The sequence below is a fragment of the Reichenbachiella sp. genome (genome assembly GCF_039941815.1).
In the GTDB taxonomy this organism is placed as follows: domain Bacteria; phylum Bacteroidota; class Bacteroidia; order Cytophagales; family Cyclobacteriaceae; genus Reichenbachiella.
Genome location: NZ_JBDVDW010000014.1, coordinates 230,686 through 288,356, shown reverse-complemented (window position 1 = coordinate 288,356; position 57,671 = coordinate 230,686). Strand labels below are relative to the sequence as shown.

At 41.0% G+C, this 57,671-nt stretch carries 49 protein-coding genes (1 of these 49 running past the window's edge); 24 read left to right on the top strand and 25 right to left on the bottom strand.

From position 1 onward, the window contains the following. The first annotated feature begins 109 nt into the window (after window positions 1–109). The 7 genes from ABJF11_RS02170 to ABJF11_RS02140 all read left to right on the top strand — a co-directional run bounded on the left by ABJF11_RS02170 (window position 110) and on the right by ABJF11_RS02140 (window position 7,278). A complete protein-coding gene (locus ABJF11_RS02170) occupies window positions 110–1,867 on the top strand; it encodes a DUF1800 family protein (RefSeq protein ID WP_348117747.1) in 1,758 nt (585 codons plus the stop codon). A gap of 10 nt (window positions 1,868–1,877) precedes the next feature. After that, window positions 1,878–3,599 (top strand): DUF1501 domain-containing protein, encoded by a 1,722-nt coding sequence (locus ABJF11_RS02165; RefSeq protein ID WP_348117746.1) that lies wholly within the window; start codon window positions 1,878–1,880, stop codon window positions 3,597–3,599. A gap of 4 nt (window positions 3,600–3,603) precedes the next feature. Further along, window positions 3,604–4,473, top strand: coding sequence for an outer membrane beta-barrel protein (locus ABJF11_RS02160; protein ID WP_348117745.1), 870 nt, complete (start codon window positions 3,604–3,606; stop codon window positions 4,471–4,473). A gap of 6 nt (window positions 4,474–4,479) precedes the next feature. Continuing rightward, window positions 4,480–5,682: a hypothetical protein gene (locus tag ABJF11_RS02155; protein ID WP_348117743.1), complete on the top strand. Its 1,203-nt coding sequence runs from the start codon at window positions 4,480–4,482 to the stop codon at window positions 5,680–5,682. A gap of 49 nt (window positions 5,683–5,731) precedes the next feature. Continuing rightward, window positions 5,732–6,139, top strand: coding sequence for an antitoxin Xre/MbcA/ParS toxin-binding domain-containing protein (locus tag ABJF11_RS02150; protein ID WP_348117905.1), 408 nt, complete (start codon window positions 5,732–5,734; stop codon window positions 6,137–6,139). Next, entirely contained in the window at window positions 6,136–6,588 is a 453-nt protein-coding gene (locus tag ABJF11_RS02145) for an RES family NAD+ phosphorylase (protein WP_348117741.1), read from the top strand. Before ABJF11_RS02150 ends, ABJF11_RS02145 begins: the two co-directional genes overlap by 4 nt. 75 nt (window positions 6,589–6,663) lie before the next feature. Further along, a complete protein-coding gene (locus ABJF11_RS02140; protein WP_348117739.1) occupies window positions 6,664–7,278 on the top strand; it encodes a LysE family transporter in 615 nt (204 codons plus the stop codon). Here ABJF11_RS02140 and ABJF11_RS02135 read toward each other — a convergent pair. From ABJF11_RS02135 to uvrB, 4 genes are all read right to left on the bottom strand, one after another. Beyond that, window positions 7,262–8,695 (bottom strand): S41 family peptidase, encoded by a 1,434-nt coding sequence (locus tag ABJF11_RS02135; protein ID WP_348117737.1) that lies wholly within the window; start codon window positions 8,693–8,695, stop codon window positions 7,262–7,264. The two genes, ABJF11_RS02140 and ABJF11_RS02135, sit on opposite strands and share 17 nt — an antisense overlap. 495 nt (window positions 8,696–9,190) lie before the next feature. Continuing rightward, on the bottom strand, window positions 9,191–11,086 hold the full coding sequence (locus tag ABJF11_RS02130) for a DUF3857 domain-containing protein (protein ID WP_348117734.1): 1,896 nt from the start codon (window positions 11,084–11,086) through the stop codon (window positions 9,191–9,193). Window positions 11,087–11,336: 250 nt separating this feature from the next. Continuing rightward, on the bottom strand, window positions 11,337–12,155 hold the full coding sequence (locus ABJF11_RS02125; protein WP_348117731.1) for a polysaccharide deacetylase family protein: 819 nt from the start codon (window positions 12,153–12,155) through the stop codon (window positions 11,337–11,339). 18 nt (window positions 12,156–12,173) lie between these two features. Further along, a complete protein-coding gene (gene uvrB, locus ABJF11_RS02120; RefSeq protein ID WP_348117729.1) occupies window positions 12,174–14,198 on the bottom strand; it encodes an excinuclease ABC subunit UvrB in 2,025 nt (674 codons plus the stop codon). Between the two features lie 137 nt (window positions 14,199–14,335). Between uvrB and ABJF11_RS02115 the strand changes: the two genes are divergently transcribed. Continuing rightward, window positions 14,336–15,301, top strand: a complete 966-nt coding sequence (locus ABJF11_RS02115; RefSeq protein WP_348117727.1) for a carbon-nitrogen hydrolase family protein — start codon at window positions 14,336–14,338, stop codon at window positions 15,299–15,301. Here the strand turns inward: ABJF11_RS02115 and ABJF11_RS02110 are convergent. From ABJF11_RS02110 to ABJF11_RS02090, 5 genes are all read right to left on the bottom strand, one after another. Continuing rightward, window positions 15,298–16,464, bottom strand: a complete 1,167-nt coding sequence (locus tag ABJF11_RS02110) for an MFS transporter (RefSeq protein ID WP_348117726.1) — start codon at window positions 16,462–16,464, stop codon at window positions 15,298–15,300. The genes ABJF11_RS02115 and ABJF11_RS02110 overlap by 4 nt on opposite strands. Window positions 16,465–16,513: 49 nt before the next feature. Next, complete coding sequence (gene aroE / locus ABJF11_RS02105) at window positions 16,514–17,257, bottom strand: shikimate dehydrogenase (RefSeq protein WP_348117723.1); 744 nt, start codon at window positions 17,255–17,257, stop codon at window positions 16,514–16,516. Continuing rightward, on the bottom strand, window positions 17,254–18,207 hold the full coding sequence (locus tag ABJF11_RS02100) for a DUF368 domain-containing protein (RefSeq protein ID WP_348117722.1): 954 nt from the start codon (window positions 18,205–18,207) through the stop codon (window positions 17,254–17,256). The genes aroE and ABJF11_RS02100 overlap by 4 nt, the downstream gene beginning before the upstream one ends. 16 nt (window positions 18,208–18,223) lie before the next feature. Beyond that, entirely contained in the window at window positions 18,224–18,997 is a 774-nt protein-coding gene (locus ABJF11_RS02095) for a phosphosulfolactate synthase (protein WP_348117720.1), read from the bottom strand. A gap of 116 nt (window positions 18,998–19,113) precedes the next feature. After that, window positions 19,114–20,508 (bottom strand): tetratricopeptide repeat protein, encoded by a 1,395-nt coding sequence (locus ABJF11_RS02090; protein ID WP_348117719.1) that lies wholly within the window; start codon window positions 20,506–20,508, stop codon window positions 19,114–19,116. Window positions 20,509–20,815: 307 nt separating this feature from the next. Between ABJF11_RS02090 and ABJF11_RS02085 the strand changes: the two genes are divergently transcribed. The 3 genes from ABJF11_RS02085 to ABJF11_RS02075 are packed head-to-tail and all read left to right on the top strand — an operon-like array spanning window position 20,816 to window position 25,290. Beyond that, complete coding sequence (locus ABJF11_RS02085; protein WP_348117718.1) at window positions 20,816–21,715, top strand: sterol desaturase family protein; 900 nt, start codon at window positions 20,816–20,818, stop codon at window positions 21,713–21,715. A 25-nt stretch (window positions 21,716–21,740) separates the two neighbouring features. After that, a complete protein-coding gene (locus ABJF11_RS02080) occupies window positions 21,741–22,883 on the top strand; it encodes a helix-turn-helix domain-containing protein (RefSeq protein WP_348117716.1) in 1,143 nt (380 codons plus the stop codon). A 58-nt stretch (window positions 22,884–22,941) separates the two neighbouring features. After that, entirely contained in the window at window positions 22,942–25,290 is a 2,349-nt protein-coding gene (locus tag ABJF11_RS02075) for an FtsX-like permease family protein (RefSeq protein WP_348117715.1), read from the top strand. 72 nt (window positions 25,291–25,362) lie between these two features. On the opposite strand, the gene ABJF11_RS02070 is transcribed toward ABJF11_RS02075, so the two are convergent. From ABJF11_RS02070 to miaB, 8 genes are all read right to left on the bottom strand, one after another. Next, window positions 25,363–25,758 (bottom strand): DUF3127 domain-containing protein, encoded by a 396-nt coding sequence (locus ABJF11_RS02070; protein ID WP_348117714.1) that lies wholly within the window; start codon window positions 25,756–25,758, stop codon window positions 25,363–25,365. Window positions 25,759–25,966: 208 nt separating this feature from the next. Continuing rightward, entirely contained in the window at window positions 25,967–27,601 is a 1,635-nt protein-coding gene (groL, locus tag ABJF11_RS02065; RefSeq protein ID WP_348117713.1) for a chaperonin GroEL, read from the bottom strand. A gap of 48 nt (window positions 27,602–27,649) precedes the next feature. Then, a complete protein-coding gene (locus ABJF11_RS02060; RefSeq protein ID WP_348117712.1) occupies window positions 27,650–27,928 on the bottom strand; it encodes a co-chaperone GroES in 279 nt (92 codons plus the stop codon). Window positions 27,929–28,150: 222 nt separating this feature from the next. Continuing rightward, window positions 28,151–28,528, bottom strand: coding sequence for a preprotein translocase subunit SecG (gene secG / locus ABJF11_RS02055; RefSeq protein WP_348117710.1), 378 nt, complete (start codon window positions 28,526–28,528; stop codon window positions 28,151–28,153). Beyond that, window positions 28,529–30,832: a hypothetical protein gene (locus ABJF11_RS02050; RefSeq protein ID WP_348117708.1), complete on the bottom strand. Its 2,304-nt coding sequence runs from the start codon at window positions 30,830–30,832 to the stop codon at window positions 28,529–28,531. A gap of 42 nt (window positions 30,833–30,874) precedes the next feature. Then, complete coding sequence (locus ABJF11_RS02045; RefSeq protein WP_348117705.1) at window positions 30,875–31,402, bottom strand: LptE family protein; 528 nt, start codon at window positions 31,400–31,402, stop codon at window positions 30,875–30,877. Further along, window positions 31,386–32,657 carry a sigma-54 dependent transcriptional regulator gene (locus ABJF11_RS02040; protein ID WP_348117703.1) on the bottom strand — a complete coding sequence of 424 codons (1,272 nt, stop codon included), beginning with the start codon at window positions 32,655–32,657 and terminating at the stop codon, window positions 31,386–31,388. The genes ABJF11_RS02045 and ABJF11_RS02040 overlap by 17 nt, the downstream gene beginning before the upstream one ends. A gap of 12 nt (window positions 32,658–32,669) precedes the next feature. Continuing rightward, window positions 32,670–34,127, bottom strand: coding sequence for a tRNA (N6-isopentenyl adenosine(37)-C2)-methylthiotransferase MiaB (gene miaB, locus ABJF11_RS02035; protein WP_348117701.1), 1,458 nt, complete (start codon window positions 34,125–34,127; stop codon window positions 32,670–32,672). 200 nt (window positions 34,128–34,327) lie between these two features. On the opposite strand from miaB, the gene ABJF11_RS02030 reads away from it, so the two are divergent. Further along, window positions 34,328–38,503, top strand: coding sequence for a S8 family serine peptidase (locus ABJF11_RS02030; RefSeq protein WP_348117699.1), 4,176 nt, complete (start codon window positions 34,328–34,330; stop codon window positions 38,501–38,503). A gap of 4 nt (window positions 38,504–38,507) precedes the next feature. Here ABJF11_RS02030 and ABJF11_RS02025 read toward each other — a convergent pair whose 3' ends face one another. Continuing rightward, on the bottom strand, window positions 38,508–39,398 hold the full coding sequence (locus ABJF11_RS02025; protein WP_348117697.1) for a hypothetical protein: 891 nt from the start codon (window positions 39,396–39,398) through the stop codon (window positions 38,508–38,510). 170 nt (window positions 39,399–39,568) lie between these two features. On the opposite strand from ABJF11_RS02025, the gene ABJF11_RS02020 reads away from it, so the two are divergent. Together ABJF11_RS02020 and ABJF11_RS02015 are read left to right on the top strand one after the other, a co-directional pair. Beyond that, window positions 39,569–40,039, top strand: a complete 471-nt coding sequence (locus ABJF11_RS02020) for a hypothetical protein (RefSeq protein WP_348117695.1) — start codon at window positions 39,569–39,571, stop codon at window positions 40,037–40,039. A gap of 159 nt (window positions 40,040–40,198) precedes the next feature. Next, window positions 40,199–42,634 carry an ABC transporter permease gene (locus ABJF11_RS02015; RefSeq protein ID WP_348117692.1) on the top strand — a complete coding sequence of 812 codons (2,436 nt, stop codon included), beginning with the start codon at window positions 40,199–40,201 and terminating at the stop codon, window positions 42,632–42,634. A 50-nt stretch (window positions 42,635–42,684) separates the two neighbouring features. Here ABJF11_RS02015 and ABJF11_RS02010 read toward each other — a convergent pair whose 3' ends face one another. Genes ABJF11_RS02010 through ABJF11_RS02000 form a run of 3 tightly spaced genes read right to left on the bottom strand, consistent with a single transcriptional unit; the run spans window position 42,685 to window position 44,984 of the window. Further along, window positions 42,685–43,647: a succinylglutamate desuccinylase/aspartoacylase family protein gene (locus ABJF11_RS02010; RefSeq protein WP_348117690.1), complete on the bottom strand. Its 963-nt coding sequence runs from the start codon at window positions 43,645–43,647 to the stop codon at window positions 42,685–42,687. Window positions 43,648–43,650: 3 nt separating this feature from the next. After that, entirely contained in the window at window positions 43,651–44,550 is a 900-nt protein-coding gene (gene rimK, locus ABJF11_RS02005; RefSeq protein WP_348117688.1) for a 30S ribosomal protein S6--L-glutamate ligase, read from the bottom strand. Continuing rightward, on the bottom strand, window positions 44,547–44,984 hold the full coding sequence (locus tag ABJF11_RS02000; RefSeq protein ID WP_348117686.1) for a RimK/LysX family protein: 438 nt from the start codon (window positions 44,982–44,984) through the stop codon (window positions 44,547–44,549). The genes rimK and ABJF11_RS02000 overlap by 4 nt, the downstream gene beginning before the upstream one ends. A gap of 217 nt (window positions 44,985–45,201) precedes the next feature. Between ABJF11_RS02000 and ABJF11_RS01995 the strand changes: the two genes are divergently transcribed. The 6 genes from ABJF11_RS01995 to ABJF11_RS01970 all read left to right on the top strand — a co-directional run bounded on the left by ABJF11_RS01995 (window position 45,202) and on the right by ABJF11_RS01970 (window position 49,363). Then, window positions 45,202–46,056, top strand: a complete 855-nt coding sequence (locus tag ABJF11_RS01995) for a methylated-DNA--[protein]-cysteine S-methyltransferase (protein WP_348117684.1) — start codon at window positions 45,202–45,204, stop codon at window positions 46,054–46,056. Further along, a complete protein-coding gene (locus tag ABJF11_RS01990) occupies window positions 46,056–46,766 on the top strand; it encodes a 2OG-Fe(II) oxygenase (RefSeq protein WP_348117682.1) in 711 nt (236 codons plus the stop codon). Before ABJF11_RS01995 ends, ABJF11_RS01990 begins: the two co-directional genes overlap by 1 nt. Before the next feature lie 5 nt (window positions 46,767–46,771). Next, window positions 46,772–47,017, top strand: coding sequence for an Ada metal-binding domain-containing protein (locus ABJF11_RS01985; RefSeq protein WP_348117679.1), 246 nt, complete (start codon window positions 46,772–46,774; stop codon window positions 47,015–47,017). Next, a complete protein-coding gene (locus ABJF11_RS01980) occupies window positions 47,004–47,606 on the top strand; it encodes an alpha-ketoglutarate-dependent dioxygenase AlkB (protein ID WP_348117677.1) in 603 nt (200 codons plus the stop codon). Before ABJF11_RS01985 ends, ABJF11_RS01980 begins: the two co-directional genes overlap by 14 nt. Before the next feature lie 64 nt (window positions 47,607–47,670). Beyond that, window positions 47,671–48,132, top strand: a complete 462-nt coding sequence (locus tag ABJF11_RS01975) for a GNAT family N-acetyltransferase (protein WP_348117675.1) — start codon at window positions 47,671–47,673, stop codon at window positions 48,130–48,132. Beyond that, entirely contained in the window at window positions 48,098–49,363 is a 1,266-nt protein-coding gene (locus ABJF11_RS01970) for a sodium:proton antiporter (protein WP_348117672.1), read from the top strand. The genes ABJF11_RS01975 and ABJF11_RS01970 overlap by 35 nt, the downstream gene beginning before the upstream one ends. A 22-nt stretch (window positions 49,364–49,385) precedes the next feature. Here ABJF11_RS01970 and ABJF11_RS01965 read toward each other — a convergent pair whose 3' ends face one another. Next, window positions 49,386–50,198, bottom strand: coding sequence for a M48 family metallopeptidase (locus ABJF11_RS01965; protein ID WP_348117670.1), 813 nt, complete (start codon window positions 50,196–50,198; stop codon window positions 49,386–49,388). Between the two features lie 91 nt (window positions 50,199–50,289). Here ABJF11_RS01965 and ABJF11_RS01960 point away from each other — a divergent pair, with 91 nt between their 5' ends. The 3 genes from ABJF11_RS01960 (at window position 50,290) to ABJF11_RS01950 (ending at window position 54,135) form a co-directional block, all read left to right on the top strand. Beyond that, window positions 50,290–50,898 (top strand): fumarylacetoacetate hydrolase family protein, encoded by a 609-nt coding sequence (locus tag ABJF11_RS01960; protein ID WP_348117668.1) that lies wholly within the window; start codon window positions 50,290–50,292, stop codon window positions 50,896–50,898. Next, a complete protein-coding gene (locus ABJF11_RS01955) occupies window positions 50,885–52,771 on the top strand; it encodes a M23 family metallopeptidase (protein WP_348117665.1) in 1,887 nt (628 codons plus the stop codon). The genes ABJF11_RS01960 and ABJF11_RS01955 overlap by 14 nt, the downstream gene beginning before the upstream one ends. A gap of 194 nt (window positions 52,772–52,965) precedes the next feature. Then, entirely contained in the window at window positions 52,966–54,135 is a 1,170-nt protein-coding gene (locus ABJF11_RS01950; RefSeq protein WP_348117663.1) for an aspartyl protease family protein, read from the top strand. 4 nt (window positions 54,136–54,139) lie between these two features. On the opposite strand, the gene ABJF11_RS01945 is transcribed toward ABJF11_RS01950, so the two are convergent. The 3 genes from ABJF11_RS01945 to ABJF11_RS01935 form a co-directional block, all read right to left on the bottom strand. After that, window positions 54,140–55,327 (bottom strand): aspartate aminotransferase family protein, encoded by a 1,188-nt coding sequence (locus ABJF11_RS01945; protein WP_348117661.1) that lies wholly within the window; start codon window positions 55,325–55,327, stop codon window positions 54,140–54,142. Between the two features lie 65 nt (window positions 55,328–55,392). Further along, window positions 55,393–56,352: a transketolase C-terminal domain-containing protein gene (locus ABJF11_RS01940; RefSeq protein ID WP_348117659.1), complete on the bottom strand. Its 960-nt coding sequence runs from the start codon at window positions 56,350–56,352 to the stop codon at window positions 55,393–55,395. A gap of 12 nt (window positions 56,353–56,364) precedes the next feature. Further along, window positions 56,365–57,216 (bottom strand): transketolase, encoded by an 852-nt coding sequence (locus ABJF11_RS01935; RefSeq protein ID WP_348117656.1) that lies wholly within the window; start codon window positions 57,214–57,216, stop codon window positions 56,365–56,367. Window positions 57,217–57,414: 198 nt separating this feature from the next. Here ABJF11_RS01935 and ABJF11_RS01930 point away from each other — a divergent pair, with 198 nt between their 5' ends. After that, window positions 57,415–57,671, top strand: partial view of a carboxy terminal-processing peptidase gene (locus ABJF11_RS01930; RefSeq protein ID WP_348117653.1) — the start only. Its footprint extends 1,786 nt past the window's final position; 257 of the gene's 2,043 nt are visible here — the first part of the coding sequence; it begins with the start codon at window positions 57,415–57,417; its stop codon lies off the right edge, out of view.

Below are 57,671 nucleotides of genomic sequence, written 5' to 3'. Positions count from 1 at the left end.
TTATCTCTAAATAATTATATTATTTCTTGATATAGTTCGTTTCATATAATATTTGTAATATTATTGTAATAGATAGTCTTCTATTAATCTAACTAATAATCCCCCACTTATGCCATTAACCGCTTTAGCCGGAACTTTGGGAAGAAAGCGCGCGGCTCACTTGTTGAGACGAGCTACATTCGGAGCTACAAAAGCACAGATTGATCAGATTGCTGCAATGACCGCCGCAGAAGCCATGGAGGTTCTATTTATCATGGAAGACCTCGCCGAACCTGGTCTGCCTATAGATACACAAACAGGAGAAGAGTGGATCACTTTGCCAACTACAGATGCCAATTCTGGAGAAGATACACTGAGAAGGTATCTGAAATCTTGGCACTTTGGACAACTCTTAAGTCTTGGAGTAGCAGACGATCAAGCTATTTCATATGCGACTAGGGAAAAAATCACTTTTCTTCTACACACGATATTCACGACAATCGAATCGAAAGTCAATAATAGTAAATCCATATATTATCAAAATGCACTTTTCAGACAGTACAGCTTTGATGATGTCGAAGACACAGAAATCAACTTCAAGTCATTATCAAAAAAAGTCTGCGTAGAAAATGCCATGCTTAGATACTTGGACGGTGATACCAATGTTTTGGGAAGTCCCAATGAAAACTTTGGTCGAGAATTTTTAGAATTGTTTTCGATAGGCAGAGGTCTGGAAGGCTCCTTGTCACCGTTACCTTCGCCAGGAGATTATTTCAATTATACCGAGCAGGATGTGCAGGCCGCAGCATTGGTATTCTCAGGGTTTAATATTGATACCACCTTCACCAATATAGATCCGGATACTGAGCTGCCCAGAGGCGTGGTGAGAGGAGGGACTATAGCCTCATCCCATGACAATACGACTAAGCAATTTAGTTACAGATTCAATGATGCTACGATTGCACCTGATCCAGATCTTTTACAAGGTGGCTCTCCTACAGAAGAAAGTGCGCTGGACGAGATCGATCAGCTGGTGGAATTGATTTATGGCGTTTCGGATGAAGCTGCCAAAAATATTTGTAGAAAAATATACAGGTTTTATGTGTACTACAACATAGATACCTCAATCGATGAGGATATAATAGCAAATATGACCGCGACGTTCGTTAATGGTGGCTATAAAATTCAACCCGTACTATTGGACCTATTTCAGAGCGAACATTTCTATGAAAATGGTACAGGTACGGAAAACGATAGTTTTGGCGGAATTATAAAATCTCCACTAGATCTTGTACTAGGAACGATTAAAAATCTGGAGGTAACCATACCAGATTATGAAACTGACCTTGAGAACTATTATGCATTCATGGACAATGTCCAGGCATATATGAACAGTCAAGGCATGGTCTATTATGAACCTGCAGAAGTGGCAGGTTATCCGGCTTATCACCAGTTTCCAATATTTAACAGAAGCTGGATATCTACAAATTATTTGGCCGAACGATATCAGTTTGCTCAGCAGCTGGTGGACAATCAAAATATGGACGAGCCAGGCGGAATAGGATTGGATTTGGTTCAATTCATTCAGGACCGGTTCTCTACCGTTGCAGCAGATGCCAACGATCTCATCATCGAATTGTGCAGATATTTTCTACCTGTTAATGATAATCTGACTTTCGATGCGAGCGCCGATGATTCTGCTGAAATTACAGCTGAAAGGTTGAATTATTTTCTTATGGCCTTTTTATACTCGCCGCAAATAGATGCTGACCCGGAAGGATCATGGACATTTAGGTGGAACAATATGGTGGACGAGGAGGTAGTCGAGCAGCAACTCAAGAACCTCATGAATGCACTTTTGCAATCACCGGAGCATCAACTTTCCTAAACCCAGCACAATGAAAAGAAGAAGTTTTTTAAAGAAGATACCATTGGCAGCGAGTGCACCATTTGCCATCAGTGGGGTTCCAATAAATCTGATCGCACGAAATAATTATTTTCGTCAAATGGCAGCCAGCAGCACCAATGATCGGGTTATTGTAATCTTACAGCTTTTGGGTGGTAATGATGGAGTCAACACTATTATTCCTGCTGGGCAATATGATGAATATTATAGCCGTCGGGCAAATATTGCGATACCTTCTAACAACGGTCCAAGAAGGTTTATTCCATTGGATAGCACACTTGCATCCGCTGATCAGGTAGGGTTGCACCCGGATATGCTTGGAGTAAAGGAGCTTTATGATCGCGGTCGAATGGCAATAGTACAAGGAGTGTCATACAAGAATAATAATGGTTCCCACTTCAGAGGTCGTGATATTTGGAATATGGGAGGTGGAGTGGATGATTTCTATTCTTCCGGATGGGTAGGCAGATATCTGCAGAGCAATTATTCGCCCCAGGTATATCCCGATGATTTTCCTAATACCGAGATGCCAGATCCACTGGCCATAGAGCTTGGAAGTGACGTATCACTAGTTTTTCATCAAAATGGAAATATTCCATCTTCGATTTCGCTTGGTGGAAACCCTGCAGCTTTCGCCAACCTTATCGAAAACCTCGACGGTTTTGAAGACCAGGGAACTGACCCCCGAGGTCGCCCGCCAGAGTATCTTCTCAATTCACCATATTGGAATGAGATGAATTGGATCCTTGGGTTGGAGGATAAATCGGAAGATTATGCTGCAAGACTCCTTGAAATCTACAATGCTGCCTCAGAGACATCTGTCACATATCCGGAGGTTTACCCATTTAACGCACCAGACGGTAGTAAAAGAAATCGACTCACGCCGCAATTGCAGTTAGTAGCCAGATTGCTAGATGGAGGTGGACCTGGGCAAGGTGCGAAAACGAAAGTCTTTCTAGTGAAAATCGGCGGATTCGATACTCATGCAGATCAGGTAGAAAGCTATGATCCGACCATGGGAAATCACGCGGCGCTGTTGTATCATATTTCTTCGGCTATGAAAGCTTTCCAAGATGATTTGCGAGCCAGAGGAATTGAGGACAGAGTGCTTTCTGTGACTATGTCTGAATTTGGCCGAAGGATCGGATCCAATGGTAGCTATGGCACAGATCATGGTACAGGTGGCCCTATGTTGATATTCGGAAAAGGTGCCAATCCAGGAGTATACGGTACCAATCCGGACATGTCTGATAGTAATGTAGGGATGCAGTATGATTATAGACAAATATATGCCAGTATTTTGGAGGATTGGATGCAGGTGGACAAGAGCACCATCACCAACGATATATTTTTCAATAACTACATCGACGGTACAGATGATGATGGAAATGCGGTTGAAAAAGTGGAGGTTTCCAAATCTGTGATCACTGGAGTAGAGGACTTTATTACTCACCGCTTTCATCTCAAGGAGTGCTATCCAAATCCAGCGGTGAAGGAGACTAAAATCGGATTTTATCTGAATGCCTCAGCTAGGGTAGAACTTGATTTGTATGACCACACGGGTAAATTGGTCAAGCAAATACTGCAGGAAAGAAAGGCCATCGGCGAACATGAGATGACTTTAGATGTTTCTGAATTGGCACCAGGCACCTACGTCTATCGAATCAAAGCAGGCTTACTGAAATCATCCAAAAAACTTATCGTAAAGAACTAAACTTATGCGCAACTTGATACGATTTTTATTCATTCTCTCTTTTTTTCTGAGTTATCAGGGAATAGCTCAAAAAAAGGAGAAGCCTAAAAGACCTCTCAATCCGAATCAAAAATTTCTTCAAACCCAGTTTTGGATTGGACTTAAAGGAGGACCCAACTTAACGAAAGCCAACCCGACGGCCTTCTATTCTACATTTTCGGGTTTAGATTTTGCAGATGCAGAACTAGAGAAGGATTATGATAATTTCAAGACTTTAGGATCGCAGGTGGGATTAGAATTCGTATTTTATCATCGAGGTTTTTCTGTGGCCTTCTTTCCAAACTACGCTAGATTCAATTTCACCTATCACAACTCTTATACATATGAATCATTGAGCAATTCAGCCGATCAGGTGATCCTCAATTATGATCAGAAAAATCATCTGGAGTATATAGATCTACCGCTGATGTTTAAGTACGATATCCTTCAAGAGAAACTAAGACCATTTGTTCAGATCGGAGCCTACTATAGCCGACTGCTCAATGCCAGCAAAGAAGTGACCATCGAAAATAATGACATGGCCTCCGGCGCTGTACAGCCATATCAGCCGCCTGCAATTATCGTGGGAGCAAAAGATATCTTTATTGGGTCCTCGTTAGGCCTGATGGCGGGAGTAGGAGTGCACTATGATCCAGGAAATATTCGACTGTCGATGGACATTAACTACCGATATGGGTTAAATAATATTGCCAGCGCAGAGAACAGGTATCGCGACAATAGGCTGGCCTCTTCAGGAGATGCTCTAGATGATCTGACTCTTGACAATCTGACCATGAATGTTGGCGTGTTTTTCCCAATGCGATTTATTAGCAAAAGTTTCAATTCAGATTTTTAGAAGGTTATGAATATTAATTTACACAATAAGATAGGCTTTCTGATATTGATTCTGATGGTATCAGCTTGTGATATTTCAGACAACAAGGATGTGAATCCGGCTACCTCTTTTCTGAAAATCTATGATAGCCATCAGTTTGATCATGCTATCAGCGCAGTAGATATTCTTCAGACCGAAGGAGAGGGCTTTCTACTACTTGGAAACTATCGTCGCGATGATACCAATTTTCTCGGAACCTACATTGCGAGTATCGACGATCAAGGAGAATTTATAAGGAACACTTACATGCGAGATGACAATGTGCACCCCGTTGGTCAAATCCTTACTTTGGGTGGTTCGCATTATTTTGTGAGTATGGATGCTATTGGTCTGCAGGCCTATCTAAACCAGGTTGATGACTCCGCAAGAGTGGTCAGTACGATATCTCTGGGGGTCACTTATCCCTTGTATGCCGAAAATGACGGGTCAGATCAGTTCATACTTCTTAGCTATAATTCTACCAACAAAACAACCGTACTTTCTACAATGAGTGCAGATGGATCAGTCGGTGGCCAAAGTGAATTTGGAATAGGAGCTGGACAGGCAGTCGAAGAACCTATCATAGATCATTTCACCCGAACAGGAAGAAGTCTTCCATTTTTTGCCGGACGTGCCAGCAATGGCTTGTATTATCTAAATGGATTTTACAATTACACACTTTCCTTACTGTTTAGTGATTTAAGTGATAATAACCCTACTGGAGTAGTGCAAGGTCAGCAAGACGAAGGAGGAGTAAGTAGTTTGCTTTCTATGGATGGAGGCCAATTTGCGATCTCTCGCTTCAATTTTGGTGATAACTATTCTAATGCTATGACCACTCTGAGTACCAGTGGCACAATAGCCGCCAGTGATATTGAAAGCAACCCAATGCTGGAGTGGGAGGTGGGTGCCGTCGTAAAAATGGAGAGCATTGCGCTTGGTGATTCAGATTATGTGATCATGGCTACTACCACCAAAAATCAACAAATCGTCCTGCATCTTTTTGATTCCACAACTGGCGAATACGTGGCAGTTCATTACCTTGGTTTTTCCAACCCATATCAATTAGGCGCATTAGAAATTACTGTTGACAATGGACTCGCCGTTCTAGGTACTACCCAGGTAGCAGGCAAATTTCAACGTTTATGTTTATTTAAAGTCTCAGAAGAAGAGCTTTTGGATTTGTTATAAAAATGCGAAATATTTCGCTTAATCTAGAGAAAAAAGCGTACATTTGAGTGTGTACGAAAAACAAAAGCATATTATTAACATAATCAAGGAGCCGGCTGTCAGATACAGAAAGGCTTACGAAGGCATAAGCAAGTCTGATTTTCTTGCTATTGTTGCTACTACCGGTATGAATCTTACCGCATTTTCAAAGCTACTACCGGTCAGCAAGCGCACCTTGGAGAAAATAAAAGATGAAGAGTTAATAAGTGCACCGGTGAGCGACCGCATTCTTGAGATTGCAGCCCTTTACGAATACGGCAAAGAAGTCTTCGGAGAGAGAGAAGCATTTCAAGCTTGGCTTGAGACGGATTTGCTTGCGCTCGCCCACAAAAAACCACGTGACTTTATGGATAACAGTTCAGGACTGACCATGATAAAAGACCTGCTAGGGCGTATTGAGCATGGTGTTTATTCATGATACTATATCGTATTACAACTAAGCCATATATTCATGATTTATCTGGGACTGGTGCCATGCAACATGGTGGTCGTTGGAATTCGCAAGGGCAACGCATGTTGTATACCTCAGAGAGCTTGTCTCTAAGTATGCTAGAGGTTATGGCCAATGTATCTTCGGCCCGGATGTCTAAGGGGTTCTACTGCACAGAGCTAGAGTTTCCTGATGACCTTCCAATTGAAACACTGAAAAACTTGCCGCAAGGCTGGAATAGTTTTCCGCACACTATTGCAACGATGGAGATTGGTGGACGGTTTTTGAAGACCGGTGGGTTATGCCTACGAGTACCCAGCACCATTGTATCTTCTGAATTCAATTACTTGTTAAATCCGCTTCATGATAATTTTCATCATATCAAGATTAATGATGTACGACCTTTGCTATTTGATCAGCGTTTATGGCAACTTTGAATTGCAATTTATGTTCTGAATGTAGTTATGTTTACAATCATTTTTAAGCAATAATTCTATTTAACTCGATTTCATTTGATCGCATATCTCATCGGACTATTGGCAGGTTTTGTGCCTGCTCTTTCTACAGGTCCTGTTTTTCTTACGCTTGTTCAGAATTCCATTGATCATGGATTCAAAAAGACCGTCTACTTTATAATAGGAGTAGCGCTGACGGACACTGCTGTTATTTTGTTGACCTGGTTTGGTTTAAGTCAGATTTCTGAAGGCAGCGAAGCACCTATTGAATTAGCCCTTGGTGGTGGGGTATTGCTTATGGTTTTTGGATTGGTTTTCATTTTCAAGAAGGAAAAAAGCAAAGAATTAGATCAGGCTACTTCTTCAGGAAAGTTGAAAAAACTAGGCCTATTTACACAAGCCATCATGCTCAATGCGATCAATCCAATTGTTTGGGGGTTTTGGGCTGCGATTTCGAACTATGCCATCACTGAATTCAATGATTCGACTAATGAGCTGCTTTTCTTTGTTGGTGTATTGAATACGATTTGGATGACAGACCTTCTAAAGGCCCATTATGCTCAGAAACTCAAGCGATTTCTAACCGGTAAGTTGAAAGGCTATCTTAAAATCGGGATTGGTTTGGTACTATTATTTCTAGGCTTGAAAATGGTTATCACTCCTCTTTTTTGATCAAATTTTCGATCAGTTCCATTTCGACGTCTTTCTTTGCAATCCAATCATCCACCGTGTGATCAGTGACATAATCTGGTGGTGTGCCTCTACCAATATTTTTGGTGTGATCTACCGCAGTTGTATACTTTAGCAATGGAACGGTCATGATCATATTTGGATGCACATCTTCGTTAGGCATCAGGCCGCTCGTATTTCCTTGATATCCACCACCACATTCCTGACCCACCACTACCGCCTTTTTATGATGTGACAGAATTGCGGCAAAATCGCTACAGGAAGACATGCAGGACCCATTGGTGATTAGAAAGACCTTGCCTTCGAAGTGATTCTTGGCTGGCGCTACATTATAGTAATTAAACTCTTTGGTAAAAAGTGACCCTTTCCAATGATAGGTAGAATCTTTCAATTCAGGTTTTGAATAGAATATTCTATAAATACCTTTTATCTGTTTGGCCATATATTCAGTCAATTCTATCTTCTCCCAATATCTGAATGTCTCATTAAAAAAGTGTGAGGTCAAAAAGGCAGCATTTCCATCTGTGCCGCCGGTGTTATGTCTGACATCCACGATCAAATATTTTACTTGTTCTTGTCGTAAGGCATCAAATGACTTTCTTATGAATTTCTTAAAATTTTGATTGTTTTTGTTGATTACCGTCTTGGCAAAGGAATGAATTGTGAGATATCCAATGCCATTTTTGATTTCAAATACAAGTTGCTTTTTATGTGCCGATTCCAGTGAGTCAATTGAGGGAAAAACCTTAGACTCTACTCCGGCTAAAGTATAAGTACGTATACCCTCTATCGTTTTCACGGTTAGGCGAAAGGTGTTACGGAGGTCAATCATAGATTGATACCAAATCGAAAATCTATAATTCAAAAGTAAGACTTTGAGGGTGCGATTATAGCCGTCTGTAGGAATTGCATTATATAGGATATTCAAAATTTCATCAATTGGCCTGTCATTGATCGTTAGAATTTCACTTTTTATGGGGACCGATTGATTAGAATGATTTTTAGTTACAAACACTTGATTTTGGCTGTTGATAAAGATCTCTAATGGAAACAGGCTTGATGTATTTTTGATATGCTTTTCGTAGTCCTCGGATAATCTTAAGCCAGTGTGAAGACATCCTATTTGTGCGAATAGAGGTTTGAGCTTTCTATAAAACTCCAAGGTGTTCAAAGAATCAGATATGGTTTGCAGTGTAGAGTCAATTAGATGATCGAATCGTGCCTTGCTGGTATATCTATAAAATCCGGGCTGGGCAGCGGCTAATTCATCCATAATTTCCACAGTCCACTTTCTAACACTGTCAGCTGAAAATTTTTGATCAGGGTTAAAGGCTTCTTTTTTCTGAGCGAAAATTGACGTTGCGACAATCGTCAGTATTCCGAGAATTACATATTTCATTGCTCATGTTTTGGTTTTCATGTACAATGTCGAGTTTGAATTAATAGTCGCCTGGTCGATTATATTCGTTCATTGAAGCCATTGGGGAGCTTATTTTTCAAGCAGCCTCAAAGAGTAGATGATAGGACGAATTTGTATGAGTTGAAGGCAGGTATATCGACTACCTCCCACGTTTTAACCTTAGATAATCTGTAGCTTCTTTAAAGGTGGTTACCCAAATTTCATCTCGATGATCGTCTAAAAATTGGAGCATTTTCTCATGAGCATCTACTTGATTGGAATACTTGTTACAGTAGAAATTTCTCATATTTACAACATGAAATTGATGAGAACCTCAGTTCCACCGAAACTGAAAAAGGAAAATCAGCAAATTGCAGTTTTGAAGGAGAGCTGAGGCATAGTGTGATTACATAGCATCAGCTGTACCCATGTGGCTGGTTTCTGAAAAGCTACTTAGAGTGTATTGAAGCACAATTTTAGATTAACCTATTAAGTTTATAACCCCTTTAATACCAACATCTCTTCACTGCTCGTGACCATGTGTTGATAGAGCTGCTTAAGCCTATCAAGAAAAAATTGCGGGATGATCATTTGCGGCATGTCTAACTTTACATTTGAACTCAGAATACTGCTATTTGCTTTCGTAAATATTTGAAGACTGCCACAATCATTAGGCAATGACTTATTTACATTGTCAGCAAGACTCACTATTTGTAAATTTTCAGGAACAATTAAAGTTATTTTTTTTTCGTAGATAAATGGATAATCTAATTCAATAGGATACGCTCTTGTATCATTTTTATACGGATTTTTTGGATAAAGGGATAAGGGGTCTGATGAAAGATACAAAACAGATGAGCTTTCTGGTTCAAGAATTATATTGGATGATATAGCAATACCAGGTCCTCCATCTTTCGATACGTATTCTGTACGAGTTAAAGGTGAGCTTGTCTCGAATGCCTCAAATAGCTCTGAGTATATGGTTGACTCACTGTTAATGAACTTTTGTGCCTCATATCCTTCTAATAAAATTTTATAATTGTACTTCCATGTTTTGTCAGGCAATTGCGAGATCTTAATATCAACTTTTTGTTTGGAAATAGCCGATTGAATAATTGGTTTCCATTCGGAAAAATTTTGATCTATGATATACCCTTCTTGACTTAAACAATCTACTGGTAGCAAGGTGGTGGAGCTTTCTGAGTCAGAAGCATCCAGATAATAAACCACCCCTTTGTAGTTTACATAAACGATTAAGTGGTTGAACTGATCAAGTAGCGGATAGGATTTCATTATTTCCCCATAAGACCTCATACTGATGAGCATCGGATAAGCCGCTATTCCTGAGTTTCTTAACAGCGATACAAGAAGCAGATTGATTTCATCAGCATCTGCAGGTTCATTTACCTCGCCTAATAGTTTTCCAACTGGTCTTCTCGGGAAAATTCCGTAATTATTGGAATGTATAAATTTATTTTGGACATAGTTAAACACTTCTTCCAAAGTGTCTTTTTGGATATTAAGACCACTCACAATTTTCTCAGAAATTTTTCTTTTTGATAAGTAAGAACTGAATCTTTCAGAATTTGCAATCTCTTGGCTTAGTTGTTTCCAGGTGGTCATAGTCTGAACTGATTTGACTTCATTACTACTGACATCCATTAGTTCTTTATATCCTTCTAGTTGAAAACTAATGCCTTCTGCGTATTTGAGATGATTAAATACAAAATCCTCTTTTTTTATTGAAGGTAAATTCGTCAAAAACCATTTATCAGTTGATTCTTCAAGGTACTTTTTCTTCAGTTTGCTACCGTTATAGATGGGGCGGTAGTCTAAGTCTTCAGGAATGTCCACAGTGCAGACACTCAACAAGGTGGGAATATCATTTTGGAAATACCAATACTCTAGGTGTCTAACAGATTTTGACGTCTTGGTATACTTGTATTCGATAACAGAACCAATCTTCACATTTTTAAATGTAAATTTCTTTTCATGGTGTGTTTCACTACTGTTTTCTGTATAAATGTCTGAAGCCAGTAATTTGGTAGCTTCCACCTTACCATTTACGACGTTCAATGTCTGCGCGTTTATTTTGCCAATAGATTCCAAGTCAGCTTTTGGGTTATAAGGAATGCTGATATCGGCTTGATCAAGTCCCTTTCTCGACAGTATCTTAATTTTTATATGGTATTTGGTATACACTTCTCCTCTAAAAATTGCGATATCAGCCTTTTCTCCTAGTATTACAGCATTAGCCTCCTTATCGAAGCTTATATTCTTCAATTCAATTTCAAACTTTGTGAGCTTTCCCCATTTGCTAATTTTTGCCTGTGCGTATGCAAAATTTATGTTAACTATTAGACTTATAGTTATAGTTACGAATAGTTTCATTGAATTGAAATTTTTAAGGCAGGTAATGAGTTTGATTATAAATATTGTCTATCGTTAAATCTACACAATCTTAAATAATTGAATGTTCAAAACATCGTGCATAAATAAGCCAATCGCCTTAGAAGTTACTTTTAATAGTCGCCTAGCCGATCATTCCGTTCGTTGAAGCCATTCGGGAGCTTATTTTTCAAGCAGCCTCAAAGAGTAGATGATAGGACGAATTTGTATGAGTTGAAGGCAGGTATATCGACTACTTCCCACGTTTTAACCTTAGATAATCTGTAGCTTCCTTAAAGGTGGTAACCCAAATTTCATCTCGATGATCGTCTAAAAATTGGAGCATTTTCTCATGTGCATCTTTTGTAACAATCATATGTTCTGCGTTTACACCATGAAAAGTAATGGTACTCAAAGTATTAGCTTTTATCACCTTTTCGATATATGCAATTAGATCGTTAGCTCCATGTTGGTCTGGTGCCCATGAGGTGATCTGGTATAAATCTATTTGTTCGATGCTTGCCAATTCTTCCTGATCCATAGCACTCCATCGGGCGGCTGTCGCGTAGAGATGAAGTGAATCTTTGTAGCTTTTTCCACCTGCATATTGATGGGCACAGGGATAGGCAAAGGTATGATCTTTTTTTCCGTCTATTGCTTGCAAAAAGCTGTTAGCAAGCTTTATTTCATCAAAAACTTGCTCTATTGTATATTTATCGAGGTCTTGATGATCTTTCACCCATTCCATACCCATCATCGATTTTTGACATGGATGATAGACGGTGTGATTGCCCAACTCATGACCATTTTTAGCAAGGGATTTCCATTTTTCTACTTCATCATACAACGAAGGCGAGGTGAGAGTCGGGAAGAAGGTAGCCTTAAAATTGTATTTGTTCAGCATAGGAACCACCGTATTTACATGGCTGGGCAGCCCGTCATCGTAGGTGAGACACAAGGCGGCCTTGGCTCCATTGGGCCAGACGAAATCTTCTTCAGACTGTCCCCATACAGGTTTTTGAACAAGAGTAAAATATAGAAGAAATAGGCCAGTTAGAATCTGTCTTTTCATCGCTTTGGTTTGTTAGGTTTACTTTTCGTCTCTCAACTTCTCGAGCGACAACATTTCATCCCTGAGTCTGGCGGCCTCCATAAAATCGAGATCCTTGGCAGCTTTTTCCATTGATTTTTTGGTTTTCTCGATCATTTTTAGGATTCCTTCCTTATCCATGTAGGCCACTACTGGATCAGCGGCAATGTCTACTACTTCACTTTCAATATATGGTTTTGGTTTGGTGGATTTCTTAGAATCGGCCACAGAAGTTTGTCCCATTATGGCTTCCTTAGACTTCATCACTGTGGTAGGAGTGATACCATGTCTTGTATTGTACTCCTTTTGAATTGCTCGTCTGCGATTGGTTTCATCGATGGCTAATTGCATGGATCCGGTTGTTTTATCAGCATACATAATAACCATTCCTTTTTCATTTCTGGCTGCCCGGCCAATGGTCTGCACCAACGATCTTTCATTTCTAAGAAATCCTTCCTTGTCTGCATCTATAATAGCTACAAGAGATACCTCTGGCAAATCCAATCCTTCTCTGAGTAAGTTTACGCCTACGAGTACATCAAAAACACCTAATCTCAATTCTCTTAGTATTTCTACTCGATCGAGGGTGTCTACTTCCGAATGAATATATCTTGTTTTCACCCCTGCATTAATGAGATATTTGGACAGTTCTTCTGCCATTCTTTTAGTCAGGGTAGTTATGAGTATGCGTTCATCCAGTCGGACTCGGTCATCTATTTCGTTCATCAGGTTGTCGATCTGATTTACGCTCGGTCGGACTTCTATTATTGGGTCCAGCAAACCGGTGGGTCGAATCACTTGCTCAACGACTACGCCTTCGGACTTACGCAATTCATAGTCTCCTGGGGTAGCACTGACATAGACACTTTGCCCAACCATCCCCTCGAATTCGTCGAAGGTCAGCGGACGATTGTCCATCGCCGACGGTAGTCTAAATCCATGATCAACAAGGTTTACTTTCCTGGCGCGATCACCTCCCCACATGGCACGCACCTGCGGTAGTGTCACATGACTTTCGTCAATGATCATCAAAAAGTCGTCAGGAAAGTAGTCGAGTAAGCAGAAGGGTCGCGCACCTTTCTCTCTGCGATCAAAATATCTGGAATAGTTTTCGACACCTGAGCAGTAGCCTAATTCTCGCATCATCTCTATATCAAACTCGGTTCGTTCTTTTAGCCTTTTGGCTTCAAGAAACCGACGTTCTTCTTCGAAGTATTGGACTTGAAGAACCATGTCGTCCTGTATTTGATTGATCGCCTGATGCAATAGATCTTTGCCTGTCACAAAGAGATTTGCCGGGAAGATGGTCACTATTTTCTCTTCAGACAGTTTTTTGCCCGTATGTGGCTCAATCCTTTGAATCGATTCGATCTCATCTCCCCAGAAGATGATTCGATAAGCAAAGTCACCATAGGCGATGAAAATATCTACAGTATCACCCTTAACGCGGAAATTGCCTCTCTTGAATTCTGCCTCGGTACGGCTATAGAGGATATCTACAAATTTAAAAAGTAGCTGATTTCTGGATAATTGCTGACCAACCTCGAGAGTCACAATGTTTTTTCCAAACTCTTCAGGATTGCCTATACCGTATATGCAGGAAACTGATGCTACTACTATTACATCTCTTCTCCCTGTAAGAAGTGAGGAAGTAGCCGCCAGTCGCAGCTTTTCGATTTCTTCATTGATGCTCAGATCTTTTTCTATATATAATCCTGTGGTGGGCAGAAAAGCTTCTGGCTGATAGTAATCATAATAGCTAATGAAATATTCCACTGCGTTGTCTGGAAAAAACTGCTTTAACTCACCGTATAGCTGTGCAGCCAGTGTTTTGTTATGACAGAGTACCAAGGCCGGGCGATTGGTTTGTTCTATTACGTTCGCCATCGTAAAAGTCTTGCCAGATCCAGTAACTCCCAGAAGTACCTGAGAAGGTTCACCATTGTTGAGACCTTCTATTAATTGTGCAATGGCCTGCGGCTGATCCCCTGTGGGTACATATTCAGAAGTTAGTTTGAAATCCATGAGCGTAAATATCGACTAGTCTATACGGATGAACAAATCAAAAGTGACAAGGAATTGTAATTACCTTGGCCTGTCCGTAAACTTTCTATTACAATCAATGTTTTACTATTATTGTTGCTGATAATAATACAAAAAACATGAATGAAAACCATCTACTCAAAATCGCAATAGCGCAAATCGCTCCGGTCTGGTTGAACAAAAATGAAACCATAAAGAAAATTTGCAACTCAATAATTGAGGCTGGACAACAGCAGTGCGAGCTGGTGGTGTTTGGAGAATCCTTGCTGCCGGGTTATCCTTTTTGGCTTACACTGACGCACGGAGCCGACTTCAATTCCAAAATGCAAAAGGAGATACACGCGCATTACACAAGGGAGGCTGTTCAGATCGAAAAAGGCGACTTGGATGAAATATGCAAGTTAGCCGCATTACATCAAATAGCGATTTATCTTGGGACGATCGAGCGTGCTGAAAACCGAGGTGGGCATAGCCTATATTGTTCGCTCGTATACATAGATGCCACAGGTGAAATTCGCTCAGTACACCGAAAATTGCAACCAACATATGAAGAGCGATTGACCTGGGCGCCAGGAGATGGCCACGGATTACGTGTACATTCATTAAAAGATTTTACAGTAGGAGGTCTCAATTGCTGGGAAAACTGGATGCCACTTTCGCGTACTGCTCTTTATAGTCAGGGAGAGGATCTGCATGTCGCAGTTTGGCCTGGCAACCTTAAAAACACCTACGACATTACAAAAATGATAGCCAAAGAAGGTAGGTCATTTGTGATTTCTGCTTCGGGGCTGATGCGTAAGGAAGATTTTCCAAAAGACACACCCTATTTAGAGGAAATACTAAAACGTGCACCAGATGTACTTGCAGATGGGGCCTCCTGTATTGCTGGTCCGGATGGAGAGTGGGTGGTCGAACCAGTGATAGGAAAGGAGGGGCTAATCGTTGAAACCCTTGATTTTAATCGGGTACTTGAAGAACGCCAGAATTTTGATGCCACGGGTCATTACTCCAGACCTGATGTTACTCAACTAGTGCTAAACAGAGAGCGTCAAAGCGTATTGCAAATAAAGAAAACTAAAGATTAGGCTGTCGCTTTTCTAGTAAATAGAATGGCTCCCAGAGGTATGGCAAGTAAAGGTACAGTGATCAGAATGAGATTTTCCCAACCTACTGCGCTTACTACCAGTCCGGCTGATAAAGCAGCTAGGGCTTGTGTGCCAAATATCATGAATTCATTTAACGCTTGCACTTTGAAACGTTCGTTGTTATTATAAGCGCGCGGAAGCAAGGTAGTGCCTCCGATAAACAAGAAATTCCAGCCAATACCCAATAGAATCAACGAGCCCCAATAGTGGCCTACATGATGTCCGGTGTAAGCGATGATAAGGCATATTGCAAATGCGCCGATTCCTGTCAACATCATATTTTTGATACCTACTTTGCTGATAATCCAGGCAGTAAACAGACTTGGAAGAAACATCGCCACAATATGGCTCTGAATGACCCATTTGGTATCTTCAAGTGAGTGCCCGTCCATTACATGCATGCTTACAGGAGTAGCGGTCATGATGAAACTCATCACAGCATAACCCATCATTGCGCAGAGTACGGCAGTCCAGAATACTGGCTGTTTGATTATTTCGGACAAAGGTCTTCCCGGAGCGTCGGTTTCCTTTGAGTCGACCGATACGTTTTGATAGAAACTTATGATGATAAAACCAAATACAAACAACAAAGCCAGAAGTATAAATGAGCCTGTAAAGGGTTCAGAAAGTAATTCCTTTCCTCCAACTGCAATTTCAGGACCTACGAATGCGGCAGCTATCCCACCAAGTAGTACTGTGGAAGCAGCTTTTGGTACCTGATCTACAGATACGCTCTCCATGGCGGCGAATCTAAACTGGTTTAGAGACGCGACAGAAAGGCCAATAAGCGCCAGACTAAAGCAGAAGAGGTAGAAGGATTGAATATGAATACTGTAGGCAGCTAAAAGTGAAATAGCTACAGTAAAGGCTATGATGACCAAGAAGGTGGTACGACGGCCGAATCTTTTCATCATCAACGCGACAGGTACTGTGGCGATGGCCGTACCTACTATAATGGCTGCCACTGGCAAAGTGGCTAGTCTTTTTGAAGGTGCCAGCTCGGAGCCAACTAAACCACCCACAAAAACCACAAGTGAACTGGCTGACATCATCAATGCTAGTCCAAGTGCAAGTACCCATACATTTTTAGGAAGTGACTTCATTTGAAATGAGTTTCGACGAAGATAGTGGATATGATTAGAATTAAATTGATTAATTGGTGTTCCAAATCTCCCAGGCCGCTTCTGCCTGACCCACTAGCATTTGATAGCCATTTTTGACCTTTGCTCTTTTGTCTAACCCGGCTTGCATAAAGGCCGTAATTTCGGGATTATAAACCAGGTCGAACAACAAATGGTCAGCTGTAAGCTGCTCATATGGGAGATCAGGTTTTTTGTCCACTTGTGGGAAAGTACCTAGTGGGGTAGTGTTGATTACTAGTTGGTGGCCGGCGAGTGTATCGCTGGCTGATAGCTCCTGATAGCTAAGCCTGTTTTCACCAGATTCACGAGATACTACCAGATAGGGGATTCCTAGGTTTGTCAAGGCAGCCTTGACCGCTTCAGAAGCGCCACCAGTACCGAGGACAAGTGCCGATTTTCCTTCCAGTACCCAGTCGTTTTTCAGTGCTTGAATGAACCCGAAATAGTCGGTGTTATGTCCGATTAGCCTGCCATCTGGGTGGATTTGGATTGTGTTTACAGCGCCGATTGATTGGGCATGTACATCTATTTCATCCAGATAAGGGATCACTAGTTTTTTGTATGGAATCGTTACGTTGAGTCCTACCAAACTGTCTTCGTGACTCTTTAGTAAATCTTCGATTTCTGAAATATTTTCCAATTCGAAGAGATCATACTGACAGTTAGTGATGCCTTCGTTAGTAAATTTTTCTGTAAAATACTTTTTAGAAAAGGAATGTTTCAGCGTTTTTCCGATGAGTCCAAAACGTCTCATGATTGGCTTTTATCATTAGCTTTTTTTATAGCAAAAGCAATTTTTTCCATGATCACAACAATCATGAATCCTAATGCCATAAAGAGTATGGCTTGAATGATCATTGGTGAATTTCCAGTCTCTGAATAATAGTCTGTAGGGAGCATGTTTCGTTCAAAGATTGGTACTTGTTCTCCACTGGAATTGAACCTGAACAGTTCTGCTTTTTTCCAGGGCCAAATTTTATTGAGACTGCCGAGCATAAATCCGGCAAGAAGTGCAATGGCATAGTTATGGAACTTCTGCAAAAACCAAGAAATCAACCTTGAAAAGGTGAAGAGTCCTATTACGCATCCTGATGCAAAAACTGCAATTACCACTGTGTCCAAATTCTTTAGTGCCGACATGATATAGGCATATTTACCTAATATGAGTAGGATGAAGCTACCTGAGATCCCGGGAAGTATCATTGCGCAGATAGCTATAGCTCCACTGATAAATACAAACCACAGTTCATTGGGAGTGGTAGATGGGGTGACCATTGTGATCACGTAGGCAATAATTATCCCGGCAAGGCCAGAAAGGACAGAATAGGCGTTCCACTGGCTGATCTCTTTCGCTACGGAAATGGAGGAGATGATAATCAAACCGAAGAAGAATGACCAAAGCTGAATGGGATGTTCTTCGAGAAAGAAGGTGATAATTTTCGCCAGAGTCATGGCACTAAGAAGAATTCCTGCTACCAGAGGAAGTAGAAATCCGCCATTGATCTTGACCCAGAATTCTCTTAGTTTAAATGAAAATAAGAGTCTAAAAGCTTCTGCATCAAAGGAGTTGATAGAATTAAGCAATTCCTCATAAATACCGGTAATGAAGGCGATAGTACCACCGGATACACCGGGCACTACATCTGCACTTCCCATTCCTATTCCTTTTAGAAATAGTAAGAAGTAATCTTTAAAGGACCGCATAAGGTGGATGTTTTGCTTAAAGTTTGGCTTCTCCGTCGAGAAAATAATCGAAGGTGTCGCCCCTGAGTCCCAGTCGCAGTGTTTCCAGTGGAATTACTTCCGAAGGAGCAATATTCCCCAGATTCACATTAGAGCCCAGTAGCTTAATGAAGTAGACCTGCTGCGATTTTTGAGGAGCTTCCCAAATCACTTTCTCCATGGGAATCTTAGTCAATATCTCTTGAACCAGTCCGGATCTCACTTCTCCATCTGATCTGAATAGGCCTACGTTTCCACCTTCTCTGGCTTCACCGATCACCTTCCACGCGCCAGCATCAAGTTCTTTTTGCATCAATTCAATCCACTGATAAGGAGGTATGATTTCGGCTGCATCTTTTGATCCTACTTCCGAAAGTACAGTTACATCCTTTGCTAATGTACTGATGTACTCGCATTTTTTATCGTGAGCCAGTGTGATAGAACCATCAGAGACTTCTGCATGATTGATGTCGTATTTTTCCAACACCTTTCTATAGTCATCGAATTGATCTCGAATAATAAACGCTTCGAATAGAGTGCCGCCTAGATAGACTGGAATGCCTGCTGATTTATAGAAGTCCAATTTCTTCTGAAGATTGTTGGAGACATATGATGTGGCCCAACCCAATTTTATGATATCTATTGAATCTCCGCAGGTTTCAACGAGGTCTTCAGCCTGTCGAATGCTTAGACCTTTGTCCATCACCATAGTGAATCCTTTATCACGTGGTTTGACTGTTCTTTCTGGAATATTATTGAGGATATAATTCATTCTATAATTTCAATGCTAATCTCTTGCTGGTTGATTTTTTCAACCTGCAAATAAATTGATTATAGAGCTATTTGCAAAAGGATTTAACGAATGATTTGGTGCAGGTGATTATTGTCTTATTTATACTGCTGGATGATCTTATATAAGGCCTTTTGTGTTTCCAAATTAGGAAAGTGATCATACAGCACAGTATGTCCTTCATAATTCAAGAATAAGCCTTTTTCTAAGTACGTGAATGCTAATTTGTAGGAACCATTCTCAATCAAATAAATAACAGCCTGGTAGAATAAATCTGCTTCATCTGGCAATTCTTCCATACCATCATGCAGAATGTTCATGGCCTGTTCGTGGTCACCTTGCTCATGATATATCTGTGACCAGTTTTTCCAAACTTCAATGTTGCCAGGATCAAGCTGACTTACTTCGTCATAGGCATCGATACTCGAGATGATGTTGCCTACTTTGTATTCTGCTTCTGCCAGTGCCATCCAATAATCAGCATTTTCTACACTGAGTTTTAGGGCTTTGTTGAAGAAATGTACGGCCTCATACCATTTATTTTGATGGCCCAGGCATACACCAGTACAGTACCATGCTTCATCATAGAACTGATCCAATTTTGTGGATTTACGATAATACCGTATGGCAAGATCATATTGTTCCATTTGCTCATAGACAGAGCCAATACTGAAGTAGATCTCAGGAGTAGGGCCTTCGAGTTCTAAGGTGGTTTTAAAGGCATTGAGACCTTGTTCATACTTCTTGAGCATCATCAGAGAATTACCCATGTTGAAAAAAGCAGAACTGTATTTCTCATCTATGGCAATACAATACTCATAGGCATTGATTGACTCCTCATACTTCTCGAGCTTATTGTACACTATGCCCAGATTGAACCAAGCGTACTCCGAGTAGGGATCCTTATCAATAAACTCTTTGTAATAGGAAATACTGGTTTCCAACTCTCCCGTTACATCCAGGCAATATGCAAGTTCATAAAGTGCATTTTCATTGTTTAGGTTCTCTTCCAACGACTGCTTGAAGAAGGTGATAGCATCCTTGTAATCCCCTCTATTTTGATAGGCAAGGCCTATGCTATAAAATATTTCATCTTTTTCTTCCGACTGCTCCAAGGCCCGATTGAAGCTGGTAAGGGCGTCATCTATGTCGCCGTTTAGGATTTGAATGTTTCCTTTGATCAAGAAGACATCAGCATCTCCAGGGTGGAGGTTTCCAGCCTTCTCTAATATATCAATAGCGATACCATACTCCTGCAGGTTGGAGTAAGTTTGAGCTTTGAGTACCATAAACTCGACTGCGAATGGGTACTGCTCAATCGCAAGGTTGACCGCCTTGAGTGCTTTTCTATGTTTGTTTGATTCCAGATAGGTTTGGATGATAGATTCATACTCATCCGATGTGAAATAAAAGGCTTCCTTATTTTCACGAAACGACTCGTATTTTTTGAGAAGTTCCTTCTCCTCGTTTCGTTTCTTAAAATTCTCCTCCATTATCCGATAGCATTTGGTGGCAAAGATACAGAATGCATCAGCCGCTGCACCAATATCTTTTATGAAATATACTCATTATGCTTTAACAAAAGAGTTGTTAGACTTTATTTTTATAAACTCTGAGTTGACGCTTCTTTGAGTATAGACTTGAAAAAAAGCAGCCTATAATTTTGATTATCAATTAGATATCAGTGATGGAGTAAATTTTTATGATATTAAAAAAATGACACCGGTTTATTCGGCCTATTGAGATTATTTTCGTACAATGAACTAAAATTGTGTGTTGAGAATTTTCTAATAAAGAACAATGAATAACTATCTCAGTATTTTTTGGCAGGAGACCCAGGGTTATTTTAATTGGTTTGTCGGACAGATCACCTTCTCTACGAGCGACGGACTATGGGGCAATTACTTTTACTTTCTCCTAATAATATCTGCAGTTTTTTTTGGCTTGGAACTCATCAAACCGTGGCGTTCGGATCAGCCACGGTTCCGAAAAGATTTTTGGTTGGATGCCTTCTACATGTTCTTCAATTTCTTTTTATTTTCTCTAGTGGCATTTGCCGGTTTATCACAGGTAGGTGTAGAGCTACTCAGTGAGCTACTCGAATGGTTTGGAATTACCAATCTAGTGGCTATCGAAGTCGGCAATTTGCCTGGATGGCTACAGCTGGTCATACTCTTCGTCGTAAAAGATTTTGTAGAGTGGTTGGTCCATCGTTTGTTGCACTGGTCACCACGACTTTGGGAATTTCATAAGGTACATCATAGTGTAAAGCAAATGGGTTTTGCAGCTCACCTGCGATATCACTGGATGGAAAATATCATTTATAAATCCTTAGAATATATTCCGCTTGCTCTTATAGGGTTTAGTTTAACGGATTTTTTTATGGTGCACATGATTGCCATAGCTATAGGACATTGGAATCATGCTAATTTCAATGTGGATCTGGGCCCGTTTAAGTACATTTTCAACAATCCGGCCATGCACATTTGGCATCATGCCAAGCATCTTCCGGAGGATCGAAGATATGGGGTCAACTTTGGTATATCGTTGAGCATTTGGGATTACATTTTTGGTACTAATTATATACCAATGGATGGCCGTGATATTGAAATTGGGTTTCCCGATGATGAGCGCTTCCCCGATAATTTTATAGATCAAAACCTCAACGGTTTCAAGCCCTCAAGTCAGCATACGAATTAAAATGATTGAAAAATTCGTTGGTTAAATGAGCGTTATCAATTTCATAGGTATTGGCCTGGCCATTTTTCTTGCCTTTCTTCTTGTGTTGAAAAGTGAGAAACGCATGTTCGACTACATTCTACTTGCCTGGTTGTTGTTGAACGCTACCATGCTATTTTTTTATTATCTCAATTTTGAAGGCCATACTCATCGCTTTGTACCACTACTAATTGCGATGGGTCTGATTCCATATTTGATATCACCATTGTTGTTTATCTATGTCTCGTCACTGGTGCAAGGTTCGAGATTTAGCTTGGTGAGACAATCACTACATTTTCTCCCATTCGTATTCATCTTGTTTTCCATGTGGTGGTATTACTGGAATCCAGACGATCGACATATCATAAGGGTAGCCAAAGGTTTTATCAACGTGGGTGGAGACTTGCCTTTTCAGGTACGATATTGGTCTTTGATCATGGCTTTTTCGGCCTGTCTATATCCACTCTTATGTTTGTTCAAACTCTTTAAGCACCGATCTATTATTGAAAACGAATTTTCCAATCTGCAGGAGAAAACGCTTGACTGGATGCGCTATTGGATAATTATAGAATTTGTCGCTTTTTGGATTTCCTTTCTAATCATTATAGCGGGTGACTTTGATATGGTAGAACGGATGACCTCATTCAAAGTAATAGCCGGTATGATCATCGTGAATGTATTTGTCGTTGGCTTTTTCGGAGTAAAGCAGTCTAATATTTTTGTAGGATCTGGCTCAGATACAATCGACTCTAGTGCAGATGAAAAGTATAAATCTTCTAATTTAAACTTGATTCAAGAGGACGCTTTGATGGAGCGCTTGACTCAAGAGATGAAAGACAACAAGCACTACCTAAATCCTGCCTTGAATGCTACGGATGTGGCTGGGATTTTGAGTATCACCAAACACCAGTTGTCTCAATTGATTAATCAAAAGACAAACGGCAATTTTTATGAGTTTGTAAATCAATATCGGCTAGAAGAATTCAAAGCACGTGTGCTGTCGGGCGAGGCTGAGCGGCTATCGCTTTTGGGATTGGCATTTGATTGTGGTTTCAACTCGAAGTCTACTTTCAATCACCTCTTCAAGAAAAATGAAGGGACGACCCCATCAGCCTTTCGGAAAAATATAAACGAAAGGAGTCCGAATTAATCGATTCGGACGATCGCACACTTTATCACTTACATATTTGAGTAAAAACTCAAAAAATATGTTAAGGAATTATCTACTCACTTCAATTCGGGCCTTAAGAAAGGAAAAATTTTATGTTGCAGTCAATCTGCTCAGCCTTGCTATGGCATTTGCCCTTTGCACAATTGGCTTCTTCAATTTAATGTTCAACTACACCTACAACAAAAGTTTCGAAGGCTATGATTCTATTTATAAAATTAATGCAAAGCCAAAATCTGTCATCTCATCAAAAGAAGTAGGAATCACGCCCTTGGCTCTGGCAGAAGGCATGACCGCACAGTTTTCTGATCTTAAAATTGGGCGGTATCACTCAACACATTTAAATGTAAAAATAGGAGATCGATTTTTTGGAGAGTCTTCTGGCTTAGTCGATCCGTCGTTTTTGGATATTATTCACTTTCAAGACGGGCTGCTACTTGGGCCAGATGATGTAATTCTCACCGAAGCAGCAGCTGTACGGCTCTATGGAGGAAGAGCCAAGGCTAAGGGTAACACGCTTGAGGTCTTTTTTCCTAATGGAGAATCCAAATTGCTCACAGTAAGGGAAATTATTTCAGTGCCAAATCAAAACACCAGTTTCAAGTTTTCCATCTTGGTGTCTTTTGAGCACTATTTGACTTCCTACCAGCTCACCGATCATAGATGGAACGAATGGATAAGTGGAACCTTCGTGCAGGTAAATGAAAATAGCAGAGCAGCAGTTGAAGCTGCTTTGCAGAGATATCTTCCTGTTCAAAATGAAGCTAACCCAGAGTTGGAGCTGGAGGCCTACCGTTTAGACAATATTGCAGATTGGGCTCATTTCGAGCGTGATTTGAAAGGTAGAAGTTTTGGTGCGGTATTGCACCCTGCTTCAGTCATAGGCACTATGAGTTCTGCTTTTGCCATCCTGCTATTAGCCTGCTTCAATTTTTTTAACACCACTATAGCTACTTCGGGGAAGCGATTGAAGGAAATCAGCATGCGGAAGGTGATTGGCGGTCAGCGCAAGGATATTATTATTCAGTTTATGATGGAGAGTGCCTTTCAGGTTTTTGGTGCGTTTCTATTGTCTCTTCTGATTTCTTATCTTCTGATAGGGCCATATAATGCCATGTTCAGATTTGAATTGATTCAGATGCAACCAGCCTACATAAAACCTTACATACTTTTTTCGATAGGTATTTGCTTACTTACCATTATACTTTCTGGAGCATACCCAGCCTTCTATATTAGTAAATTTAGATCTTTGGATATACTGAAGAACAAAACCAAATTTAAAGGGAATGGACTGGTGACCAAAGCTCTTTTGGCCATACAATTTGCAGTTTGCGCCTACAATATCTTTGGTCTGGGAGTATTTGTAGAGAATGCCTATTATCAGGATAAATTAGATAGGGGATATGATGTGAAGAATTTTATAAACATTCCCGTACGAGCTGAGCAATATGAAACACTTAGAAACGAAATCAGCCAAAACACCGGACTGGATCAGGTAAAAGGTACAAAGGATCTGGTTGGTTTTTGTAATCGAGAGGCAACTTTTGTCTATGAAGGAATAGAATATGCTACTGCGAAATTGGAAGTGGGCCCTGGATATTTACAAGGCCTTGGAGTAGATTTTTTGGAAGGAGATGATTTCGAGGATGGTCGCTCTTCAGACGCAAATCAGATAGTGATCAATCAAACTTTCAGTCAGCAGATGGGAGGGGACATGCTGGGCAAATGGATAACAATATCTGACACTAAATATCGGATAAAGGGGATAACTGCGGATTTTAATATCAAGACTATCATGCTTTCAAATAAAATTAGGCCAACCATTTTTTTCCTTGCGCCAGACAGTGCCTTCGAATATGTCGTGGTTAGGTGTGATGATACTAAGCTGAAGGCAGATAATGAGCGAATAGAGCAGCTGTGGTATGGTCTCTTTCCGGAAGAATTGTATGGCGGATTTTATCAAGAAAAGGTCTTCGAAAACGTTAATACCACGAATCAAATTATGATTAGGATTAATTCGTTTATCGCTCTGGTATCAATACTGATTTCTATTTTAGGTCTTTATGCATTGATCTCTTTAACTGTTCAACGTAGAATCAAAGAAATAGGCATTCGAAAAACGCTTGGTGCCTCTTTTGTGCATGTGCTTAGATTGCTACTTAATCAGATCACCTGGATGATTGGGTTGTCTTTAATTCTGGGCTTGGTAGCTGGATTCTATGTTATTAATATGCTGCTGGATATCATCTACGCCTATCATATTGAAATTGACGGTTGGAATTATCTGTTTTCCGTGATCACCATTCTGTTGTCTGCAGTGGTCTCCATTGGATATAAGGTGGTGAAAACGGCCAGAATGAATCCGGTAATCCAGCTAAGGGTAGAGTAAATAAAAAAGGGTTGTCCTGCTGGTCATTATCAGCCTTCAGGACAACCCTCAGAAAATTCTTCTTAAGTGATTTTAGAATGGCAGGTCGTCAGCTTCTCCGCTGCTATCTGAATTCAACCATTCTGGTTCGGTTAGGCTAGCGCCTGCTTCGTCTGTCTTAGCCTCGCTAGGAGCAGCACTCACGTCATTTGCAGCGCTCAATCTCCAAGCTTGTAAGGAGTTGAAGTATACCACTTCGCCTTTTGGGTTGGTCCACTTTCTTCCTTTGAGGTTGAATGCGATATTTAATTCTTGACCCACATTGTAACCATCCAATTGCTCACATTTGTCCTGAATCAATTCGAATTTAATGAATTCAGGATATTGAGGATTCTCAGAATATTCTACTACAAATTCTCTCTTTTTGAAACCACCTGTACCGAAGGTCGCAGTTTCATATTTCTCTAGCAATTTGGCTTTGATTTCCATGGTGTACTTTTTCTATTTGAATGGTTTGCAAAGATGTAAATTCATAAGGCAAATTCAAAAAATCGTGCTTCTTTATGATTGGTAAAATTCAATCTTACTACTACAAAAAAATAGCACCGAGCAAAACCCGGTGCTATTCATTACTTTGTCCTAAAATCTATTTGATATATTAGGAATAGATATAGTTTTTATTGACCTGATGTCATGATTACATCATGCCGCCCATGCCGCCGCCCATTGGAGGCATAGCTGGAGCTGCACCTTCTGGCTCTGGCTCATCTACTACTGCTGCATCACTGGTCAGTAACAATGCTGCAATTGAGGCAGCATTTTCAAGTGCCAAACGAGTCACTTTAGTAGGATCGATGATCCCTGCTTTGAACATAGACTCATAGGTGTCTTTAGCAGCATTGTATCCGAAGTCAGCTTTGCCGTCTTTTACGGCATTGACTACTACAGATCCTTCTCCGCCAGCATTTGCTACGATTGTTCTCAAAGGAGCTTCGATTGCAGTTCTTACAATATTTACTCCAGTGTTTTGGTCTTCGTTCTCAAGAGATAGTCCTTCCAAAGCAGAGATGGCTCTGATCAAGGCTACACCGCCACCAGCAACTATACCTTCTTGTACAGCAGCTCTTGTCGCGTGCAACGCATCATCTACTCTGTCTTTCTTCTCTTTCATTTCTACTTCAGTAGCAGCGCCAATGTATAGAATAGCGACACCGCCTGACAACTTAGCCAGTCTTTCCTGAAGTTTTTCTTTGTCATAGTCAGAAGTAGTGTTTTCTACTTGCTGCTTGATTTGGTTTACTCTAGCCTCAATATCTTCAGATTTCCCAGCACCGTTTACGATGACCGTATTATCCTTATCGATATTTACTTTATCAGCTGTACCCAGGTATTCCAAAGTGGCATTTTCCAATTTGTATCCTCTCTCTTCAGAGATTACAGTGGCACCTGTCAGAATAGCGATATCTTCAAGCATTGCTTTTCTTCTGTCACCAAAGCCAGGAGCTTTTACAGCAGCGATTTTCAAAGAGCCTCTGATTTTGTTTACTACCAAAGTAGCAAGGGCTTCTCCATCTACATCTTCAGAGATAATAACCAAAGGTTTGCCAGTCTGAGCAGTAGCTTCCAATACAGGAAGCAATTCCTTCATGGTAGAGATCTTTTTGTCGTAGATAAGGATATATGGATTTTCCATCTCAGCTTCCATTTTTTCCGTGTTGGTCACGAAATATGGAGAGAGATATCCTCTGTCGAATTGCATACCTTCTACAGTTTTTACTTCTGTTTCAGTACCTTTTGCTTCTTCTACAGTGATGACTCCATCTTTTCCTACTTTATCCATAGCATCAGCAATCATTTTGCCGATTTCAGCGTCATTGTTTGCCGATACAGTCGCTACTTGAGAAATCTCGCTTGAGTCCTTGATTTCTTTTGATTGCTTTTTGAGGTCTGCTACCACTGCGGTTACCGCTTTGTCGATACCTCTTTTGAGATCCATTGGGTTAGCGCCGGCAGCTACATTTTTAAAACCGTTTCCAAAAAGAGCTTGTGTCAATACAGTAGCAGTAGTTGTGCCATCACCTGCATCATCAGCAGTTTTAGAAGCCACTTCTTTTACTAGCTGTGCGCCCATGTTTTCTAGTGGATCGCTTAGTTCGATTTCCTTAGCGACAGATACGCCATCCTTCGTTACAGTAGGAGCGCCAAATTTCTTGTCAAGGATTACATTTCTACCTTTAGGTCCTAAGGTTACTTTCACTGCATCAGCTAATAGGTCAACGCCTTTCTTAAGGCCGTTTCTAGCATCTGAATTAAAAAATATGTCTTTAGCCATTTTGAATGATCTTTATGATTTCTAAATTGAAATTTATTTTATTGAAAATTATAGAGTACCAAATAGGTCAGAATTGCGCATGATCAGGTATTCTGCACCGTCGAGAGAAAGTTCTGTTCCTGAGTATTTTCCATAAAGTACCTTGTCTCCAACTTTCACTGTCACAGGTTTCTCTGATGTACCATCACCTACGGCAATTACAGTTCCTTCTTGTGGTTTTTCCTTGGCAGTATCAGGAATGATAATACCGGAAGCTGTCTTTTCTTCTGCAGCAGCAGGTTCAACCAAAATTCTATCTTCGTTTGGTTTAAAGCTTACTTTTGACATGTTCTTATAAATTTTATTTGATTCTATAATAAGATATTTCTGAGAGCCATGTAGCATTTCTTATGCCAATCACTACTTGTGTCAAAAAGTCAGTATATCTAGCTGAATTAATGACAGTGCAGCATAAAATCAGGGATAGGGTGGCAGGGTTTTGTTAGAAAAAGGGCAAAAAAAATCCCGAACGGCTGCGTCCAGGATAATATATTATTTAGTCAATTCTGATTATTCTTCAGTTGCCTCTGGTTCTTCTACTTCAAGCGCATTGTCCAGGCTTTCGGTGCTGGCATCATCAGCCTCAACCCCTAGATTGGGAGCTGCTGTTTTTTCTAGTGCACTTTCGATGTTAGGGCTTACCACCTCGTCTGCTCTTGACTCTGTAATTAAGAATTTAGTTGAAAGCGTAAGTGAGATCAAGGCTATTGCCAGCCCCCAGGTAAGTTTTTCGAGTAGATCTCCGGTTTTTTTGACACCCATTAGTTGTGATGTTCCGGATCCACCGAATTGGCTCGTCAATCCTCCTCCTTTAGAGTTCTGCGCCAATACCACTAAAACCAGTACCACTGCTACAAAAACTATCAATACAATAATCGTAGTAAACATTTATTTCTTCTTTAATTTTTCAATTTGAGACGCAAAGTAAGACTTTTTTTGAGGATTTTTCAAAATTAATTTTTCGTAGATTGAAATGGCCTTTTCTACCTTGCCTTGGTTGAGCAGAATGTTGGCTAGATTTTCTGTGATAAGATCATCGGGGAACGCTTCGTACCTGGCAGCCAGGTCCTCTACCGGTTGCTGCTCTTCTGCCTTATTTTTAGATACCTGAATAGACGGATTCTGCTCAATAAAGGAATCAATAATTCCGATTTGATCTTCCTTGACTACTTTTTTAGGTTTTTTTTTTTCTGACGAGTCGTCCTCGTCTTTCTTGGGGGTCTTCTTGGCGGTGGCTTTTTTGCCCATCTTTGAGCCTATGGATGCCGACATCCTAAATTTAGGTGCAGGCTTCTTTGCGGGTTCTTTTTTTGCCTTTGAATCTTCTTTTTTAGTAGCAGTTTTCTTGGTTGCCTTAGCTTTAGTGGCGGTGGTTTTTTTCGCCTCCGTTGTCTTAGGTTCAACTTTCTTTTTACTTACGGCAGTCTTTTTTTCCGCTATAGGAGTTTTGGTTTCAGTCTTTTTGGCAGCTGCTGTAGATTTTTTGGTAGTAGCCGACTTGTCTTCAGTGGCTTTTGGAGCAGCTTTTTTGGTAGTTGTCTTTTTAGTTGTGGACTTAGTGGAAGCAGCTTTTGGTTTAGGTTCTTCAGCTACTTTTTTAGCTGCTACCTTCGTTGGTGTCTTCGTTGTTGTGGTAGTTTTGGCGGTTGTCTTTGTAGATGCCTTAGTTTCTTTGGTCTCTTTAGCCTCTTTTGGTTTCTCTGTAGTTTTTGATTTAGGACTGCTTTTGGTTAATGCCGTTGATCCTTTTTTGCGCACCTTTTCTTTAGTGAACTTTGTACCTCTCTTTAATACGCCTAGTCGGAATTTTTTACCTGTACTCGAGCTGCCCGGAGTGAGTTTAAGTTCCTGAATCTCCTTATCTATTTGACTGAGTTCTTCCTCGGTTTCTTCTGTGGATTTATCAGAACTAACGCTGATTTGAATTGGTATTTCTAATTCCTCTTCCTTGGCATCTTCTACCTTTTGGTCTACGGTTTCTTCCGCAGGAGAAACTTCTTCATTGGCTTCTGGCTCAGCCACCTCTTCATGAGTTTCTAAGTCAGAATCAGCATCTTTTGTGTCGTGTATTTCTGTGTCAGTTTCTGTCTCAATATCAACAACTTCCTCTTCTTCAGGTTTGACGACAGACTGTTCGATTTCTTCGACAACGTCTTTTTCTTCGGTGCCGGTTTCTGATTTTTCCTCCGTTCCTGCTATATCACCAGATGACTCTGCATCTACGATGGCGGTCAGTTCTTCGGAGGACAAACTGAAAGTGCCCTTATCTGGCTTTTTCTCTTCCGCCACAGGTGTGCTCTCCTCGTTCGGAATTTCGGGCGCTGAGTCTTTTACCTCATCTCTGCTCTTTTCAGATATTTTTGAGATGACTTTAGAAATGGACTCTTCTTCAGCTTCTACTTCTTCGGCTACCTGACTCTTGAGTTTTTCTACCTCATCTAAAGGCGCCTCTTCGGAGATTTCTGATTCAGAAATTACTTCTTCGGCGCTAGATTCAACTGTTGGTTCTGGTGTTGGTTCAACTGTTGGTTCTGGTGTTGGTTCTTTGGATGCTTCCGCCTGTGCTATTTCCTCTGATATTTCCGGTGTAGGAGTTTCTGCTACAGGTTCTTCTTTTTCTACTTCCGGCTCCTCTGTAGGTGTAGGGGATAGCGCTTCCTGTAGCGCGGATTCGGACATAGTCTGAGCAGCAGGTGAAGCGAACGGATCTTCGATCACAATTTCTTCAGGATGCTTTTTGTCATAGTCTAGATAGACTTCTCGACTGGCCTTCCATTTTTCCAGATTCTCATAAATTTCTTTTACAAGTGCATCTTGCTCAGCATCCGAATTGTGTTTCGGAGCTTTTCGAGGAGTGACTGGTGCTGCAGGCTTCTCAGCAGACTTAGCTTGAGTAGGTTTTGCCGGGGTGGGCTTTGAGCCAACTGCAGTAGTTTTAGTCGCAGTCGGATTAAATTTTATTTGTCCTTGAAAATAATGTTTAAGGATGTTTCTATTTGTAGAATAGATGGCCGCCGAGCTCATCAGTTGAGCGGAGGTTTTCTTTTTTAGTTTTCTTCCAGCATAGGCTAAAACACATCTGCCATTCTGGAAATAAGGGTTAGCTTGTATAATAGCCTCCAGCTCTACAAAATCGGCATCTGACATCTTATCAGGGGCCTTCATCAACTCAAGAAATGTTAGCTTATTCAAGTGTAGCTCTCAGTTTTGCGTAAGCGTTAAAGATAACAAAAATTACCAATTGGCAACAGAAGAGTTGAAAATATCCAGAATGATTTGGTCGAAGATCTCATTTACGTATTCTTCCTCATTGGCAGATAAATCCTCTCTGTTTTGATCAAAATCTTTAAAGAAGGAAAAAGTCCTCTCAAAATCGAATTGATCATCCTCAAGATTAACATAGGTGGCTGATACATATATAGTGATTCTGGTAAGGCTGGTCAAATCCAGTGCGTCAGGATCTTCGGCGGCCGACACGGCTACGGGAGTGAGCGTATAATTATCAATACTACCTTCCAATTGGAGATCACCTTCACCGTCGACTAATGTCAGACTGGTATTTCTCAGGTAGTAGTCCTTTATCCTTTCGGTAAATAGGGGGCTCATATTAGAAGGCCCCAAAGGCGAGTTATTGTAAAACGTCTGAATGGAGATCGTCTTGACATTAGGAGAAATCGAGGCTCCTGTAAACGAATACACACCGCAAGAGCTATTGGCTAACCCAAAGGCCAGTATAATAAATAGGCTAGTCTTCCAGTTCATAGTGTTTGATTTTTCTATAAAGAGTTCGCTCAGAGATACCCAGATCCTGTGCGGCGTACTTTCGTTTATTCCTGTTTTTTCTAAGGGCACGAATAATAAGTTCCTTTTCCTTTTTTTCTATGGATAGTGAATCATCTTGTTCGGTTTCATGAGCAATATCCTGCACCTTGTCAGGGTCAAAGTCTTGATAGTCATCTTCTGTGAGTATCACAGGATCGTCATCCATATTGTCAGAAAATTCTGAAAACTGCTCATCGCTGACTTCAAGATTACTAAATAGCTTTCCATGTTCTTTGATGATCTCTGCACGATCTGAGCTGTCACCAGCATTTTGCAGCACCAGCTTTTTTAATTCGTTCATATCCTTTTTCATATCGAATAGGATTTTATACAGGAGATCTCTTTCCGAGAAATTTTCACCGGACGAATCTGCAGGGCGATCAAGTAAAGCGGGCAGGTTGCTTACATTCTGGGGTAAATACTTTTTTAAGGTTTCTTCGTCCAGCGTCCTGTTCATTTCCAGTACAGAAATCTGTTCTGCGAGATTTTTCAACTGGCGAATATTGCCTGGAAATCTAAATCGCATCAGAGCCTCCTTGGCGCTCTCGGTGAGCTTGATTGGGTCTACATGATACTGTTCACCGAAGTCATAGGCAAATTTTCTAAAAAGCAGCTCTATATCAGCCCCTCTCTCTCTAAGAGCAGGGACATAGATAGGTACCGTATTAAGTCTATAATATAGGTCTTCTCTAAACTTCTTTTTTTCTACAGCAGTGATAAGATTTACATTCGTAGCAGCGAGGACTCGCACATTAGACTTCTGGGTTTTGGAAGATCCTACTTTTATAAACTCTCCATTTTCAAGCACCCTCAATAGTCTTGCCTGAGTACTCATTGGCATTTCGCCAATTTCGTCCAGAAATATTGTTCCACCATCGGTGACTTCGAAGTATCCTTTTCTTGCTTCATGTGCTCCTGTAAAGGAGCCTTTCTCATGGCCAAAAAGCTCTGAATCAATCGTGCCTTCAGGAATAGCACCGCAGTTGATCGCGATAAACTGACCGTGCTTTCTTTTGCTAAGTGAATGAATAATCTTTGAGAAAGACTCTTTACCGCTACCGCTTTCACCGGTGATAAGCACACTCATATCAGTGGGAGCCACCTGTGCTGCGACATTGATGGCTTGATTGAGCAATTGAGAATTTCCAATGATACCAAACCGCTGTTTGATAGATTGTATTTCTGATTCTTTCAAGGATTTGCTGATTTAATTTTCTACAACTGATGCCAATAATGTACCTGTGGTCACATCATTTACAACTACATGGACGTAATCTCCTTTTTGGAGGTTTCCTGCATCAAATACCGCTACTCTATTGCAAGTGGTTCTTCCTTGTAATTGTGTTTTTGATTTTCTCGATACGCCTTCTACAAGCACCTTATAAGTTTTACCAATGGTCATTTGATTTCTTTCCAGTGATAGCTTGCGTTGCAACTTGATTACCTCCGTCAAACGGCGTTTTTTAATATCCATTGAAATGTCATCCGCATATTTTTTTTCAGCCAAGGTTCCTGGTCTCTCAGAATAAAAAAACATGTACGAATAGTCATAGCGGACGTACTCCATCAGTGATAGTGTATCTCTATGCGCTTCCTCGGTCTCTCCACAAAACCCGGAAATCATATCACTGGAAATCCCACACTCTTCACCCAGTATTTCTCGAATTCTATCAATTTTGCTAATGTACCATTCCCGGTCATAAGTACGGTTCATTCGATCAAGCACTTCTGAGTTGCCACTTTGAGCTGGAAAATGAATGTACTTGCAAAGATTGTCGTACTTTTTCATTGTATACAGTACGTCGTCAGTAATGTCCTTAGGGTGAGAGGTTGAAAACCGTACCCTTAACAGGGGACTGACTTCGGCGACCATTTCAAGAAGATTGGCAAAGTTGATTACTTCCGAAGCATCAGATTTCTCAAGTCTGGCTTTATTATTTTGTTCTGCAGACCACTTATAGGAGTCTACATTTTGTCCAAGAAGTGTGACTTCTCGGTAACCTTTGCTCAGTAGGTCTTTTGCTTCCTCAACAATAGAGTGCGGATCTCGGCTTCGCTCTCTGCCTCGAGTAAATGGCACCACGCAGAAGGAGCACATGTTGTCGCATCCTCTCATGATAGATATGAAGGCCGTGACCCCGTTGGAGTTTAATCGAACAGGGCTGATGTCTGCATAAGTCTCTTCACGCGACAAGAACGTGTTTACGGCTTTTTGTCCGGTACTGACTTCTTCAAGCATATTGGGTAACTCCCGATAAGCGTCCGGGCCGACCACCAAATCCACGATTTTCTCTTCTTCGAGCAATTTTGATTTTAGTCTTTCAGCCATGCATCCCAATACACCGATGACCAAATCAGGATTTTTCTTCTTATAATGATTTATTTCAGATAGTCTGTTGCGTACCGTAGTTTCTGCCTTTTCGCGGATTGAGCACGTATTTAGGAAGGTTACATCTGCCTCTTCGATCGAAGAAGTGGTGCTATAGCCCTCTTTTTTCAGGATAGAAGATACGATCTCGCTATCCGAAAAATTCATCTGGCAGCCATAACTTTCGATGTACAATTTTTTTTGTCCAATGTTTTTCTCCTCTTTTGTAATATTAATGATGTCGCAGTTTTGCTCTGCTGGATCAATAATATCAATATCACCGATTATCTCTTTCACCTGTATTAAGTATTTTAAGTTAGCAAAGATAGATAAATGCGACAAAATGTCAGTTTTTATTTGAACTTGTAATAGAAAATCTTTTGTATGCCAGAACAAAGATTTTAACAGCGCCATCGTTGTTTTTTGAAATTAGTTAGGTTGGTTGATTTTGGGTAATGAGGAATTGGAATAATTACATATGGACAGCATATATAGGAATGATAGTATTCCTATGTCTGACTCGTGATTCTTACGCTCAGGAAAATACTCGAATCATATATGTGAAACTGGCAAGTCAAGGATTCGAAGGAGCTAGAACGCACGATCATGCAGATTTAAGCGCATCAGATATGGCTTCATTTCCGGGAGTGGTATCTATCGCCCCACTTACCTATGGCGGTGCGAAATCAGGAGCAAATGGTAGGGTGATCGCCCCGGTTAGTAAATATCTCGCAGGGATTCAAAAGATTAGACTATCCGAATCCATTGATCTGGAAACTTGGCTAAAAACTGTACGAGCATATAAGAACGTAATTTACGCGGAGCCAGAGCAGGAGGTGGAAATACTACTCACTCCAAATGATCCAAATGTATCCAATCAGACATATTTAGAAAAAATAGAGGCTTACGATGCATGGAATATCACCCAAGGTGATCCAAATATTGTGGTAGCCATAAGCGACAATGGAACGGACTATGACCATATAGACCTTGAGGATAAATTGGCCTTTAATACTTCTGATCCGGTAAATGGCCTGGATGACGATGAAAACGGATATATCGACGATTACCTCGGCTGGGATGTCGCAGATAGCGATAACAACCCGTATGGTGATACTCCTAGTTCCAATCCCTCTCACGGTACACTAGTGGCAGGTATAGTAGCTGCCAGCACTAATAATAATGAAGGTATGGCTGGGGTAGGGTACCATACTTCCTATTTGCCTATCAAGGTATTTAAGTCCTCCAACGGTGGTTCGAGCAATTCATACGAATCGATAGTATATGCCGCTGATCGAGGGTGTGAGGTGATTAATTTATCGTGGGGCGGAGTAGGGTTTAAATCTTCCGCTCTTCAGGATATGATTAGTTATGCAGTGCTGGAGAAGGATATGGTAGTAGTTGCTGCTGCGGGTAATACAAACGCAGATTTAGATTTTTATCCAGCCTCGTATGACTATGTACTTTCTGTGGGAATGACAGATATCAACGACAATAAGCAGGCAGGTGCCACCTACAGTTATAAAATTGATCTGATGGCGCCCGGAGGATCGATCTTTTCGACGGCCAATAATGATACTTACCAGACCAGGTCGGGATCGTCATTTGCTGCTCCTCAGGTGGCAGCGACCGCCGCACTGGTAAGAGATGTATTTCCCGACCTCAATGCGATTCAGGTGATGGAGCAGGTACGAATGACTTCTGACGATATTTACGATGTAGGGTCAAATTCCGATTATGAAGGTAAACTTGGAAAAGGGAGACTAAATATGAGACGAGCAGTGTCTGAGAATGAAGTAGGAGCCATTCGATCATTCAATTATTCATATTCAGGACCTTTTGGAGGATTGGTATTTCAAGATGATACCGTGGTGGTGGATATCAGCTTCGTCAACCTGCTCAGACCGTTGGAAAATGCTAAAGTTAACATTACCTCGCTATCCAGTTATGTAGAGGTGCTCAACAATGAAATCGTTCTGGGTGACTTGCAAACCTTTGATTCATTAAAAAATATCGAGATCAACATTCGGATGAAATCCGATTTACCAGCAGAAGAAAAGCTTGGTTTTAGGATGGACTACTCTGATAAACTCGGCTATGATGATTTTCAGTATTTTGAGTTTACCTCTGCGCCGGATTATATAGAAATGGACAACGGCATCATTGAACTTACGGTAGGCTCAAATGGTAGACTTGGGTATGCAGATGATGTTTTGGCTAATGGTATTGGGTTGAAATATAATGACGAGCGGATAGCCAACTTTATGGGAATCATGGTTGGCAATGATCCAGATTCTATCTCTGACAATATCATCAACAGCTTTTCTAGCTTTACCTGCGAAGACGATTTGGTCAGCAGTAGAAACATTAAATATGTAGAAAGTGACGACGCAGACTACTATAGCTTAGGCGTGATATCCGATGATGGGGCCGATCGCATTCACGGTTTTCTGATCGAACAGGAATACTTAGGATGGGATGACGAAGACAACAACGACTTCTTGCTTATAGAATACCGATTGACAAATACAAAGGATTTCGATAAGGACAATATGAAATTTGGTCTATATATGGATTTCAATCTTGGGGATTCTACGACCAACTTCGTTGACTGGGACGCTGCCAACAAACTTGCATATACCAGCAGCGAAGAGGAGACCGATCTCTTAGTGGGCGTCGCATTAATTACCGACCACAGCGCTATTGCCAATGCCATAGACTTGTTTGATCAAGATCAAAAAGTTGTAGATGTGCCAAGTGATTTGATCCTGGACGATCAATTTAAGTATGATTTGATGAATACTGAAAAGACCAGTGCAGGAGGAGCCTCAGGAAATGATGTTGCCCAGCTGCTGACTGCCGATTTGGAGACCTTTAGTGCCTATGGATCTGAGAAGATAGCTTACGTAATTGTATTTGGAGAAGACCTTGCAGAGCTCATAGCCAATACAAACAAAGCCAAGTCCAAATATGCAGATTTCCTGAATACTCCACCGTTGAATTATGTCGTGGGTACGTGTGAGGATGAAGATCTATACCTTGAGAATGATGATCCCATATCTGTCTACTCAGATGTGCTTGGAAGTGACCTCATCGCTAGCGGGACTCAGCTTGTGCTGGGGCCCTTTAATGATAATACCTCGTTATATTATAAGGAAATCACGGGAGGATATGAATCGGATATTTATGAAATGCAGGTGTCAATCGCTAATCCGCAAATAAATTTTAGCACGACTCCTGAGATACTTTACCTCGGCGACAATGCAACAAATGAAGTGCAGTTTCAGGATTTGAGCCTGGGAGCAAACCAGTGGAGTTGGGATTTTGATAACGGATCATTTTCTTCTGCCAAGAACCCCAGAACCTCTTTCTCTGAGGCAGGTGATTACGAAATAAGCTTCACTTCCACCACTGATATAGGGTGTACGGAGTCCATGATCAGGGATTACCAGGTTAGGGAAAGGGGAGATGCTCCTATCATCGATGATCAAATCGTCTGCGAAGGCAGTGCGGTTAGCATTTCGGCTTCTAATTCTTCTGCATTGCGTTTTTTCTATACCCAGCACAGCGACGATGCTTTTTATGAGGGGTCTGATTATTCGATTTCAGCAATCAATGAAAGCGTGACCTACTACGTGTCCTCTGTAGCCTCAGAGAATGAAAGCATCAAGGTGCCAGTAAATATTACGGTAGATCCTGTCTTGGCATCATTTAGTTACCTACCAGATACCTTGGATTTCTCTAGCGCCTCACTGATTAGAATCATAGATGAGAGCACTGATGCCTCCAAAGTCGTGTGGATAATTAATAATTCAACTCAGACTGGAGGCGACTCTTTTGTATATGACTATTCTGGGATGTCTAGTGTGGAGATTACCCAAGAAGTGCAAAGCGATAATGGGTGTGAGAGTAGTCTGACCAAAACTGTAGCCCTGACTTCATCTTCTAAAAGTGGTATTACGGCTGAGGATATTTGTGAATGGGAATATGTGACCGCAGAGCCCCAGTATGGTGATTATTTTGTGTTTTATGATGATGTGCTGAAATCAAATATAATTGAGAAAGGGAAGAAGGTTACTTTTGGACCTATCCGGACGGATACCTCATACTTTATATCCAATATTTCTAATTATTTGGAAAGTGAATTGATCGAATATGAGATAAATGTGGATGAGTTTCAAACTAAAATAATAGCTAGTCCTGATAGTCTCTATATTGATTCGGACAGGAATGCCTCATTTTCTATTGACAATACATCTGCTCTGTCCACCGAATGGATCCAGGACGACGGGCAGAAGGCGCTAGTTTTAGCTCCGACATTTACTTATCAGCAGGCAGGTCAGTATCTACTGACTGCAATATCAAAAAATGCAGGTGCGTGCCTGGATACAGCCACCATGAATTATCGCGTATTTCAAGTATTGGATGCGGATCACACGCTACAAAACCTTATCCTATTTCCGAACCCAACCACCGATCGTCTCAAGCTGAACTCTAGCACAGCATTGCGTAATCTGGAAGTCTACCATGTGAATGGCACAAAGGACAACATCAAGATCAACTATCTAAAAGATGGTGCTCTGTTATTTCTTGACCATTTGCCAAGCGGGGTGTACTTCGTTCAGGGCTTGGCAAATGAACAAGTCTTTAGGCTCAAGTTTGTAAAGAAGTAAGAACCTAGTTTTGAATCAAGGTGCCTTTTTTGAGTTTCCTCAATTCTCCTTTTGTCAATTCTTTTGCAATAATCGCTTCAGAAAACGCTGGTTTTTTACCTAATAATTTTTTTGAAAATGGTTGCGGTTCGTTTCCATCTATGTTGTAATTAATGCCCAATGATTTGAATTTTCCCTCTCCAGTATATTGATAAAGAACGGTCTGTATGTAATCCGGTTGATCAATAATTGCAATTGGCTGCCCAGGATAAACATACTTTCCATATTTCACTTGTCCCAGTTCTTGTGAAATGTTTTTGTATACCATGATGGTACCGTCTTCATGCCTGACTTCAATAGATTTTTGATCGGAAATTCTATCTAAGCCATGAAACATATTTGGCACCGCCATGACGAGCCCTTTTCGCATACAATAGACAGTGTCGCCAATTGAACTGGCGAATGAATTTTCATATATTTCATTAGATTGAGATATGAATGGTGTGAGCGTCTCTGTCATTATCGGGACTAAGTATGGAAATTTTTTATCCGGCAGCTCTTTTGGTTCCGCTATCTTAAACTTATAACTATACTGATATTGAAAGCCTTTATCTCGATTGTACTTGTAAAACTCTATAAGTCGAATTGATCCATGCGGAACTACAAATTCTTTTTCACTCACTGCTGGTCTGAGGTTTATTACATTCTTGAATAAAACAGTAACATTATATGTGTACAGGGAGCGATTTTTGGCATAAAAGAAAACCTTATCATCACGCTCTGTCACTTCAATTTCTATTGGGTGGTCAACTCTATTTTTGAAAATTGCAATATTTTCAACCCTCCGTGACGTCTGAGCCCAAATTGATTGAGTACTTAGAGAAATAGTAATAAGCAATAGAAAACTTCTCATCATCTGATTTTTCAATTTTTTATTGAGCGGCAAGATTATAGTAATAGCCAATGAATGCAATAAAATGTAATTCTTATTTGATATCGATCATAACTTAATTTAGAATATACCAAATCCTGTTCCAACCAGTGATTTAATAGTTGTGTCTTAGAAATGAATCAAAGAAAAAAACAATGAAGATTTTTCCAATGCTTTTTATTATTCTGTTGACATTTTTCTCATGTGAGGAAGCTGCACTGAATAGCCAGTCAGATACTAACCGTGTGGTAATCAGCCAGGAACAGTTCGATACCGCATGGGCTGATTTACAATCAGAAGAATCTGATTCAGATCCTTTTCAATTGAATAGTCTGATGTTCGATGGTACAAAATTGATGGTCAATGTCTCATATAGTGGAGGTTGCAAGCCGCATGATTTCCAGCTGATTTGGCCAGAATCGATGATGCTGATTATGCCGCCGAGATATACCGTCATATTGATGCATGATGCAAATGATGATTCTTGCGAAGCTTACCTCACAGAAACTCTCACCTTTGATCTTGCTGCCCTCGATTTGGGTATCACCGAGGAGGTAATTGACCAAATGGATTTCACGCTGATTAATGGTAGTGATGGAGACCAATCTCTCAAACTAATCCACTAAGTATGAAGGTGGATTAAATGACTAAATAAAATGAAATAAAGTGTAACCGATCAGGATATATAGCTGTCTTATGAAGAGTTAACTCAATAATATCAGTGGTGCAACCTTTTGAGAATGAATTGCATCTACCGGATATTATAAAACTCAAAAACTCAAGTCATGCTTAAAAATTATATCAATGTCGCAGTCAGGAACCTCCTGAAGCACAAGTTTTACTCAATACTAAATATTCTGGGATTATCAATTGGTCTAACCTGCTTTATGATGATCTCACTCTTCGTTTTGGACGAACTGTCCTTTGATCGATTCCATTCAGGATCAGAAAACATTTATCGAATAGATTTTCAAGCCAAACTCAATGGCTCAGATCACATTTCCTGCAGAGTCGGAGCGCCGGCTGCACAGGCCATACTAAATGACTATCCTATTGTCGAGGATGCAATTCGAATGTCGGCTACCGGTAACTGGTTCATAAAAGAGAAGGGATTTGAAAAAACATTCAAAGAGGAAAATGTCATGATGGCGGATTCCAATTTTTTCTCATTTTTCACTGTGCCTATGATTCATGGCAATCCCAAAACAGCGCTGGTAAGACCCAATACCCTGGTTATGGATCAATCTACTGCAGAAAAAATGTTTGGAGCGGCAAATCCTATTGGCAAAACTTTGGTACTGGACAATACCGCAGATTATGAAATTACCGGAGTCTACGAAGACCTGCCTAAGAATTCACATTTCCGTCAAAATATTATCCTGTCTGTTGCCAGTTTCCCGCGTAGAGCAAACAGCTCCAATTGGGTGAATACTAGTTTTAATACTTATCTAAAATTTCAGAAGGGCATTTCTTCTGAGCAATTGGTTGCCAATTTTCCGGCTTTAATCGAAAAGTACATTGGTCCATTGATTCAAAAATTCTTCGGCCAAAGTCTTGCTGAATTTAGCGACGCTGGCAACCACGTGGGCTTCTCTCTATTTCCCCTAGAGGATATTCATTTGTATTCCGACCAGGATGGAGAGCTTGGTGCCAACAGTGACGTCAGCTACGTATACATTTTTTCGGCGGTAGCCTTATTTATTTTACTCCTTGCCTGTATCAATTTCATGAATTTGGCTACGGCTCGTTCGGCTAGTCGGGCTAAAGAAGTAGGAGTGAGGAAAGTGATGGGAGCTCTTAAAAATCAGCTTGTTTATCAATTCATAGCTGAGGCGCTGGTCATTAGTTTTATCTCCATTGTCCTTGCTTATTTGCTAACCATGCTATTCATGGGCTCATTCAACGAGTTGGCCTCTAAGGAATTAGCCGTACTGCAGCTATTTGAAGCGAGCTATATCTTCTATATGCTGATGATCATGCTTGTGGTAGGGCTATTTGCCGGGAGTTATCCAGCGTTCTATTTATCCAGATTTCAACCGGCAGAGGTGCTCAAGGGTAAGGTCAGAATGGGAATGAAAAGTGGAGTTTTGAGAAGTCTACTCGTCGTATTTCAGTTTAGTATCTCTATTATATTAATGATAGGTACTGCTGTGGTTTTTGATCAGCTTTCATTTATTCAGAATAAAAAACTAGGGTTTAATAAAGATCAGATTTTGATGGTAGAAGATGCCTGGATTCTAGATAATAAGGTAGAGACTTTCAAGAATGAAGTAAAAAGAAATATTAATGTAGAAGGAGCGACAGTGACAGGTTTTACTCCGGTAGGTGGAAATACTGGTGGCGATTTGTTTTTTAAAACGCCAACGGGAGAAGCGGATATGAGTATGGTGTTGGATATAGCTACCGTAGATCACGATTTCGCAGAGACTCTGGATATTAAAATGGCTGAGGGTAGATTTTTCTCAAGGGAATTCCTGTCCGACAGTACGGGAGTAGTGCTGAACGCAGCTGCTGCAAAGATTTTCGGATATGAGCACCCAGTAGGTGACAAACTTTATACCTACGGCGGCAGTCAGGAGGAGCCCATAGTGGTGGACCTGAGGATCATTGGAGTAGTTGAGGATTTTCACTATAAGTCTTTAAGAGACAATATCACTCCACTTGTATTTATGCTGGGCAACTCTACAGGAACGGCGATGTTCAAAGTGAATACTCAAAATATTCAAAGTACCGTGGCTTCGATTGAGAATACCTGGTCTGAGATTGCCCCAGGGCAACCTTTCTCATACAGTTTTATGGATCAAAAATTTGACAGTATGTATGAGGCTGAGCAAAAAATAGGTCAGATCTTTAGCGTATTTGCAGGGTTGGGCATATTGATAGCGTGTTTAGGGTTGTTTGGGTTAGCATCCTTTACCGCCGAGCAAAAAACAAAAGAAATAGGGATTAGAAAGGCCATGGGAGCGTCGATTTCGGGAATCGTCCTGATGCTGTCCAAAAACTTCCTAAAGCTGGTCGGCATATCATTTATACTAGCCGTGCCTGCAGCATATTATGCTATGGGTTATTGGTTAGAAGATTTTGCCTATCGTACGGATATCAAGCCGCTCACATTTGTAGTGGTAGGCGTAGTCGCGCTTGCGATCGCCTGGCTCACCATGGGGTTTCAGTCCTGGAAGGCCGCAAGGATGAATCCGACACAATCCTTGAGAGAAGAATAAGCATTGATTTCAAGTTGAGTTATAAGCCACACCGAAAGGTGTGGCTTTCTTTATTGCGGCAAATCCGGAATGCCTATATTCATAAGTGCATCACCACGGTTTACAACAGGATTGTTGTTTATAGATAATACATATCCGCTTGTCTGACTTTTCATCGGATGTTCGAATTCGCCAAAAGGCCCGGTAATTAATCCAACCACATTTCCTTTTTTCACCTCTTCTCCTGGGCGAAAGAAGGAATGATATATGCCGCCGGCTCGAGCTCTTAACCAGGTGGATTTTTTTATCATCAAACTTGGTATATTGATTTCAGGAGCATCATTGCGCATTTTCAGGTGTTTCATTACCCGTAGCAATCCATTGACTCCCTCGTCGATGGCGTTTTTTCTAAGCCTTAGTGATTCTCCACCTTCGTACACCAGAATAGATTTTCCTTGATTGGCGGCTTCTTTTCTAAATGACTTCTCACGAAAAGGTGAATTAATTATAAAGCGTGGAGCAAAGGCCTGAGCCAACTCTAAATTCATTGGATCCCCAAGCATGGCTCTGATCTGAGGGTAGTTGTTGATTCTAGCGCCTCCCGTATGAAAATCAATACCATGATCGATTAAAGGAAGTATGTCTTGTGAAAGTCTATAAGCCAGCTGGCTTGCAAGTGATCCGTTTTTTGTCCCTGGAAACGACCTGTTGATGTCCTTGCCACCATCAGTCACTTGTCTTGAGAAGTGGATAAACCCATAGATATTGAGTATTGGAATGCAGATCGTTGTACCGATTAGTGGCTTGTTGTATCCTTTTGCTACAATCCGTCGCACGATTTCAATTCCATTGATTTCGTCTCCATGCATTCCGCCTGTGATAAGCAAGGTTGGACCTGGATTAACAGATCGACTCACTATGACAGGTATGTCAATCGGCGTACGAGTAGGCAACTTGGCAATTTGTGCATCTATCTGTTTCTCCTCACCCGCTGCAATGGTGACTCCCGCAATCTTAAAATCCTGAACGCTCATATTTTAGGCATCTACTTTTTTCCTTTTTTTCAACATTCCATTCTCAATATACTCTACTATTTTGCCAGCGATATCCACTCCGGTGGCTTTTTCAATCCCTTCTAATCCGGGAGAAGAATTTACTTCGAGGATAAGCGGACCTCTTTTGGATTGTAGCATGTCCACACCAGCTATTTTCAAGCCCATGGCCTCTGCTGCTTTCAATGCTGCAGTCTTTTCAGCTCGCTTCAGGGTTATAATATTGGCACTGCCTCCGCGATGAAGGTTGGATCGGAATTCACCTTCTTTGCCTTGGCGTTTCATCGCACCTACTACCTCACCATTTACGATAAATGCTCGTATATCTGCTCCGCCTGATTCTTCTATAAATTCCTGTAGAATCACTCTTGCTTTTAATCCCTCAAAGGCTTCTATAACAGATTTCGCAGCCTTGTTGGACTCAGCCAGTACAACACCGAGACCTTGCGTGCCTTCCAATAGTTTAATTACGACGGGTGCATTACCGACATGTTTGAGTGTGTTGTTTTCTTCTTTAGAAAAATTGGTAAAGGCCGTTTTCGGCATTCCAACGCCAGATCTGGACAAAATTTGAAGACTCCTTAGTTTATCTCTTGATCTGGTAATTGCCAATGAACTTACCGCAGAAAACACCCGCATCATTTCGAACTGTCTTACCACAGCTGTGCCATAGTAAGTTACAGAAGCACCGATTCTAGGAATAACGGCATCTATTTCATCCAGCTTCTCACCCTGAAAATAGATTGATGGCCCACTCTCTTCAATGATAATATCACACTTGAGGTGATCAATGATGATTCCTTCATGCCCACGTGCTTGGATGGCTTCTAATAATCTTTTGGTAGAGTATAAGTTTGGATTTCTTGATAGGATTGCGATTTTCATACTTTAATTTTTTTTAGTTCAAAAGATTGGTTTGTAAGCTCCACGTCTACAATAAAATGTGAGGCCAGTAGTTTTCTGCCTAGTAAGATCGGGTATTTCATCTCAGTTCTATCAGTTAAAGAAAAAGAGGTTCTGAATTTTTTACCAAACAGGACAACAGTGGTCTTGATTATATATCGTTCTTCCACGTGTCCAGATGAGCTTCTGATTTTCTTCTTGATAAAATCGGCACTGTGATATAAGTTTTCCTCACCGTTGCCAGCCAGTGGGATACAAAAGAAAATACTATCCTTTCCGTTATGATCACCATGTTCAATCTTCGAACAATGTATCGCAGAACGATTGGCGCCTGTGTCAATTTTGGCATCAATATTTTCCAGTCCAAACTCAGGTAAATCTATTTTGTCGATTCTACCAATGATTTTTTTTTTCATTACTTAACTAAACTTATATTCTTATGATAATGTACAGTAGACAAGATAGCTTACTTGAATGGTTTCTCGTTGATTAATGGATAGTTTTATCTTAGCCTAATTCTACAAGATCAACACCAGAAGAGTTGTGATCATGGCGCTTAAAATCAACTCAGCAAGAATCGGGTTTTAGTTAGCCTGGAGGGCTTCTATTTTTGATTCATCAATAGATACTATTATGAACGAGCAAGATCAAATCAATTATCAACGAGTGGCGGAGGCCATCGCCTATATTCAGACTAATTTTAAGCACCAACCTGGACTGGACGAAGTAGCCAGTCATGTGCATCTTAGTGCCTTTCACTTTCAAAGACTCTTTACCGAGTGGGCAGGAGTGAGTCCTAAAAAATTCTTGCAATACCTGAGTGTCGGACATGCAAAACAAATATTGCAGCAGCCGGAATCTACCTTGTTTAGTGCAGCCCATGATACTGGGCTATCCGGTACAGGCAGATTACATGATCTATTTGTGAATATAGAGGGTATGACCCCGGGAGAGTATAAAAATGGTGGTGAAAACCTTTCTATCAACTATAGCTACACCTGGTCTCGTTTTGGAGGTTTACTCATGGCTTCCACACCAAAGGGAATTTGCTATATGGGTTTTGTAGAAAATAAAGCCAAAACTTTTGAGGTGCTCACAAATAAATTTCCACATGCAAAATTCACAGAGCAGCTAGACGAGATTCAGGAAAATGCATTGAGAGTTTACAATTCGGATTGGGATCATATTGATCAGATTAAACTACACCTAAAAGGCACCAACTTTCAACTAAAAGTATGGGAAGCCTTGTTGAAAGTGCCCTCAGGCCAACTATCGACCTATGGTAAAATAGCTGAACAAATAAAAAGTCCCAAAGCATCGAGAGCGGTAGGCACAGCTATCGGAAGCAATCCTGTGGCCTTCTTGATTCCTTGTCACCGAGTCATACAGTCGAGCGGTGCATTAGGAGGCTATCGATGGGGAGAGACTAGAAAATCTGCAATCATAGGGTGGGAATCTGCTCAACTTGAGATGGCTCAGGCGGTGTGATGAGCAGTAGAATATTACTGAGCGAGATTGATTGGTTGTCAGTTACTGCCGATCTTAATCAAAACGGGTACGCCTATATTTCTGATGTGCTTTCCAAAGAGGTGTGTAATGAACTGATTGGCGCCTACGAGAATCCAGATCTTTACCGCAAGATTGTTGTAATGGAACGTCACCGTTTTGGGCTGGGAGAATACAAGTATTTTGATTATCCTCTGCTGTCAATTGTGCAGCAGTTGAGAGAGGATCTTTATAGCCATATCAGAGCAGTTGCTAACTTATGGCAAGGTGTTTTAAAACTAGGCAGTCAGTTTCCTGATACACATGAGCAATGGATCGAATATTGCCATAGCCAGGGTCAGATTGAGGCTACTCCATTGATTCTTAAATATGGAAAGGGTGGATTCAATACCCTACATCAGGATATGTATGGCGAAGTTTATTTTCCTTTGCAAGCCGCATTCTTCCTAAATGATCCAAATACAGATTATCAAGGAGGTGAGTTTGTCTTGACAGAGCAGGTACCCAGAGCCCAGTCAAAGGTTATGGTTTTGAAACCCGACCGGGGAGCCGTGGTAATTTTCGCTTCCAATTTCCGACCAATCAAAGGATCAAGGGGATACTATCGAGCGACCATGCGTCATGGAGTAAGTGAAGTCCGGTCTGGTAATCGGCACACGCTGGGTATTATATTTCATGATGCTTTAAAATAAACCGAATGATTGATCACACGACTCTCGACGACCTAGAACTGCATAAGCATATTAGAGCACAAAAAATAAGGCTTGGAGGAAATAAGCGATTGATGATATTTGGCACGCTGGATTGTCGCTCTGGCAAGCGAATGAAAAAGCAAAACCGTGTCTTTTTCACGAGTGAAGATGAGGCCTTAAGTGAAGGTTACAGACCCTGCGGTCATTGTATGAGAGAGAAATATAACGAATGGAAAAATGGACTTGTTTAGCGCGACTGCCCAACCCAATATTTTACCCTATGACGGTGATGTACGTTATTATGGTAAAATTCTAGGGACCGAAAAAGCACAATACTATTTAGAGAAACTGCTTCAGCAGGTCGAATGGAAGAATGATGAGGCGGTGATTTTTGGCAAACATATCGTCACCAAAAGAAAAGCAGCGTGGTATGGAGATAGCGCCTATGCTTACACCTATTCGAATACTACCAAACACGCCTTGCCATGGACCAAAGACTTACTTGCGTTAAAATCACTAATTGAGGAGCAAGTGGGTAGCAAATTCAATTCATGTTTACTGAATTTATATCACAGTGGAGAGGAGGGAATGGCCTGGCATAGTGATGATGAGAAGGCGCTTGGAAAGCATACGACTATAGCCTCGTTAAGCCTTGGTGCTGATCGTAAGTTCTCATTCAAGCATAAATCTTCCAGCCAGACACTGTCATTGATCTTAGAACGAGGCAGCCTTCTGGTGATGCAAGGAACTACACAAAGCCATTGGTTGCATAGTCTGCCAAAATCCAGGAAGGTCAAGGCGCCCAGGATCAATCTCACGTTTCGTACGATAATAGAATGACTAATTAATGTCCGTGAATCTGACTTAATAAAAAGTACTATTTTGCGGATAAAACAATTTGTCTTTGCAACCCAATATTCAAAAACTAAGTCTGGATAATCCTGAGCAGGCCGAGAAGGCTTGGAAGCTTTTTCAAAAATCCTATCGAATGGAGGCTGACCTGATCGAAACAGATGATTTTCCACCATTGAGACGTACAATTCAAGAAATGCAGTCTAGCTCCACCAGGTTTTACGGTTTTATTATTGATGGCGGCCTGGCAGGGGTGATAGAACTGAATTCTGTATCCCAAGAGCTGGATATTTGCAGTTTGGTTGTGGATCCTTATCATTTCAGAAAAGGTATTGCCAGCCAGCTGCTGGAGTTCGCCATTGAAACCTATCAGCCATCTACCTGTGTCGTCGAGACTGCCACTAAAAATTTACCGGCCATCAGACTCTATCAATCGAAAGGATTTGTAGAAGAAGAGATATGGATGACTAACTTTGATATTGAAAAAATTAAGCTCAGAAGAGCTAGTAAATAATATGACTACAACCATTATCATCACTTTTTGTTCGCTGACATTGATTGCGTATTTATTCAACCTTACCTCGGCGAAGACAAGAGTGCCCTCTGTGATCCTGCTGCTGATTGTCGGTTGGCTGATTAAGCAGGGAGTAAATATGATGGATTTTAAAATTCCCGATCTGTCTGTTATTTTACCAGTGCTTGCTACAGCTGGATTGATCTTGATCGTGCTGGAAGGGTCTCTGGAGTTGAGACTGAATAAATCTAAGCTAGGGCTGATAAAGAAGTCCTTCGTTGGGGCGATAGTACCGATGATTTTACTGACTTTTATTTTGGCTTATATTTTTCATGTGGTAGGTGGATATCCATTTCTGCAATGCATGACCAACGCAATACCCTTATGTATCATTAGCAGTGCGATTGCTGTACCCAGTGTGGTCAATTTATCCGAGTTTGATCGCGAATTCGTAATTTATGAAAGCAGCCTTTCAGATATCTTGGGCGTGCTTTTTTTCAACTTCATTCTGCTATATGACAGTATTGGAGTCACCTCTTTTGGATATTTTGGACTTCAATTGGTAGCGATTGTGATACTTTCATTTATTGCCACCATCGGACTATCCCTACTGATCAGCAGGATCGATCATCATGTCAAATTTATCCCAATCATTTTGCTTGTGATTCTCATATACACCGTACTCAAAGTGTATCACTTGCCTGCACTGATTTTCATTCTGATTTTTGGACTTTTTATCGGCAATGTTGATCGACTAAGATGGTTTGTGTGGATCAATAGATTTCATCTGGAGGCCTTAGAAAATGAAAGTATTAAATTCAAGGAGTTGACAATAGAACTTGCCTTTTTAGTGAGAGCACTCTTTTTTATTTTATTCGGCTATTTATTAGAGACTACAGATATTATCAACCTTCAAACCTTACCATGGTCGATTGGTTTTGTCGTCCTGTTTTTTGCGGTTCGTTGGATTCAAATGAAGCTAAGTAAAATTGCCCTAAAGCCCTTAATGTTCGTGGCTCCCAGGGGTTTGATCACAATTCTACTTTTTCTCAGTATAGCAGCAAATCAGCAGATTCCATATGTCAATAATTCGCTGATTATTCAAATCATCATTCTTACGGCACTGGTTATGACTGCAGTGTTAATTACAACGGAACCAACGGAAGAAGTACCAAAGGATGAGCTTGTAGAAGATTCTCTGGACAAAACTGTACGTCCATCAGAAGGATGATCCGAATGCTTTACGAATTGGGTTAGTCTTTTTTGTATTTTTTGTAATACTCCATTGCTTTAGGCAACTGAGCATTGAGATCTGAGATTCTGGTATCGTGAGAAGGGTGAGTAGACTGCCACTCTGGTGGTGCCTGTCCTCCTGATCCAGCGGCCATCCGCTCCCAAAATTTGGGTGCCGCTTTCGGATTGTATCCGGCGATGGCCATAAAGATCAAACCGATTTTATCCGCTTCAGATTCGTGAGTTCTTGAAAACTTCAACATCCCGAGTTGTGTACCCGCTCCTATGGACTGCATAAGCAATTCTTGAGTACCGGTAGGATTAGAACCCATGGCTACTTGCAGTGACCCCAAGCCAAGCTGAGCCACCATACCCTGGCTCATTCGCTCACGTCCGTGACTGGCTACTGCATGAGCTACCTCATGACCCATCACTACAGCCACACCTGTTTCATTTTTGCATATTGGCATGATCCCAGTATAGAAGGCCACTTTGCCTCCAGGCATACACCAGGCATTTACCGTGCTGTCATTGTCAATCAAATTAAATTCCCAATTGAATCCATCTAGTGCCTCACTAAAACCTTGCTCTTCAGCATATAATTCTACAGCCTTTTGTATTCTGCTACCTACACGCTTTATCATGGCAGATTGCCCTTTATTGTCAGACAGTTTTGCCTCTTTTATGACCTGCTCATATTGAGCAAAGCTCATAGGAATTATTTCATCATTCTTGACAGTACTGAGCTGTTTGCGTCCAGTGACAGGAACCGTAGCACATTGGACCAACAATAGACCGGCTACAAAAAGTGATAAGAAACTAAAATATTTCATAGGGCTTTCAGATTATCTTTTACAATAAATTATCTTCACGATTGAATAAACAAAGCTAATCAGTTTTTAATCATTTGAAGGATCTGAAAAAATGAAAATATTGGCCATAGGTAGAAATTATGCGAAGCATATCGAAGAGCTGAACAATGAGCGTCCGGATGAGCCGGTAGTTTTCGGTAAACCCGAAACCGCGATCTTGAAAAATAATGCGCCATTTTATTACCCAGACTTCTCGAATGACATCCATCATGAAGTAGAAATACTGATAAAGATTTGTAAAGTAGGTAAGAATATCGATCAAAAATTCGCCCATAAATACTATGATGAAATTGGAATTGGAATCGATTTTACAGCCAGAGATTTGCAGTCCAAAGCTAAGGCCAAAGGATTGCCATGGGATCTGGCGAAGGGTTTTAACGGATCAGCTCCTATTTCAGATTTCATTCCAAAATCTGATTTCGATCTATCCAACCTTAACTTTAGCCTTAAAAAGGACGGGCAGGAAGTCCAGTTGGGAAATACCTCGTTTATGCTATTCAACTTTGATTATCTTGTTTCATATGTTTCTCGGTTTTTTATGTTAAAAAAAGGAGATATTATCTTTTCAGGAACCCCGGAGGGAGTAGGGCCTGTGAAAATCGGAAATCGACTTGAAGCATTTATTGAGGATAAAAAAATGATGGATTTTGAAGTTAAATAGGCCGCTATTTTTTCTACTAGTTTGTCTTACGCTAGAGAGCTACAGTCAGATTGCGCCTGCCAAAGGCGATTTTATGTTTCCGGTCAGACCCAGGCAGGAAAACTATCTGGCTGGCACCATGGGCGAATTACGATCCTCTCATTTTCACTCAGGGTTAGATATTAAAACAAGTGGTATTACTGGGTTGCCGGTATATGCAGCTGCAGATGGGTATGTCCAACGTGTGCGAGTGGCCCTCAGTGGATACGGCAATGCACTCTATCTTGTACATCCTCACAACGGTACTGTGACGGTCTATGCTCATTTAAAGTCTTTTCATGAAGATGTCGCAGCATATGTAAGATCCGAGCAGTACAAAGCCGAATCATTTGCCGTGGACTTGTATCCGGAAAAAGATAAGTATGTTTTTAAGAAAGGAGAGGTCATCGCGCTGTCTGGCAATTCTGGGTCATCCTCTGGTCCTCACCTTCATTTTGAAGTGCGAACCTTGAGGCATCGCGTGCTCGACCCATTGGACTATGGGTTTGATGAAATAGTAGATAAGGAGGCTCCGGTGCTCGGGCAGGTGGCGTTTGTTACGATGGATAAACATTCCCGCGTCAACGGCATGTTTGGGCGAGTCGAATTTGATGTATTACTTGATGATCAGGGAGGTGCATATATAGCCGAAGGTATTTCACTTTTTGGCAATATTGGTGTTGAGATCTATGCCTATGACAAATTTGATGGAGCGAGAAATAGAAATGGAGTGAGGTTTCAAACTATGTATTTTGACGGCCATCCTGTTTTTGAACAAAAAATCGAACAGATCAATTTCAGCACTCAGCGCAACATTCTGGTTCATACCAACTATAAAAGAGCTAGAGAAGGAGGTAGAAGATTTAATAAACTGTATGTTGATAATGGCAACATGCTCAAGTTTTATGATACAAATTCAAAATCGGGTCTGCTGAGCATTTTTGATCCTATGGAGCATACACTTGATGTGAGATTGGAAGATGCCTATGGCAATGTCAATATGGTCAATCTCAAGATCAATGATAAGGAGTTTAGTCGAGACAGAAAGCTTAAACACACCTATGGATTGGATGCCAATGGTTATGACGTCATCGGAGATTTTTTGGAGATAGAAAGCGAAGAAGGATATTGTTCAGCAGATTTTTACCTTAATGGAGAAAAAAGATCAGTAGATATGGCCTATTACACGACCAGCAGTCATCACTTTCTTTGGGACTTGCGAGAGGGATTGCCAGACTCAGCTAAAGTGTGTGATCGAACTTACATTTTTGATTTTGCGACGATACTTCCTGTCGGATTGAAAACACAATGGCAGGGTGAGGGAATCGCAATGACGGTAACCAAAAATGCTTTGTTTGATTCCGCATATTTACAGTACCGAAAGTATGAAAATGAGCAAGGATTTGAGGTATTTGGTTTAAACAATCCGACTACGCCATTGCGTAAATTTGTAACCTTGAATGTAAAACCGAACGGGATTTATGATCTCTTAAAATCGCGGGTTTATTCGATAGGGCATAAAGGTCAACTGTCATTTGTGGGTGGTGAATGGGAAGGTGATGAGTTGGTGTTCAAAACCCGTGACCTGGTGCCGTACACCATTGCAACTGATTCGGTAGCTCCAAAAATAAGCCCCAAAAAATCTTCTGAAGGGCAAGTAAGATTCAAGATTGAAGATGAGATGTCCGGTGTACAATCCATACTCGCTACTTTGAATGATGAATGGATACTTATGAACTATGATGCTAAAAGTGGTTTGATTTGGAGCGATGAAAAAGTAGTAATATCCGGCCGTTTTACTCTAGCCGTCAAGGATCAGGCAAGTAATATTGCACGCTTTGAGGCCATTTATTAATTTTTTGGCATAATCTCTGATAATGGAGATGCGATTACCCTAATTAAATGCTGACGGTGTTTTGATATTCGGGTAATAGAGCTTAATTTCATGCGCTTATGACAAATCGGAATGAAGTCTGAGTACAATGCCGAAGACATGAAATAGGTCAACATTGGATTTTTGATTTGATCACCCCTAAAAATTTTTAAATAATGATAAGAAAAATCGGAATAGCAATAGCAGCAGTATTTTATACTGGAGTTTTATTGGCACAGCAACCTGTGGCAAGTTTCCCTTTTGAACAGTATGGAGCACATTCGTTCATTAAGGTTAAAATTAACAATTCAGAAGAGTTGGATTTTATTTTTGATACAGGAGACGGACTAACCGTTTTGAATATCAACAGAGCTAAGGAACTTGGTATGACCTCCGGAGCATCCGCCACTACCACAAGTGCAGAAGGAACTATCAGTGGTAAACTTGTAAAGCATAACGAACTGTTGGTTGGTGGTGCTGAAATCCACAATGTAAAAGTTTATGAAACATCCTTGTCGCATTTGGAGATTAGCATTGGTAGAAATATTGATGGAATAATCGGATACGATATACTTAAGAGTTATGTAGTGAGCATGAACTACGATACCAAGACGATAGAACTATACGACCCCAACGGATATAGTTATAAAGGGAATGGGAAAATGATGAGTATTAATCTGACGTCCTTTATTCCACATATCGCTGGACAAGTCACACTCAACAATGGTGAGAAGATCAAAGGCGAATTTTTTGTTGATACGGGAGCTAAAGCAACCGTGGACTTCAATACTCCATTCGTAGAATCAAATAAATTAGCTTCTAAAATCGGTGATAGCTACATCTATCTGGTAGCAGGACTTGGTGATACAGAATATGAGCATCATAGAGGTAAAGTGACGTCATTTGATTTCGAAGGATTCTCATTTTCAGATATGCCTGTAGGTTTGAGTCATGCTAAACATGGGATTCAAAATCACAAAAAAGTTGCTGGTATTATTGGCAGCGGTGTGCTGAGCAGGTTCAACATTGTATACAACTACAATGAAAAGAAAATGTACTGGGAGCCAGGCAAAACTTACAAAGATGCTTTTCCAGTTAACGCTTCAGGTATGGAACTACAATTGAGCAAGGACAAGTCGAAAGTCCTCGTGCATAAAGTATTTGAAAATAGCCCGGCATCAGAAGCCGGCATAGCGGTAGACTCAGAACTAGAAATGGTGAATGAGAAAATGGCGACAGAAATTGGCCTAGCCAACTTGAGAGAAATATTCTCACAAGATGGAGCCACCGTTACTATCACAATCGGCGGAGAGAAGACTCAAATGATTTTGAAATCTATGCTCTAGTCAACTAGGGACTTACGATATCAATGGCTTGTAATATCTTATTGCAAGCCATTTTTATTTCATCGGTTGTGATAGTCAGAGGAGGAGCTATACGCATGGAATGGTCGCAGAATAGAAACCAGTCCGATATAATACCGTCCTGAAGCAGTTGGTGAATGACTTTGTCCAGAAACTCAAAAGACTCAAACTCAACTGCCATCATCAGACCTTTGCTTCGTACACCTAAGATGCGATCATGAATGAGTAGAGAATGAAAAAGCTGCTCTTTCATCTGCACCCCATCCATCAAGCCTTCATTTTGCAATACCTGGACAGTAGCTAATGCAGCTGCAGCGCTTACCGGATGCCCGCCGAAAGTAGTGATATGCCCAAGGATTGGATCATGAGTCAGATCATGCATTATATCCTTTGATGAGATAAATGCACCTATTGGCATTCCTCCACCCATTCCTTTGGCGCAAAGTAGTACGTCTGGAACAACCCCATAATGCTCAAACGCCCAAAACTTTCCAGTACGTCCAAAGCCACATTGTATTTCGTCAAATACCAATAGCGTGCCCATCGCACTACAGCGTGCTCTTAATGCTTTGAAATAGTCAACATCTGCTAGCCTTACCCCAGCTTCGCCCTGCACTGTTTCTATAATGACAGCAGCGGTATGTTGATCAATCTGATCCAAATCCTCATGGTTTCCAAACCGGAACAGATGAGTATCCGGTAGCAATGGTCTGAAAGGATGTTTGAGATCTTCATGACCGGCAATCGAAAGTGCACCTGTAGTAGAGCCGTGATAGCCATGATGACATGAGATGATCTTGCTTCGATTGGTATGACGCTTAGCTAGCTTGATGGCTCCCTCCGTAGCTTCACTTCCAGAGTTCACCAGGAATACATTGTTTAGCGTATCTGGAAGTAAGTTTGAGATGGCATGTGCCAGCTTGACTTGCGGAGAAGTGACAAACTCTCCATAGACCATTAGGTGTAAGTGCTTGTCGACCTGATCCTTAATAGCTTTGATTACTGCCGGGTGTCGATGGCCTATTGTGCTTACGCCGATACCAGAAATTAAATCCAGATAAGCTTTACCCTCTTTGTCGTACATATATTGGCCTTCTGCTCTTTCAATTTCCAAAAGCAGAGGAAATTCGGAGGTCTGACCAAGATGATTGAGAAATAATTGTCTGTGATTCATAAATAAAAAAGCTGCTTAAATTTAATACAATTCAAGCAGCTCAGGTATTTCGTTTTTATGTTTGTCTAAGCGTTTTTTCTGGCAATAGACTTCTTAGCCGCCTCTACGATACTTTCTACACTTAATCCATACTTGGCAAGCAACTCTACAGGTTTACCGCTTTCGCCAAACGTATCGTTTACTCCAACGATTTCTAGTGGTTTTGGAGAATTTCGTGCTAGGAGAGAGGCAATGCTTTCACCTAGTCCGCCAGCAATCTGATGTTCCTCCGCCGATACCGCACATCCTGTTTTTTCTACCGACTTCAGCACCGCATTAGCGTCCAAAGGCTTGATGGTGTGGATATTGATGATTTCTGCGGAAATACCTTGCTCGGCCAATACCGCTTCTGCTTCTATAGCCAACCAAAGCATGTGTCCGGTGGCAAAAATGGACACATCAGTACCTTCTACAAAATTGATGGCTTTTCCGATCTCGAATTTTTGATTAGGATCAGTAAACATTGGCCAGGCTGGGCGCCCAAATCTTAAGTAAGCTGGACCCACATGATCTACCAGAGCAAGAGTCGCCGCTTTCGTTTGATGGTAATCACATGGATTGATTACGGTCATGTTTGGCAGCATTTTCATCATTCCTATATCTTCAAGTACCTGATGCGTTGCGCCGTCTTCTCCTAAGGTTAAACCCGCGTGGGAAGCACATATTTTCACGTTTTTTTCAGAGTATGCAATAGACTGTCTGATCTGATCATATACTCGACTGGTAGAGAAGTTAGCGAAAGTACCTGTAAATGGAATTTTGCCTCCAATCGTCATACCAGCCGCTATGCCCATCATATTCGCCTCTGCAATTCCAACCTGTACAAATCGCTCTGGAAATTCTTTAATGAAATCTCCCATTTTGAGAGATCCGATAAGGTCAGCGCATAATGCGACCACGTCTGCATTTTTTCTACCAGCCTCTACCAGCCCAGCTCCAAATCCTGATCTCGTGTCTTTTTTTTCTGTGTATGTATATTTAGTCATCTCAATCAAGATTTAGTAATCACCCAAAGTTTCATCCAGTTGTGCGAGGGCGTTTTGCAAGTCCTCATCATTAGGGGCTATGCCGTGCCATTTGTGCGTACCTTCCATGAAGTCTACGCCTGCACCCATTTCAGTTTTCATTAGAATCAGGATAGGCTTCTCTTTTTTAGATAGAGATTTAGCAAGTTTCAAATTAGACACGATGTCATCCATCTCGTTTCCATTGGCCTCTATGACCGTCCATCCGAATGCTTCCCATTTGGCTTTTAGGTCACCCAGGTCGTTGACCTCAGAAGTAGGGCCGTCGATCTGCTGACCGTTGAAATCTACAGTGGCAATCACATTATCCACCTTGCTGCTTGCTGCAAACATGGCTGCTTCCCATACCTGGCCTTCTTGCAATTCGCCATCTCCCATTAGAGCGAAGACTGTAGAATCATCACCATCGATTTTTTTGGTAAGCGCTGCGCCTATCGCGGCAGACAGCCCTTGTCCCAGCGAACCTGACGCAATACGTACTCCAGGAAGATGTTCTTCGGTAGCAGGATGTCCTTGCAGTCGCGTATTTAGTTGTCGAAATGTTGCCAGTTCTTTGACATCGAAATATCCGCTTCTCGCCAGCACGCTATACCACACAGGGGAAATGTGGCCGTTGGACAAGAAAAACAAATCTTCGCCCTTGGCATCAAGGTTGAACAACTTGTCATGTTTCATAATATGAAAATACAAGGCCACTAAATAGTCCGTGCATCCTAATGAACCTCCCGGGTGTCCGGATTGGGCGCCATGGACCATCCTGACGATATCTCGTCTGACCTGGCTGGCTATTGATTTTAGTTTTTCTATATCTGGATATTGATCCATGGCAAAGAGAATTTTTGTCGCGAAGATATAATAGAATGCCCTGAGATGCTAGATGATTTTAAAAGATATCATTAAGAATGTTTGAAAGTATCTAACCGTCCAAATAAAATGGGTAGAAAATACACCTTAGTTTTAATTTATATCGTTGATATATTCCATATTTACTAATTGTAATTAAGAAGATTAAAAGAGATTTATATGATTTTGAAGGAATTGAAGAAGATAGTTGTTGCAGGCTTTATAGGTCTCTTATCATTTTCGTCGCAGGCGGCAGTCCAAAAAGACTCCATTGCTGTCTTAGAACCTGCAGAAAAACATGTCATGGAAATAGGGCTGACCATGGATATTCTTGGTCGGTATCACTATTTGAAAATTGCCATGAATGACTCCTTGTCGTCGGTGATTTTCAACAATTACCTTACCTCATTAGACAATAGCAAAACCTTCTTTACCAA

Bases quoted from the DNA above. Each gene is read 5' to 3' on its own strand.
- ABJF11_RS02115 (WP_348117727.1), top strand. From the start codon at position 14,336: ATGAATGAAAACCATCTACTCAAAATCGCAATAGCGCAAATCGCTCCG.
- ABJF11_RS02045 (WP_348117705.1), bottom strand. From the start codon at position 31,402: ATGAACTGGAAGACTAGCCTATTTATTATACTGGCCTTTGGGTTAGCC.
- ABJF11_RS02015 (WP_348117692.1), top strand. From the start codon at position 40,199: ATGCTTAAAAATTATATCAATGTCGCAGTCAGGAACCTCCTGAAGCAC.
- uvrB (WP_348117729.1), bottom strand. From the start codon at position 14,198: ATGGATTTCAAACTAACTTCTGAATATGTACCCACAGGGGATCAGCCG.
- ABJF11_RS02165 (WP_348117746.1), top strand. From the start codon at position 1,878: ATGAAAAGAAGAAGTTTTTTAAAGAAGATACCATTGGCAGCGAGTGCA.
- ABJF11_RS02135 (WP_348117737.1), bottom strand. From the start codon at position 8,695: ATGAAATATGTAATTCTCGGAATACTGACGATTGTCGCAACGTCAATT.
- groL (WP_348117713.1), bottom strand. From the start codon at position 27,601: ATGGCTAAAGACATATTTTTTAATTCAGATGCTAGAAACGGCCTTAAG.
- ABJF11_RS02110 (WP_348117726.1), bottom strand. From the start codon at position 16,464: ATGAAGTCACTTCCTAAAAATGTATGGGTACTTGCACTTGGACTAGCA.
- ABJF11_RS02030 (WP_348117699.1), top strand. From the start codon at position 34,328: ATGATAGTATTCCTATGTCTGACTCGTGATTCTTACGCTCAGGAAAAT.
- ABJF11_RS02060 (WP_348117712.1), bottom strand. From the start codon at position 27,928: ATGTCAAAAGTAAGCTTTAAACCAAACGAAGATAGAATTTTGGTTGAA.
- secG (WP_348117710.1), bottom strand. From the start codon at position 28,528: ATGTTTACTACGATTATTGTATTGATAGTTTTTGTAGCAGTGGTACTG.
- ABJF11_RS01990 (WP_348117682.1), top strand. From the start codon at position 46,056: ATGAGCAGTAGAATATTACTGAGCGAGATTGATTGGTTGTCAGTTACT.
- ABJF11_RS02075 (WP_348117715.1), top strand. From the start codon at position 22,942: ATGTTAAGGAATTATCTACTCACTTCAATTCGGGCCTTAAGAAAGGAA.
- ABJF11_RS01945 (WP_348117661.1), bottom strand. From the start codon at position 55,327: ATGAATCACAGACAATTATTTCTCAATCATCTTGGTCAGACCTCCGAA.
- ABJF11_RS02130 (WP_348117734.1), bottom strand. From the start codon at position 11,086: ATGAAACTATTCGTAACTATAACTATAAGTCTAATAGTTAACATAAAT.
- ABJF11_RS01985 (WP_348117679.1), top strand. From the start codon at position 46,772: ATGATTGATCACACGACTCTCGACGACCTAGAACTGCATAAGCATATT.
- ABJF11_RS02025 (WP_348117697.1), bottom strand. From the start codon at position 39,398: ATGATGAGAAGTTTTCTATTGCTTATTACTATTTCTCTAAGTACTCAA.
- ABJF11_RS02145 (WP_348117741.1), top strand. From the start codon at position 6,136: ATGATACTATATCGTATTACAACTAAGCCATATATTCATGATTTATCT.
- ABJF11_RS02170 (WP_348117747.1), top strand. From the start codon at position 110: ATGCCATTAACCGCTTTAGCCGGAACTTTGGGAAGAAAGCGCGCGGCT.
- ABJF11_RS02160 (WP_348117745.1), top strand. From the start codon at position 3,604: ATGCGCAACTTGATACGATTTTTATTCATTCTCTCTTTTTTTCTGAGT.
- ABJF11_RS02000 (WP_348117686.1), bottom strand. From the start codon at position 44,984: ATGAAAAAAAAAATCATTGGTAGAATCGACAAAATAGATTTACCTGAG.
- ABJF11_RS01980 (WP_348117677.1), top strand. From the start codon at position 47,004: ATGGACTTGTTTAGCGCGACTGCCCAACCCAATATTTTACCCTATGAC.
- ABJF11_RS02085 (WP_348117718.1), top strand. From the start codon at position 20,816: ATGAATAACTATCTCAGTATTTTTTGGCAGGAGACCCAGGGTTATTTT.
- ABJF11_RS02095 (WP_348117720.1), bottom strand. From the start codon at position 18,997: ATGAATTATATCCTCAATAATATTCCAGAAAGAACAGTCAAACCACGT.
- ABJF11_RS01935 (WP_348117656.1), bottom strand. From the start codon at position 57,216: ATGGATCAATATCCAGATATAGAAAAACTAAAATCAATAGCCAGCCAG.
- ABJF11_RS02125 (WP_348117731.1), bottom strand. From the start codon at position 12,155: ATGAAAAGACAGATTCTAACTGGCCTATTTCTTCTATATTTTACTCTT.
- rimK (WP_348117688.1), bottom strand. From the start codon at position 44,550: ATGAAAATCGCAATCCTATCAAGAAATCCAAACTTATACTCTACCAAA.
- ABJF11_RS01960 (WP_348117668.1), top strand. From the start codon at position 50,290: ATGAAAATATTGGCCATAGGTAGAAATTATGCGAAGCATATCGAAGAG.
- ABJF11_RS01965 (WP_348117670.1), bottom strand. From the start codon at position 50,198: ATGAAATATTTTAGTTTCTTATCACTTTTTGTAGCCGGTCTATTGTTG.
- ABJF11_RS02010 (WP_348117690.1), bottom strand. From the start codon at position 43,647: ATGAGCGTTCAGGATTTTAAGATTGCGGGAGTCACCATTGCAGCGGGT.
- ABJF11_RS01995 (WP_348117684.1), top strand. From the start codon at position 45,202: ATGAACGAGCAAGATCAAATCAATTATCAACGAGTGGCGGAGGCCATC.
- ABJF11_RS02090 (WP_348117719.1), bottom strand. From the start codon at position 20,508: ATGGAGGAGAATTTTAAGAAACGAAACGAGGAGAAGGAACTTCTCAAA.
- aroE (WP_348117723.1), bottom strand. From the start codon at position 17,257: ATGAGACGTTTTGGACTCATCGGAAAAACGCTGAAACATTCCTTTTCT.
- ABJF11_RS01950 (WP_348117663.1), top strand. From the start codon at position 52,966: ATGATAAGAAAAATCGGAATAGCAATAGCAGCAGTATTTTATACTGGA.
- ABJF11_RS02020 (WP_348117695.1), top strand. From the start codon at position 39,569: ATGAAGATTTTTCCAATGCTTTTTATTATTCTGTTGACATTTTTCTCA.
- ABJF11_RS02070 (WP_348117714.1), bottom strand. From the start codon at position 25,758: ATGGAAATCAAAGCCAAATTGCTAGAGAAATATGAAACTGCGACCTTC.
- ABJF11_RS02080 (WP_348117716.1), top strand. From the start codon at position 21,741: ATGAGCGTTATCAATTTCATAGGTATTGGCCTGGCCATTTTTCTTGCC.
- ABJF11_RS01940 (WP_348117659.1), bottom strand. From the start codon at position 56,352: ATGACTAAATATACATACACAGAAAAAAAAGACACGAGATCAGGATTT.
- ABJF11_RS02155 (WP_348117743.1), top strand. From the start codon at position 4,480: ATGAATATTAATTTACACAATAAGATAGGCTTTCTGATATTGATTCTG.
- ABJF11_RS02100 (WP_348117722.1), bottom strand. From the start codon at position 18,207: ATGCGGTCCTTTAAAGATTACTTCTTACTATTTCTAAAAGGAATAGGA.